Genomic DNA, 56,704 nt, shown 5'->3' with positions numbered 1-56,704 from the left:
TATCCCCTGGCGCCAGAACGAATCGATCACGCCCTGCGAGACCTTCGCGCCCGGCCGGTTATAACCATAGAACGCCACCGCGAGATCCTTGAAGAACTGCGAGCGATCGTCGACGACGCCCTTGCGGATCCCGTCGAACACGTCGATCGGCAGGCCGAGCGGATTGTCCGAGGTCTTCAGCATCAGCGGCGGCACCGCGCCGATCAGCACCGCCTTCGCGACCCGCGCGGTGCCATGACGGCCGATGTAATGCGCAACCTCGCCGCCGCCGGTCGAATGACCGACCAGCGTCGCGTCCTGCAGGTCGAGATGCTCGATCAGCGCGGCCAGATCGTCCGCGTAGGTGTCCATGTCGTTGCCGTCCCACGGCTGCTCCGAGCGGCCGTGGCCGCGCCGGTCGTGCGCGATCACGCGAAAGCCCTTGCTGCCGAGAAACAGCATCTGCGCATCCCACGCATCGGCGGTCAGCGGCCAGCCGTGCGAAAACACCACCGGGCGCCCCTTGCCCCAATCCTTGTAGAAAATCGACGTACCGTCTTTCGTTTTGATCGTGCTCATCTGCTGACTCCTGAAGGATGAAGTCTGCCGTCGCCGGCAGGTGGATGAAGCTGAAGCAGTGTCGAAGCATGCCGCCCGCGCGTGACAGCAATCAGCGCGGCGGCAAACAAATCAGGGAAACGGCCAAAGCCGCGACTAATAACAGGCCGCCGCAATTAACGCAAAAGCGGCGAATACGACCCACATAGCGGACGGCTTAATGCGCAATCAATAAAACAAAAAGAAAAAGAAAATAGCTGAAGCAATTAGCCGGCAGCGAGCATCGTAGAAGTAAAAAAATCGCGTGGCTAGCGTGCCGGCTGAAGAAGTCGGTTCGGATGGATCGATTGTCGGTTGCCGACGGACCACGCGCGCGAGCCGCCGCGACCACGGCGCGCAACGCATCGCCGCACGGTATTGCTGCAGCGCGGTCGATTGCCGCAGCGCATGCGCCGGTGCGCCAATCCCTTCACGTTATGCACAAACTAAAAGTTGATCGCCATCAAGAACTTGCGAGATCGATATGCAAATCAGCGATTAAACAACGCGGTTCTTTGACGCACGTCGCATTGCAACACGATTTCCTTCGATCCCCTACGCTTGCGCCATCTGCCCCAGGGTAGTGCGCACCGACACCGGTCGACGCGCGGAAGTCCGCTCACCCGGCTATCACGCACAACACGATTATGAGCTCTGCAATATCGGCGTTCGATCTCGCCCGCATTCAATTCGCGTTCACCGTTTCATTTCATATCGTTTTCCCCGCACTCAGTATCGGACTCGCCAGCTTTATCGCGGTGCTCGAATGGCGCTGGCTGAAAACCGGTAAGACCTACTACAAAGATCTTTGCCTGTTCTGGTCGAAAATCTTCGCGGTGGCCTTCGGTATGGGCGTCGTTTCCGGCGTCGTCATGGCTTATCAGTTCGGCACCAACTGGTCGGGCTTTTCCAGTTTCGCGGGGCCGGTCACCGGTCCGCTGCTGATGTACGAAGTGATGACCGCGTTCTTTCTCGAAGCGGGCTTCCTCGGCATCATGCTGTTCGGCTGGCAGCGCGTGAGTCCGCGCGCGCACTTCGGCGCGACGCTGATGGTCGCGATCGGCACGCTGATCTCGACCTTCTGGATTCTCGCGTCCAATAGCTGGATGCAGACGCCGCAAGGCTTCGAAGTCGTCAACGGCCAGGTCGTGCCGCTCGACTGGTTCAAGATCATCTTCAATCCGTCGTTCCCGTACCGTCTCGCGCATATGGCGCTCGCGGCGTTCATCGTCGCCGCTCTGGTGGTCGCGGCGGTCGGCGCATGGCATCTGCTGCGCGGCCGGCGCGATCCGGCGGTCAAGAAAATGTTCTCGATGGCGCTGTGGCTGCTGCTGATCCTCACGCCGATCCAGGCCTTCGTCGGCGATCAGCACGGTCTGAATACGCGCGAATATCAGCCGGCGAAGATCGCCGCGATCGAAGGTCTTTGGGAGACCGAAACAGGCGGCACCGCGCTGAACCTGTTCGGCATCCCCGACATGAAGGCCGAAACCACCCGCTACGCGGTGTCGATTCCGCACCTGGGCAGCCTGATCCTCACCCACAGCTGGGACGGCGAAATCCGCGGCCTGAAGGAATTCCCGCCGCAAGACCGGCCGAATTCGACCGTGGTGTTCTGGAGCTTTCGCATCATGGCGGGCCTGGGCGTGCTGATGATCGCGATGTCGATCGCCGCATGGGTGCTGCGCCGCCGCGGCCGTCTGTTCGAGTCGAAGTGGTTCCAGCGCCTGTGTCTGGCGATGGGTCCGAGCGGCTTCATCACGCTGCTGGCCGGCTGGGTCACCACCGAAGCGGGCCGTCAGCCGTGGGTCGTGTACGGCGTGATGCGCACGTCGCAGGCGGTGTCGCCGCTGACCGCGCAGCAGGTCGGGCTGTCGCTGATGACCTTCGTGGTCGTCTACTTCCTCGTGTTCGGCACCGGCATCTACTACATGCTGAAACTGATGCGCAAAGGCCCCGCGCTGCCCGGCCAGACCCCGCACGACGCGCCGCACCCGAGCCCCGCGCAGACCGCGCGCCGCCCGCTGTCCGCCGCCGATCAGATGATCGACGCCGCCTAACCGCCACGAGAGAAATACTATGGACGTCACCGTCGTTTGGGCCGCGATCATCGCGCTGGGCCTTTTCATGTACGTCGTGCTGGACGGCTTCGACCTCGGCATCGGCATCGTCTTCCCGTTCTTCCCCGACGAGAAGGAACGCGACCTGATGATGAACACGGTCGCGCCGGTCTGGGACGGCAACGAAACCTGGCTGGTGCTCGGCGCCGCCGCGCTGTTCGCGGTGTTTCCGGTCGTCTATGTGACCGTGCTGTCGGCGCTCTATCTGCCGCTCATTTTCATGCTGGTGTGCCTGATTTTTCGCGGCGTGTCGTTCGAGATTCGCGCGAAGGCGCGCCGCACCAAGCACCTGTGGGACCTCGCGTTCATCGGCGGTTCGGCCGGCGCGACGTTCTTCCAGGGGATCGTGCTCGGCGCGTTCCTGCAAGGCATTCCGGTCATCGACGGCGCGTATGCCGGCGACGCGTTCGGCTGGCTCACGCCGTTCAGCCTGCTGACCGGCCTCGGCCTCGTCGCGACCTACGCGCTGCTCGGCTGCTGCTGGCTGGTCGCGAAGACCGAAGGCGATCTGCAGCGGCGCCTGCATCGCGTGGTGTGGCCGCTCACGCTGGTGCTGCTCGCGTTCATCGTGGTGGTCAGTCTGTGGACCCCGATGATGGACGCGGGCATCAAACAACGCTGGTTCCATGACGGGATCTTCTACCGTCTGCTGCCGGTGCCGTTCCTCGTCGCGGTGTGCGCGTTCTTCATGCATCGCGCGGTGCGCGCGCGGCATCACAACACGCCGTTCGTGCTGGCGCTGACTCTCGTGCTGCTCGGCTATCTCGGCCTGCTGGTCAGTTTGTGGCCGTATGCGATTCCGTCGAGCCTGACGCTGTGGGACGCGGCCGCGCCGCGCACCAGCCAGACTTTCACGCTGGTCGGCGCAGCGGTGATTCTGCCGATCATCATCGCGTACACGACGATGGGTTACTGGGTTTTTCGAGGCAAGGTGCGCCATGACGACCAACACCACTACCACTGAAGCGCGCGGCCGCAAGCTGCCGGGCTGGCTCTGGTTCGTCGCGCTGTGGTGCGGCGGCGTGGCCGCCGCGCTGTCGCTCGGTTATGCATTCAAACTTCTGATGTACGCGACGCTATTCGCGGTCAAATAGCGGCACTCCGGCATCCCGGCGCCCGTCGAGCCGGGACCGGCATAAACTGGCAACACGCGCGGCACGGCGCTTCAAAAACCGGCCGCGCGGCTCGTCTACCAAGCAAGCCGGAAGCTATGCGCGGGAGACCTGCATTACCATCACGTAGCGCATCGAACGATGCCGGCAACCCTCAACGGACAGGCTCGACTCGCGGAGACATCATGAAGTTTCTTGTGGCCGACGACCATGAACTGATCCGGCAAGGTGTCAAAGGGATGCTGCGCGGCTTCGATGCCGACGCGCAGTTCGACGAAGCCGACAGCTGGGAAACCCTCGCGACCGCCGCGCGCCCCGACGCGAATCACGATCTCGCGATCGTCGATCTGCATATGCCGGGGATGAGCGGCGCGAGTTCGCTCGAATCGCTGCTGAAGGCGAATCCGGCGCTGCCGGTGGTGGTGCTGTCCGCGGAGGAATCACCCGACGAAATGCGCGCGGTGCTCGCGGCCGGCGCGCTGGGCTTCGTGCCGAAGCGGCAGCCGGCCAGCGTGATGCTGAAGGCGATCGAGCTGGTGCTGTCCGGCGGCGCTTATGTGCCGATGGAAGCGCTCAGTCTGCTGGGCTCGCGCGACGCGCAGGCGAGCGGCAGCGGCGCCGACGCCGCGCTCAGCGCCGGGGTCGGCGCGGACGCCGGCGGAGCCGCCACCGCCACCACCACCGCCCGCGGCGCCGCGCTCACGCAAACCGAACCGCTGACCCTGCTCCCGGCGCTGCAACCGCATCAGCAGCATCTGCTGGAAAACCTGTCGCCGCGCCAGCAGGACATCATGCGGCTCGTGCATCGCGGCTGGACCAACAAGATGATCGCGCGCGATCTCGGCGTCGCCGAGGGCACGGTCAAGGTCCATCTGTCGGTGATTTTCCGGGCGCTCGGCGTACATAACCGCTCGACCGCGATCGCGGTGATCAACGGCTGGCTGGAGGCGGGGAAGACGCTGTAGCGTTCGCTTCGGGTGCGCTCGTCAACGGCTCCGCGCCGCGCCCGCGCTCCGGTTCCGCCTGCTGCCACAGCATCTCCAGCGTGCGCCGCAGGCGCGCCGGCGTGACCGGCTTGTGCAGCACCGGAATGCCCTGCAACGCGAGCGCCGCCAGCTCGGCCGACGCCATATCGCCGGTAATCAGCAGCGTCACCACATTCGCATGCCCCGCGCGCGCGAGCGCGACGCGCATCGCGCCCAGCGCCTGCACGCCGGTGCGGTGGTTGGCGAGCTGGTAATCGCACAGCACCGCGTCGGGCATGAAGCCGTCGCCGAGCGCGGCGAGCGCCTCGGCTTCGTCGCGCGCGCCGCGCACCTCGCAGCCCCAGCGCGCGAGCAGACTCGCGAGCCCTTCGAGAATCGACGGTTCGTCGTCGATGCACAGCACGCGCCGGCCGCGCGCCGCCGGCCCGCTCGCCACCGTATCGTCGAGACTCGCGACGATCCCGCTCGCGTCGCCCGCCTGCACCGGAAAGCGGAACACCGAACCGCGACCCGGCGCCGAACGCAGTTGCAGTTCGCCGCCGAGCAGGCCGACCAGCCGCTTCACGGTCGGTAGCCCGAGCCCGTGCCCCTGACGCGCATCGCGCTGCGGGTTCGCGACCTGATAGAACTCCTCAAAGATCCGCGCGTGCTCCGCCGGCGCGATGCCGACGCCCGAATCGCGCACTTCGATATAGCCGCCGCCGGGCCGCCCCGCGCGCCGCAAGCCGAGCCAGATCGCGCCTTCGTCGGTATAGCGCACCGCGTTCGACAGCAGATTGCTCAGCACCCGTTCGAGCAGCACCGGATCGTCGTAGATAACCAGCGAGGTCGGCGCGATCCGCAGCGCGAGCCCCTTCGCGGCGGCCTGCGGCCGGTACTGGCTGCCGACCCGCTCGAACAGTTCGGCGAGCCGGAAATGCAGCCGGATCACCTGGGTCACGCCGCTTTCGAGCCGCGCGAGGTCGAGCACCTGGTTGAACAGCTGGTTCAGCGCCTCGACGTTGTAGACGATATGACCAGCGGTTTTCGCGTGCTGCGCGGGAGTCGCGGCCGGATCGTTCAGCGACGCCGCGAGCAGCCCGATCGCATGCAGCGGCTGGCGCAGATCGTGGCTGGCGGCCGCGAAAAAGCGCGTCTTCGCAAGACTCGCCTCTTCCGCGACGCGCTTTTGCGCGGCCAGCGATTCCGCCAGGTACTGCTGATCGACGCGCGCCTGCACGACCTGGCGAAACAGCTTGCGGTAGCTCATCGCGTAGACGTTGATCGCGCAGAAGAAAAACGCCAGCACGACTGCAAGAATCGTGCGATCGAACGTATGCGAGCCGAACAGCAATACGATCGACGGCAGCAGCAGAAATGGAATCGAGGTCGAGAAATTCAGCAGGTCGAAGCCGTTCGACATGAACACGCCGGCCGCGAGCGTCACCAGCATCACCGTGTGCAGCACCGGCAGATCGGTTTGCGGACTCTGGAACGCGAACCACACCGCGAAACCCGGTCCGCTATACAGCAGCACGCCCCGCAGCGCGTGCAGATAGATCCAGTCGCGCGGCGACAGCAGTTTCGGATAGCGGCGATTGCACAGCCACAGCGCGAGGCCCGCGCAATTGGCGATCCCGTAAAAAACGAAGCAGGCAATGAAAAGCGGCGGCGCCGGCACGTGCGGCCAGTAGATCGCCACCAGCACCGCGATCGAGAACCAGTGCGAGAAGAACGCGATCGGGTCCTGCGCGTACAGCACTCGCACCAGATCTTCGTCGATAGCACGCTGGATCGGCTCGGCCCGCATCGCGCGGTCTCCTTTTGCGGTGTTCTTTTACTTCGGACCCCCATCCATCAGACGAATAGTTAGTAGTTCGTCAGAAGGTTTACCCGGCAGTTTACCCATCAGCTAACACTTAATCCATATAGGCGAAGGTGTTGCCGCGAACCATACTGGATTCACGTTTTCAGCGCGGCACCACCGGCACATCGCCAGCTTTAAAGGCCCTCTCCAGCGGGGCCGAACCGCGCTCCCAGCCAACCGTGACGGAGGTTTCCATGGGTGCAGTCCCGAGCTACGAGTTCGCCCGCCAACTCGACGACGCGATTCTGCCCGAGCTGTGGCGCAGGCGGACCCGACTGTCGGCGGACGAAATGGTGTCGATGGTCGAACTGGTCAAGCGCGCGCTGCGCACCTATCACCCGCTCGAATTGCAGGCGCTCGGCGAGGATAAGGAGGAACTGGTCGCGCAGTTCATCTACGCGAAGGTGCTGCGGCTCGCGCCCGGCCACACCGAAACCAGCGCGTGCGCGGACAGCGCGCCGTCCAACAGCTATGCGCTGTGCGCGTATTTCCGCCGTTATCTGATCGATTGTCTGCGCAGCGCGTGCCATCAGCGCAACGTGTCGATGGAAAGCGAAGGCGTCGCGCAGGAGATCGATCTGCATGCGCACGCGCTCGAAGACCCGGTCGACAGTGTGCTGCTGCAATACGGACTGAACGAGCAGCGGGTGCGCGACGCGGCGCGCGAGTTTATCGAAGAACTCGATGAACCCGAGCGCATCGTGCTGGCCGGCAGCCTCGGCTGGTGCTCCGAGGGCAAGGGCGGACTGTCGGCGGTCGCGACTCGGCATCGGGTTCCCTCCTATCACTATCGCGCGGTCAAACTCGGCGTCACGATGAAAAAGACGGCCGGCGCGGCGGAATTTTCCACGACCAAAATCGGCCGCTGGCTGACCGACGTGCTCGGCATCGCGATCGAACTCGAGAATCGCGCGGCGATCCTGCTCGCGCTGAACCTGCTCGCGGCGGAGTCGAGTGCCAGCGAGTGCAATGAAGTGGCCGCCTAATAGTTCGGACAACCAGGCGGCCACATAAAAGGCGACGACAGCGGCGCATGACGGGACGGCCGGCTAGCACCGGTAAGGGGACGTCCCGGCCATGCGCCCCGGTACATCGCACGCTACGTCTGCGCGCCCTCCACGGCGCGCTTTTTTTGCGCGCGCGTTCCGCCTACGATAAAAAAGCTGCCGCCACGCGCCGTCTTTGTTCCGAAGCACAGCTTCCGCTCCCCGCATCCGATTCCAGACGAGGTGGTCCTGATGAACCGCTTATCGAGCGCGCCGACGGCGCTGCAATCGCATTACGAGGTGGTAGTGATAGGTTCGGGCTACGGCGGCGCGATTGCCGCGAGCCGGATGGCGCGCGCGGGCCGCAGCGTGTGCGTGCTCGAACGAGGCCGCGAGTTCATCGCCGGCGAGTATCCGCGCACGCCGGTGCACGGCGTCGAAAATATCCAGTACAACACCGCCGCCGCGCAGATCGGCTCGCGGCTCGCGCTGATCGAAGTGCACGTGAACGAGGACGTCAACGCGGTGGTCGGCTGCGGACTGGGCGGCACCTCGCTGATCAATGCGAACGTCGCGCTGCGCGCGGACCCGCGGCTGTGGAACGATCCGCGCTGGCCGGCCGCGCTGCGCGCCGACCAGCGCGGCCGCGACAACGGCTACGCGCTCGCGTGGCAAATGCTGTCGCCGGCGCCGGTGCCCGCCGACTTCCCGCCGCTGCCGAAACTGCAGGCACTCGAAAAATCCGCGCAGGCGCTCGGCATGGCCGACCGTTTCAGCCGCCCGCCGATCACGGTCACGTTCAACACAGGCCCGAATGCGGCCGGCGTCGAACAGCACGCGTGCGTCGGTTGCGGCGATTGCAACTCCGGGTGCAACTACGACGCGAAGAACTCCACCCATATGAACTATCTGCCCGACGCGGTCGCGCACGGCGCGCAGATTTTTACCGGCGCCGCCGTGCATTCCGTGCTGCGCGATCCGGCCACGCAGCAATGGAAGGTCAACTTCCAGCTCGTCAAGCTCGGCCGCGAAAGCTTCGGCGCGCCGGATCTGTTCGTGCTCGCCGATATCGTGATCGTCGCGGCCGGCTCGATCGGCTCGACCGCGTTGCTGCTGCGCTCGCGCGACGCGGGGCTGAACGTGTCCGATATGCTCGGCCAACACTTCACCGGCAACGGCGACGTGCTCGCGTTCGCGTACAACACCCGGGACACGATCAACGGCGTCGGCTGGGGCGAGCACGACGCGGGCGAGATCGAGCCGGTCGGGCCAACCATTACCGGCCTGATCGACAATCGCGCGTCGGCCGCCGATGTTAAGGATGGCTACGTGATCGAGGAAGGCTCGCTGGCCGGGCCGGTCGGCGAAGCGCTGGTCGCGATGCTCGGCGCGGTCGCGCCGCTCGAAGGCATCGATCCGGCCGGGACACCGCCGCTGCACGAGCGGCTCGCGTACGACGCGCGCACGATCGACAGCGTGATCCGTGGCCCGTATCACGGCGCGCTGCATCACACGCAGAGCTACCTGGTGATGGCGCACGACGACGAACGCGGCCGCATCTCGATCGACAAACGCGGCCGCGCGCGCATCGCATGGCCCAACGCCGGCAGTCAGCCGGTGTTCCAGACCATCGAGGACGTGCTGATCAAGGCGACCGTACCGCTTGGCGGCAAATATCTGCGCAACCCGATCTCGAACGAGATTCTCGGCCGCCGCACCGTCACCGTGCATCCGCTCGGCGGCTGCGGGATGGGCGAGGATGCGCAGCATGGGGTGGTCGATCACACCGGCTGCGTGTTCAGCGGCGCGGCCGGCAACGCGGTGCACGACGGCCTGTACGTGATGGATGGCGCGGTGATGCCGATGTCGCTCGGCGTCAATCCGCTGCTGACGATTTCCGCGCTCGCCGAACGCAACTGCGCGCTGCTGGCCGCGAAGCACGGCTGGTCGATCGACTACGCGGCGCAAGGCACCGCCGCCCCGCCGCCCGCGCAAAAGATCGGCCTGCGCTTCACCGAAACGATGGTCGGCACCTACACGCCCGCGGTGGTGGGCGACGCGGCGAGCAGTCCAATCGAATTCACGCTGACGGTCGAATCGGACGACCTCGCCGATATGCTCAGCAATCCGGATCATCTGGCGCGCACCGCCGGCACGCTGACCTGCCCCGCGCTATCCGCGCAACCGCTGACGATCACCGACGGCACCTTCAACCTGTTCGTGGTCGACGCATCGGATGTCGACGAGCGCAACATGACGTATCACATGACGCTGAACGCGAGCGAGGGGAAGACTTACTATCTGACCGGCCAGAAGATCATCACGCGCACGTCGCCGATCAACCTGTGGGAGCAGACCAACACGCTGTATGCGCAAATCCGGGCGTCGTCTGACGAAACGGCACCGGTAGTCGGCACCGCGACGCTGATCATCACGCCGGCAAACTTCCTGAAGCAGCAGCGCACGCTCGAAGTCACGCACGCACCCGATCTGAAGACCCGCCTCGAATGGACGCTGAAATTCGGCAAGTTCTTCGCGGGCGTGCTGTTCAGCGAATACGGCGGGGTCGCCGCGCCGCTGCAGTTCTACGACCCGACTTTTGCGCCGCGTGCAAAGCGCACGCTGCGCGCGCCGCCGCCGCAGATCACGTTCTTCACGACGCCCGACGGCACCACGCTAAAGCTCACGCGCTACCACGACGCGGCCAGCGGCAAGCCCACGAAACCGGTCCTGCTGATTCATGGCTCGGGCGTATCGAGCCGGATCTTTTCGACCGACCTGATCGCGACCAACCTCGTCGAATATCTGTGCGCATCGGACTACGACGTGTGGCTCGTCGATCTGCGCGTCAGCATCGAACTGCCGAGCGTGCTGGTGCCGACCGACGTCGACAAGGTCGCGCGCGAGGATATCCCCGCGGCGGTCGCGAAGATTCGCGACCTGACCGGCGCGCCGCAAATCCAGGTGCTCGGTCATTGCATGGGCGGCCTCGCGCTCAGCATGTCGCTGCTGTATGGGCTCGCCGGCGTGCGCTCGGCGGTGATCTCGCAGGTGGCCGCGCATCCGGTGCCGGGCAAGTTGCAGCGCGTGAAGGCCGGCCTGCATATCCCGGACCTGATGCAGCATCTGCGCGTGCGCGATCTCACTGCTTACACGCAGCACGATTCGTGGCCCGCGAATCTGTTCGACGAAGCGCTGCGGCTCTATCCGCTCGATCACGACGAGGGTTGCGGCAGTCCGATCTGCCATCGCGCGACCTTCCTGTATGGACTGCTTTACGAGCACGAGCAGTTGAACGAAACACTGCATGCGAACCTGCAGGAACTGTTCGGGATTCACGACATGGCGGTGTTCCAGCATCTGGCCGCGATGGTGCGGGCCGGTCACGTGGTCGATGCGCGCGGCGACAATGTTTATCTCGCCGGTGCGAACGGAATGAAGGGACTCGAAGGGATGCGGCTGCCGATCGGCTTTATTCACGGCGAGCGGAACGAAACCTATCTGCCGGAAAGCACCGAACTGACCTTCGACATGCTGCGCAACCGCTTCCCCGAGCAGCCGTACGAACGGCATCTGATTCCGGGCTACGGCCATATCGACTGCATCTTCGGCAAGAACGCGGCGGTCGATGTTTATCCGGTGATCGTCCGCTATCTGGACGAGCACTGACGGCGGCGCCGCGCACGAAACGCAACGCGACGCAACGCAACGCAACGCGGCAGCCGATGCATCGCGGGTCATCTGCATGCCGTCCGCGCGCGGCGGGTTCTCGTCGCGCGTTCATTCCGGTATGGTTCCTGCTGCGCAGCCAAAGCGCGGGCACGCCGCGCTTTCGTTGTGCCTACAACTCTTTCGCACTCCCACCGGATTCCGATGAAAAAAATCCTGCTGTCAATTTTCGCCGCCGCACTGCTCGGCAACAGCGTCGCCGCCACCAGCGTGCAGGCGGCCGAACTTCGCGTGATGACCTCGGGCGGCTTCACCGCCGCGTATAAACAGCTCGGGCCGAAGTTCGCGGCCTCGACCGGCAACACGCTCGACACGATTCTCGGGCCGTCGATGGGTCAGGCACCCGAAGCGATCCCGAACCGGCTCGCGCGCGGCGAACCCGCGGATGTCGTGATCATGGTCGGCTATGCGCTCGACGATCTGATCAAGCAAGGCAAGGTGATTCCGGCCTCGCGCGTCGAACTCGCCGATTCGCCGATCGGCATGGTCGTGCGCGAGGGCGCGCCGAAGCCCGACATCAGCACGGTGGAGGGCTTGAAGGACACACTGTTGCACGCGAAGTCGATTGCGTATTCGGATAGCGCGAGCGGCGTCTACATCCAGCGCGAGATGTTCAAAAAGCTCGGGATAGAAGATCAGGTCGGCCCGAAAGCGAAGATGGTGCCGAAGATTCCGGTCGCGTCGGTCGTCGCGAGCGGCGAATACGACATCGGCTTTCAGCAGGTCAGCGAATTGCTGCCGGTGAAGGGCGTGACCTTCGTCGGCAAGATTCCCGATTCGGTGCAATCGGTCACGCGCTTCGCCGCCGGCATTCCGGTGAATGCGCCGCATCCGCGCGAAGCCAAAGCGTTACTCGACTATCTCGCGTCGCCGGCGGCGCAGGACACGGTGCGCGCGACCGGGCTCGATCCGGTGATTGCGCGTTGATCGCACATTGATCGCGCATTGATTGCACAGGCGGCCGCTCAGGCCGCCTATCAAGAAGCCGCCTAAGCACCACCTGCTGCAACAGCCGCTAGCGCCGCCGTTAAAACAGCTTGCCCGGATTCAGAATGCCGTGCGGATCGAGCGCGCGCTTGATCGCGACCATCGCCGCCAGTTCCGCCGGCGAGCGCGAGATCGGCAGAAACTCGCGCTTCAGCGAACCGATCCCATGCTCGGCCGATACCGACCCGCGCAACGGCCCGAGCATCTCGTAGACGAACGCATAGACCGCATGATGATCGACGCCGGGCACCGAACCGCCGTCCACCGTCAGATGCAGATTCGAGTCGCCGATATGGCCGAAGAAATACGCTTCGTTGCCGGGCCAGCGTTCGTTCAACGCCGCGCGGCAACGCTCGACGAACGCGCCGATCTCGCCGATCGGCAAACTCACGTCGAAGTTGATCGGATCGAGCCGCACCGGAAACTCCGCCGTGCATTCGCGGATCGCCCATAGCGCGCGCGCATCGGCGACCGACTGCGCGATCACCGCGTCGCGCAACGCGCCCGCTTCGAGCGCGTCGGTCAGCGCCTGCGCGAAACGCGAGCCGTCGTCGTCGGCATCGAAGCCCGCGTGTTCGATCAATGCATAGAGCGGATGCGCGACCGCGAACGGCGAGCGCGTGCCGGTCAGCTTCACGCCGAAATCGTAAAAGTCCGGCCACATGATTTCGAATGCGCCGATGTCGTTGCCGAAGCGCGTCGCCAGACGCCGCAGCAGGCTCACCGCCGCGTCGTAATCGCCGAGCGCGACCAGCGCGGTATGACGCGCGGCCCGCCGCGGATGCAGCCGCAACACCGCGCGCGTGATCACGCCGAGCGTGCCTTCCGAGCCGATGAACCAGTGCTTCAGATCATAGCCGGTGTTGTTCTTCACCATCTTGCCGAGCGAGGTGAGCACGTCGCCATTGGCGAGCACCACTTCGAGTCCGAGCACCTGGTCGCGCGCGGTGCCCGACTGGATCACGCGGTTGCCGCCCGCGTTGGTCGCCAGATTGCCGCCGATCTGGCACGAGCCGCGCGCGCCGAGATCGAGCGCGAGTTCGAAGCCCGCCTGCTCCGCCGCTTCCTGCGCGGCCTGCAACGTGGTGCCGGCGCGCACGGTCAGCGTCGCCGACGCGCTGTCGAGTTCTTCGACGCCGCTGATGCGTTCGAGCGACAACGCGATATCGGTCGCGCGCGCGATCGCGCCGCCCGCGAGTCCGGTCATCCCGCCTTGCGGCACCACCGGTTGATGCGCGGCGTGACAGATCGCGAGCGCGCGCGACACTTCTTCAACCGTGCGCGGCAATAGCAACGCCGCCGGCCGGGTCGGTTCGTGCCGGGTCCAATCGGTCAGCGCGCGCTCGCCGATCTGCTCGCCGACACGTACCGCATCGGCGCCGAGCGCGGCGCGCAGTGCGTCGAGCGTCGCGTCGAGGTTCGCCGCGTGCGGCGCGGTTGCATTGGCCGATGCAGGGTCGTGCATCTGCGCGGGCTCATGAGTGATGCGTTGATCTGTCATCCAGTAATCCTGTTGTTGGCCGGCTTACGACGCGGCGGCGAGTTTCTTCCGATAGCCCATCGAGTCGTTGATCCGGCCGAGTATGTAATCGCCGGCGGCCACCGGCTGATATTTGACCTGCGCGTCGCTCGCGCCGAGTTCGCGCGGATCGACCAGCGCGCCGTAGGTCGGATCGTAGAACGTCGCGATCGAATAGCGCTCGCGCCCCGACGCATTGATCACCCGATGCAACGTGGAGCGAAAGCGGTCGTTGGTCCAGCGCGCGAGCAGATCGCCGACGTTGACGACGAAGCTGCCCTCAATAGGCGGCGCCTCGATCCACGTATCGTTGGCGATTTCGCGCACCTGCAACCCGCCGACCTGATCCTGCCACAGCAGCGTGATGCAGCCGTAGTCGGTATGCGGCGCGACGCCGAACTGGTCCTGATCCGCTTGCGGCGGCTGCGGCGGATAGTAGACCATCTGCGTGCGCTGCATCCGCTTCGTGTAGCGCGGCGCGAAAAAATCCGCATCGACGCCGAGACTCAGCGCGACCGCGCGCAACAGATCGGCGCCGCACGCGCCGAGCGCTTCGTAATAGCCGTACAGCGCCGGCTGCAACTCCGGCATGAAATCCGGCCAGTTGTTCGGCCCGCGCAACGCCTGGCCCGCCATTACATCGGGATCGTCCTCCGGCAATTCGAGGCCGATGCTGAAGAACTCCTTGTAATCGGGGCGCTTCGCCTGGTACATCGTCGCGTCGCCGAGCGCGTTGAAACCGCGATGCCGGCGATTGACCGCCGCGCGCCGTTTGGTCTCGACCGGAAACGCGAAGAACGTGCGCGCGGCTTGCTCGGCCGCATCGATCGTCGCTTGCGGCACGCCGTGATTGACGATGTAGAAAAAGCCGATCGTCGTACACGCTTCATGAATTTCCGTCGCGACGCGTTGCAGCGCGTGCGGATCGCGCGCGCGTACGCCGGCCAGATCGATGATCGGAATGCGGGTCACGGGCATTGCACTGCTCCTTCGAAAATCGGATGAATGGAGTCCGGGTACGGCGGTTTCCGCTGATGAAACGCACTGCGAGAGGCAAAACGAAAAGCTCTGGTCGCGCCGCTGCATTGCAGTTGTATATACCGCCAAAAGCAGCGCGGCAAGTTGCATCGCACACCTTGATATCAGGGCTTTTCTCTACTCGCGAGAGCATTTATTTTCCGCTGAAAACGCGGTATATACTGCCTGGCAGGAAGCGCAACGCGCAGTCGCCGTCGCGCATTCCATGCCGACCAGAAACACTGCAGCCATTCGAACCGCTGTTCGTCCCCGGAGAATCCCATGCGTATCCTTGCAGGCTGGAAATGTGGTCTGGTCATGCTGTCGCTGTGCGCGGCCAGCGTCGCCGCGTATGCCGATGATCAGCTCGCCAAAGTAAAAAAAGCCGGTGAACTGGTGGTCGGCACCGAGATGCAGTTCGCGCCGTTCGACTTTCTGCAGAACGGTCAGCAGGCCGGCTTCAACAAGGATCTGTTCGCGGAGATCGGCAAGGAAATCGGCGTGAAGGTGCGCTTCATCGATCTGCCGTGGCCGAGCGTGCTGCCCGGTCTCGAAGCGGGCAAGTTCGACATGGTCGGCGGCCCGCTGACGGTCACGAAGGCACGCATGGACCGCTACACGTACACGCTGCCGGTCGCCGACGCGACCGACGCGCTGCTCAAGCGCGCGAACGATACGTCGCTGAAGCAATCGGCGGATATCGCCGGCAAGACGGTCGGCGCGGGCAAGGGCTCGGCCCAGCTCGACCAGCTGAAGGCCTACACCGCGACGCTGCCCAAGCCGCCCGAAATCCGCGAATACGTGGACAACAACCAGGCGTACGCGGACCTCGCCGCCGGCCGCATCGCCGCGGTCGCGAACTCGATGACCAATATCGCGTATGTCGCGAAGCAGCGCCCCGAAATGTTCGCGGTCGTGCAGCCGCCGTTCGGCGCGAAGGTGTACTTCGCGTACGCGCTGCGCAAGGACGCCGACAGCAAGCCGCTCGCCGACGCGTTCAACGCGGCGCTCGTGAAGATGCACAACGACGGCCGCCTCGCCGCGTTGCAGAAGAAATGGTTCGGCGTCGCGATGGACATGCCGACCACGCTGCCGGCGCCGAATTACTGAGCGCAGCGAGTGCCATGAGCACCATCGGCGCGGCGCCCCGCATCTCGCCGCGCGCCGCCCTTCCCGTCCCACCGGCCGGCACATCATGTTCGATACGACCGTCTTCGTTCAGGGCCTGCCGCTGCTGCTGCAGGCCGCGCTAGCGACCATCGGCATTTCGCTGACCGGCCTCGTGATCGGTTTCTTCGTCGCGATCGCGGTGTGCAGCGCGCGGCTATCGCAGCATCGCGCGGCGCGGCTGGCCGGCGGCGCCTATGTGTTCTTCTTTCGCGGCGTGCCGATGCTGGTGCAGCTGCTGCTGGTCTACTACCTGCTGCCGTTCGCCGGCATCAACGTATCGCCGCTCGTCGCCGCGATCAGCACGGTGTCGCTGTGCTCCGCGTCGTATATCGCCGAAATTCTGCGCGGTGGCTTTCTGAGCATTCCGCCCGGCCATCTGGAAGCGGCGCGAATGCTCGGCCTCACGCCGCTCGATACGCTGCGGCGCATTCTGGTGCCGCAGGCGTTTCGTCTGACGCTGCCGTCGCTGGTCAATGAAATGGTGCTGCTGATCAAAGCGTCGTCGCTGATTTCGGTGGTCGGTGTCGCCGAAATTACCCGCACCGCGCAGAACATCGCCGCGAGCACTTACCGGCCGCTCGAAGCGTATGTCGCCGCCGGCCTGATCTACTTCGTGATCTGCGGCGCGCTCGCGCTCGTCGCGCACGCGGCCGAACATCGTTTGCGGCACGCCTGACCGCCCCCGCCCACGCGCAGCCCACCATGCAAACGTTCGATTCCACCGTCATCACGCACAACCTGCAGCCGATCGCCGCCGGTCTCGCGACCACGCTCGGCAGCTGGGCCGCCGGCGTCGCGATCGGTCTCGCGATCGGTTTTCTGATCGCGGTACTGCAACTCTTTTGCGGGCGCTGGGTGCGTGCCGCGCTGCGCGTCTATATCGAGCTGTTTCGTGGCACGCCGTTTCTGGTGCAACTGTTTTTGCTGTACTACGGCGGCCCGTCGATCGGCCTGACGCTCGAACCGATGACGGCCGGCATCGTCGGTTTGGGCCTCTACGGCAGCGCGTATTTCGCCGAAGTATTCCGCTCCGGTTTCCAGTCGGTGCCGCTCGGCCATCTGGAAGCGGCATCGTGCCTGGGGCTGACGCGCTGGCAAGCAATCCTGCGTATTCAGGCGCCGCAGATGCTGGTGCTGATCGTGCCCGCGCTGACCAATCTGATCATCGTGCTGAGCAAGGAAACCGCGGTGCTGTCGATCGTCACCGTGCCCGAACTGACCTTCGTGCTGACCGGCATCGGTTCGGCCACCTTCGCTTTCGTCGAAACCCTGCTGGTGCTGTGCGTGTGCTACCTCGCGCTGGTCGAGCTGACCTCGCGCGCGGGGATGTGGGCCGAGTCCCGCCTCGCGCGCTTCATGGCATGATTCAGGAACCCTTATGAACGCCATCGCCGACATGCCTTCTTCCGCGTCCGCCGCGAACGTCGACAACGCCGCGAGCACGGCCGCGCCGCTGATCGAGGTGCGCGATCTGCGCAAACGCTTCGGCGACGTCGAAGTGCTGCGCGGCGTCGATCTGGAGATTGCGCGCTCCGAAGTGGTCTGCATCATCGGGCCGTCGGGCTCCGGCAAGAGCACGCTGCTGCGCTGTCTCGCGGCGCTCGAAACCTACGATCACGGCGACGTGCGGATCGAAGGCGAACTGCTCGGCTACAGCGAGCGCAACGGCAAACGCGTGCGTGCTTCGCACGGCGAAATAAATCGCGTGCGCCGCAACGTCGGCATGGTGTTTCAGCAGTTCAATCTGTGGCCGCATATGAGCGCACTCGACAACGTGATGGAAGCGCTGCTGCGAGTGCGCCGGCTGCCGCGCGACGAAGCGCGCCGCCGCGCCAATGCGATGCTGGAGACGGTCGGCCTCGCGCACAAGGGCGACGCGTATCCGGCCAAGCTGTCGGGCGGTCAGCAGCAGCGCGTGGCGATTGCGCGCGCGCTCGCCATGGAGCCGCACATCATGCTGTTCGACGAGCCGACCTCGGCGCTCGATCCCGAGCTGGTCGGCGAAGTACTGCAGGTGATGAAGCAGCTCGCGCGCGACGGCATGACGATGGCGGTGGTCACGCATGAAATGGGCTTTGCCGCGCAGGTCGCCGACAAGGTCGTGTTCATCGATCAAGGCCGCATCGCCGTGCAGGGCAAACCGCGCGACGTGTTTCACGATGCCGCGCAGCCGCGTTTGCGGCAGTTCCTGCAAAACTATTTCGACCGCAATGCGTTCTGGACGCGCGGCGCCGACGACGCGCAACCGCTATGAGTCCGACCGCTCGCGTCAAGCTCCAGGGCAAGCCCGGCAAAGCCGTTGCCGGCGCGCGCGGCGCGAGCGGCGCCCTGGCCCGTGCCGCTCACGCCGCTCACCCGGGCGAGGCGGCGCCGGCCGCGCGCTACGAGCAGGTCAAGCAGCATATCCGCCAGATCATCGATTCCGGCGAGCGCCGTGCCGGCGACCGGCTGCCCTCCGAACTCGATCTGGTCGCGACGCTCGGCGTATCGCGCATGACCGTGAATCGCGCGCTGCGCGAACTCGCGGACGCGGGGCTCGTCACGCGGGTGTCGGGAGTCGGCACCTTCGTCGCGCCGAACAAGCCGCAATCCACGCTGCTGATGATCGCCCATATCGGCGACGAGATCCGCTCGCGCGGTCATTCGTATCGGTGCGATATGGTGCTGTTGCAACGCGAGAGCGCGTCGGTGACGGTGTCGAATGCGCTCGGTTTGCCGCCGGGCGCATCGGTGTTTCATGTGACTTGCGTGCACCGCGAGAACGGCTTGCCGGTGCAGTTGGAGGATCGCTATGTGAATCCGGCGATCGCGCCGGATTTTCTGCAGCACGACTTCTCGGCGCTGAAGCCGTCCGAATATCTGCAGACGGTCGTGCCGATGCACGATCTCGAACACGTGGTCGACGCCGCGCGACCGACCGGCGCCGAAGCCGAACTACTCGAAATCGATCCGCAGGAGCCGTGTCTGACGCTCACGCGCCGCACGTGGACGAATGGCGTCGCGGTCACGTTCGCGCGCTTCGTGCATCCCGGTTCGCGTTACCGGCTCGGTTGCCGCTTTTCGCCGAATACGTCGCAGCGCCAAGGTTGAAGCGGTGGAATCGAAAAGCCGCCCCCGCTACACCGTCCCCGCCAGATGAAACCGCGACGCCGGATGCCATAACCGCACCGACGTCGCGACATGCTCGCCGACCCACGTGCGCCGCCACAGCAACAGACAGGGTTCGCCGATCTCCATCAGCAGATGCCGGCGCACCTGCGCGCCGGGCTTTTGCGCGTAGATGCGAAACTCCGCGCGCTGGATCGGCGCGAGCCGCACCATGTAGTGATTCGGCGTTTCGATCGAGAAGTCCTGTTGCAGGTACTCGGGAAACACCTGGGGATTCACGTAGCGATCCTCATACTGGATCGGCTCGCCTTCCTCGCTGTGCACGATGCAGGAGTGAAACGCGGGTCCGCTCGCGAGACCGAGCGCCGCGAGCGCGTCGGGGTCGTCGCTCGGTTCGAGCGTCAGCACGCGGGCCGCATGACGATGACCGCGCGCGGCGATTTCATCGGCGATATTGCGGATTTCCAACACCGTCGATTCATAGCGTTGCGGCGCGACGAAAGTGCCGGAGCCCTGCACGCGGGTCAGCACGCGCTCGCTGGTCAGCTCGCGCAGCGCGCGCGACACGGTCATCCGCGCGACGCCGAATTCCTTGACCAGTTCCGTTTCGGACGGGATCAGGCCGCCCGGCTTCCACACGCCCTCGCCGATCCGTTCGAGCACGTAGCGTTTGATCTGTTCGTAGGCGGGCATCGCCTTGGCCGGCGTCTCGCGTGCGCGTTCGGCGGGGTTGGGTTGCTGCTCGGGCGTTGCGGGGGATGCGGCGGGCACGTGCTGCGCGTGTGTGGTTGTTTTCACTCCAAACCTCATGCATGGTTCGCCGGTGTTCAGCTGCCACACCGTGGCCGGTTCTCCGGCGGCCGGGCCCAATCTTACCCGCTTCGGCGCGCGCCGACGACCGCTGAACGCGCGCGGCGCTACCAGAGATACGGCACGAAACGGTAACGCACGCGCGCCATGTAGTCGGTATAGCCGTCGAGTTGCGCGGCCAGCACGCGTTCCTCGCGCACCGCGCGCCAACCGAACGCGTAAGCCATCAGCGGCAGCGCCGCGAGACCCCACCATGAACCGAGCAGCAGCGGCGTGCCGATGAAGAACAGCAGCGCGTCCGCGTACATCGGATGACGCACATACGCATAGGGACCGCTGTCGGCGACCTTGTGCCCGCGGCTCGCCTGAATTTTCACGACCGGCGCCGCGTAACTGTTCGCACGAAACACCGAACGGCACAGCACGATGCACAGCATCACGCAGAACGCGCCGAAGATCGCAAGCCACAACGGCAGCGGCGCGGACCAGCGAAACCGCATCGCGTCGAAGCCCATCAGGATCATCCAGCCGACCCAGAGGCTTCCGATCGCGGCCATGAACAGTTTGTCCCAGCGGCTCTGCTGCGCCTGCACGAACGGCGCGAGGCGCTCGGCCAGCAACGCGGGATCGTGCCGCGCGAGCCATAAACCTAGCCACAGACTCAGCAGCGCGAGTTCGAGCAGATACCACCACGCGGCGGGCCACGCGAGCGTGCCGGCCGCGCCGAACAGCAGCACGCCCATGAACACGAGCCAGGCGAGCGATTGCAGGATCAGACGCGCGACCATCGTGGTGCTCCGTAGTGGTCCCCGTTGTGGTCCCCGTTGTGGTCCGCGCAGTGCTCCCGGTAGTGCTCCCGGTAGTGCTCCCGGTTGTGCTCCCGGTTGTGCTCCCGGTTGTGCTCCCAGTATTGCGCCGCGCAGTGCGCCGTCAGGCACTCCGCCCGGCGCGCTCCCGTCAGTTCGCGTCGTCGCGCGTGCGCACGCGCTCGAAGATCGCCGCGATGTCGAAGCCTTGCAGATTCAGACCGAAGCGCTCGCGCAGACAGTCGGCCAGTTCCGCGGCGCTCGCGAGACGCCGTTCGGCGATCACCTTGCCGGCGGCGTCGCGCTCGTTGTACTGATCGTTGAACAGGCCGAGCCGCGCTTCGGGCAGCACGCGCGCCGCCAGCAGGTTGTGCGCGAACAACGATTCGGGCGACGTCGACGTGTACCAGTTCGAGGTTTCGTAATCGACCCATTCGACCGCGCGCAGATCGACGTGATACACCGGCGTCCAGCTGCCGTCGGCGGCGAGCACCTGCAGATGCGCGCTATCGCGCCCGGCGTCGATCAGACGGAAGGTGCCGAGCGGAATCGGCTGCGCGAGGTCCATTGCGACACGCAGCGGCGCGGTCAGCGTCACACCGCCGAAGCCGACGTCGGCGAGCCACGTTTCATTGTCGAGTTCGATGCGCAACACCATATGCGTGCGCGGCAGCTTCGCATCGGGCGAGGCGCCCCACAGCACCCGCGCGAGCAGCGGCGTGACCTTGAAGCCGAGTTGCATCAGCACGTTCGCGAACAGCGTGTTCTGCTCGAAGCAGTAGCCGCCGCGCTGCTCGTCGACCAGCTTGCGCTCGATCGACGCGAGGTCGAGCTTGACCGCCAGACCGGTCAGCGGATTCAGATCTTCGAATGGGATCGCGGCCGGATGCAGCCGATGCAGCGCCTGCAGCACGTCCAGCGTGGCCGTGCGCGGGCCTTGATAGCCGATGCGGGTGAAGTAGTTTTCCAGATTCAGAAGGTCGGACATCGGCGTGGTTTCGATAGGGTTGCGGGAGCGGCGCTGGGCGGCCGCCGGCGCTGGCGCGCGCCGAGAGACCGGCAGGCAGGGCCTTGTGCGAAAGGATCATAGCCGATCCGATTCGCGGCCTGCGCGGCGTCCGCTTACATCGCGCGCGCCGCGCCGGCCTGCTGCTCCTACCTCGCCACCGCTCCCGCCGGCGCCTACATGCCGCCCTTCAACGCCGAGGTCGCGATCGACGGCACGCTGATGCCGTTGCTCGACGCGAACTGCACGGCCGAACTCAGCGTCGACATCAGCGACTGCAATTGCCCCGGCGCCGACTGCGCGATATACGACGCGCTTTGCGCGGTCTGCGGATTGAGACCCGATTGCAGCAGCGAAGCCGGGCTCATCTGGCCGATGCTGCCGAGTCCGGATTGCAGGCTCGAATACTGACTGACGCCCTTGCCGAGCGACGTCAGCCCTTCGGTGAACGCCTGCTTGTTGACCGGCGTCGCCGACGCGCTGCCGCTCGCGTGACTCGCGAACGCATCGGTCAGCTTCTGCGACAGCGACTGCTGCGTGCTGCCCATCTGGGTCAGCTGACTGACCGACGGCGTGCCGCCGCTCAGCAGCCCCGCGGCCTGTTGCGCCTGGCCGGCCGCGCTGCTCATGCCCATCGCCGATGCGAGGCTCGACTGGCCGCTCAGCACCTGCTGATTCGCGCCGACATAGCTTTGCAGCAGTTGCGACACGCCGCCCGCCGACGCGCTGTTCGAACCGCCGCCGCCGAGCGCATTGCCGACCGCCCCGCCGATACCGCCCTGCGCGGAACTATCGCCGCCGCCGATGCCGAACTGCTTCAGATTCATCTGGGCCTGCGCCGCGCCGCCCAGCATCAAACCGCCGCTCGTCAGCAACGAAATCAAAAGAATGCGCTTGTTCATCGATATCTCCTTACTTACTTTGGCTTACGGGTAATTCGTGCGCTTCGACACCGGAGCGCGGCGTGGGTTCGTTATGAACAGACTAATCGGTTGCGATCGGACATTCATTAACCATTCACTACACGACGCCGCACGGCACGCCGCGTCACGCAATGCGCGAATTGCCCGGATTCAGGGGTTCCTGAATTGATGAGAATCATTCTCAACAAAATTGACGCCCCTGAGCCACGTGCGTACGATCACGCCAATCCCCCGCGGCAGCGTCGATGCAATCGTTCGATCACGCGCCGCGCCGTCGCGCTCCGCTCGTCCGTTCGCGACACGACACAAACAAGGCTCTCGATGAAGCTCGCCCCGCCCCCCGAACTTCGCCGGCTCGTTCTATACGCGGCCTTCGCATGGGCTTCGCTGGATAGCGGCAGCGCGCTCGCACAAGCCGCCGCCGATGCCGATACCGATGCCGAAGCGGCGCACGAAGATCAGAAAGCCGCGGCGGCGCCGGCGCACGACGAAGCGACCGGTCTGTGGCAGCGTCAGCAATTGCTCGGCGATATCGGCGGCCTGCGTCCGTGGCTCGGCCAGTACGGGGTAACCTTCTCGCTGACCGAAACCAGCGAAGTGCTCGCCAATCTGCGCGGCGGGCTCGCGCGCGGCGCGGACTACGACGGCCTCACCACCGCGACCCTGCAACTCGATACCGCGAAGGCGTTCGGTCTGCCCGGCGGCCTGTTCAACGTCAGCGCGCTGCAGATTCACGGCACCAACTTCAGCGAAAACAAACTCGGCACGCTCAATACCGCGAGCGGCATCGCCGCGGACCGCGCGACACGGCTATGGGAGTTGTGGTACCAGCAGTCGTTTCTCGACAAACGCGTGGACGTGAAGATCGGCCAGCAAAGTCTCGATCAGGAGTTCATCGGCAGTGCGAACTCGGCGCTGTTCCTGAACACGATGTTCGGCTGGCCCGCGCTGCCGTCGTACGACCTGCCGTCGGGCGGCCCCGCTTATCCGCTCTCCGGGCTCGGCGTGCGCGTGCGCGGCCAGATCACGCCGTCGCTGACCGCGCTCGCCGGCGTGTTCGCGGGCGACCCGCTCGGCAACGATCCGAACAACAAGAGCGGCACCAACTTCAATCTCGGCAACGGCGCGCTGTGGATCGGCGAATTGCAGTACGCGATCAATCAGCCGGCCGAGGGCGATGCGCCGGCATCGGCCGGAGCCGGAGCCGGAGCAGGCGGCGGAGCCGAAGCCAACGCCAGCGGCGGGCTGCCGGGCCTCTACAAGATCGGCCTCTGGTATCACAGCGATCGTTTCGCGGATCAGCGCTACGACAGCAACGGGCTATCGCTCGCGAATCCGGCGTCGAACGGCAGCGCCGCGACCCATCGCGGCAATTACAGCTTCTACGCGGTCGCCGATCAGATGGTGTGGCGGCCGGCGGCGGACAGCCCGCGCAGCCTCAACGTATTCGCGCGGGTAATGGGCGCGCCGGGGGACCGCAATCTGGTGAGCGTCGCGGCCAATCTCGGCGTCGTGCTGAAAGCGCCGTTCGAGGGCCGCGACAACGACAGCGCGGGACTCGCGCTGACCTATATCAAGGTCGGTCATCGGGCAAACGGTCTCGATCAGGACTTCCGCGCGTTCAGCGGCGGCCCGTACGGTGTGCGCACCAGCGAAACCGCGCTGGAGGCGACCTATCAGTATCAGATCGCACCGTGGTGGCAATTGCAGGCGGACGCGCAGTACACGTTCAACGCGGGAGCGGGTCAGAATCCGAACGATCCGACGCAGCCGCTGCGCAATACGTTTGTGATCGGTGTGAGGACGCTGATCAATTTCTGACCGCGGCGTTCGTGGCGTTCGTGGCGCTCACAGCGCCCGCGGTAGCGACCGTCACTGCGCGCCGGCTCGCCCCACCGCGCGCAACGACAGATCCTGCACCATCTGCTGCGCCAGATAATCGCAAGTTGGCCGGTCCGACTTCGCGCTGCGCGCGACCACGATTTCGAGCGGCGCAATCGCCGGCAGCCCCTGTGCTTCGCCGAGAATCGCGAGCCGCGGCGGCACGCTGCAACGCGTGAGCGCGATCACCGACAAACCCGCATCGACGGTCGCGACCAGCCCCATCAGGCTCGCGCTGCTGAATGCCGCGCGATAGCGGATGTGCGCGGAATCCAGCGCGGCCAGCGTGTGCTGACGCGCGACGCAACCCGGCTCGTACAGCCCCACCGGCAACGGCGAGGCCGCCAGCACCGGCGTATCGACCGATGCCCCGACCCACACCATCGGCTCCGCGCGCACGAATTCGCCGCGCAGCTTGCGGTCGCGCGTGACGAACGCGAGGTCGATCTTGTTGTCGGCGAGCATCGGCGCGAGCGCGGTGCTCTGCGCGCAGACGATCTCGATCTCGACGTGCGGAAACAGCGTCGAAAAGCGCCGCAACACCGGCGACAGCAGCGACGACACATAGTCGTCCGGCGCGCCGAGCACGACCCGCCCGGTCACCTCGGGCCGCACGATCGCCGACCACGCCTCCTCCTGCAACGCCAGCGCGCGCCGCGCATATTCGAGCAGCGTATGGCCTGGCCGCGTCAGCGCGAGGCTGCGCGTATTGCGCGCGAACAGCGTGGTGCCGAGCATCGCTTCGAGCCGCTTGATCTGCATGCTGACCGCCGCCTGCGAGCGATGCACGCTGGCCGCCGCCTTCGTGAAACTGCCCGCGTCCACGACCGCGACGAAGCTGCGCAATAAATCGACGTCGAATTCGGGGTTCACGATTTATCAATCCGGCTGATGGAATTGCTCAATTTAATTCGTTTGTCGATGGACGGCAAGCGGGCCGATACTCGCGGACATCATCTACTGGAGCTGTAACGCATGTCCCTCACGTCACGACAACAAGGCGCGATCACGCTCGCCAGCGGCGGGCTGCTGATGGGCACGCTCGGCGTGTTCGTCGAGGAAGCGCGGCTCGATGCGCTGACGCTGGTGTTTTTCCGCTGCCTGTTCGGCTTTCTGTCGCTCGCCGCGTACTGCGCATGGAAAGGCTTTTTCACGCGCGCGCAGTTCACCCGTCGCACGCTGATGCTCGCGCTGATCTCAGGTGTACTGATGGTTACGCAGTGGGTCGGCTTCTTCGACGCGATTCATCGCACCAGCATCGCGGTCGCGACCGTGGTGTTTCATGTGCAGCCGTTCTGGGTCGTGCTGATCGGCGCGGCGCTGTTCAACGAGCGGCTGGGCGCGGACCGGCTCGGCTGGATCGCGACCGCGTTCGTCGGGCTGGTGCTCGCGTCCGGCGTGCTCGCGACCGATACGCTGCATGGCCACAGCAGCTATCTGATCGGCCTCGGCGAAGCGCTGCTCGGCTCGCTGCTGTATGCGAGCGTCACGCTGATCGCGAAGAGCCTCGGCGAATTGCGCCCGCATCTGCTGACGCTCACGCAATGCGCGGTCGGCGTCGTGTGTCTGCCGCTGGTCGCGCCGCTGGTGGGCACCCTGACGCTCACCCATATCGCACCGATGCAGTGGTTCTGGCTGATCGGCATGGGCGTGCTGCATACCGGGCTGTCGTATGTGCTGATTTACGGCGCGCTGCCGAAGCTGAGCACGCCGGTGATCGCGGTGCTGCTGTTCGTGTATCCGCTGACCGCGATCGTCGTCGATGCGGTCGTGTACGGGCGTGCGCTGTCGGCGCCGCAACTCGCGGGGATGGGCTTGATCGTCGCCGCGAGTCTCGGTGTCAATCTCGGCTGGCCGCTGCTGTCGCTGCTGGTTCCTCGCGGGCGGGCGCGCAGTCACGCGAAGTAGCGGGACAACGCGCGCCGGCCGCGGTTACCGCCGCTACTGCGGCAATACCTCGCCCTTCGTCTCCGGCGCGAACGGAATCACGAACAGCCCGACCACGAACGCGAGCGCGGTCAACGCGACCGGCACGCCGAGCGTGTTCATGTGCAGCACCGCCGCGCCGAGCAGGAAGTTCACGCCCGCGCCGATAAAGCGCCCGAACGACGTGCAGAACGCAAACGCGGTCGCGCGCACGCGGGTCTCGAACTGCTCCGGCAGCCACAGGCTGAACAACGCGAAATTGCCGCCGAAGAAACCGAGCACGAACAGCCACGCGATAAACGGCGCGAGCCCGTTGGGCAGATAGAACGCCCAGCCGAAGCTCGCGGCGATCGCGACCGCCATGCCGGCGAAATACACCGCGAGCGTCATGCGCCGGCCGATCCGTTCGGCGAGCGGCGGCAACGCGAGACAGCCGAGGATCGTGCCGATCGACAGCAGCCCGGTAGCCAGCGACGCGGTGCGGATCGAGTCGGCCTTCGACATGCCGGCGCGCGTCGCGAGCTGAATCACCGCGGACGGTTCATACACCGCGCCCGCCCACAGCCCGATGATCGCGATCGTCAGCAGAATCGACGCGACCCACGTGCGGCGCCGATAAGTAGGCCCGAGAATTTCGCGCAGCGGCTTCGCGCGCACGGTACTCGCTTCGGCCTTCTGCCACTTCTCCGGCTCCTTCACGCGCAACAGGATCATGATCGCGATCACGACCGGCACCGCGCCGGTCAGGAACATCGCGCGCCAGCCGAAGTGCACGCCGATCGTGTAGTTCAATGCGGCGGCGAGAAAGAAGCCCGCGTAATAGCCGGTCTGCAGATAACCGGCGCCCATCTTGCGACGATCCTCCGGCCACGCCTCGGCCACATAGGTGCCGGCCAGCGCCCATTCGCCGCCGATCCCGACCCCGGCAATGAAGCGATAGATACCGAGCTGCCACACATTGGTCGCGGTCGCCGCGAGGCCGGTGAAGATCGCGAACGTGAAGATCGTCGCGGCCAGCACCTTGGTGCGGCCGAAGCGGTCGGCGAGCGGCCCCCAGATGAACGACAGCCCCCAACCCACCAGAAACAGCGCGAACAGGATCGAGCCCGCGAGCCCGACATTCGACGGCGTCGCCGCGAAGCCGGAACGCGGCAGCAGCTCGGTCAACGCGGGCGTCAGCACCAGCGCGTAGATGAACGAGTCCATCCCGTCGAGCGTCCAGCCGGCCCACGCGCCCCAGAACCCGGCGATCTGCGAACGGTTGAGCGGCGTGCGCCGCCGTGCGACCGCAGCGCGGTCGGTCATTGTATTCATCGTGCTCCTCCAGACTACTTAGTTGGCGAACCTAACGAAAACGACAGCGCACGCGTGTTGAATGTTCTGCAAGCCCCTCGTACAACTAACGATGGGATAGCGCGAGCGCTTTCAGCGAATACTTTCCTGTAGCTTTCAGTGGCGACTTGCGATGCGACGATTGCGGGTTTGCCCGCGCTTTAATTAGCGTCTTTTTATATATAATATTTGATCTTATGAGCGACGCAACCGAAGGTTTTCCCCTGGAAGCGCCGGCACGCGGCACGCTTCTACCGGCCGCCACACCGCGCGAAAGCACCTCTCACGTGATCGCGGAGGCGCTGCGAGCCGCGATCGTCGACGGCACGCTGGCGCCCGGCGCGCCGTTGCGGCAGGACGCGATCGCGCGGCATTTCTCCGTGAGCGCAATTCCCGTGCGCGAGGCGCTGCGCCAACTCGAAAGCGAGGGCTGGGCACGCGCGGAGGTGCACAAAGGCGCGAGCGTCGCGCCGCTATCGGCCGACGAAGCGCGCGAAATCTACGAGATCCGCTCGGCGCTCGAAAGCCTCGCGCTCGGCCTCGCCATCCCGAATCACACCGCCGCGACGCTGCGCGAAGCCGCGAATCTGTGCCGCGCCGCCGAGCGCGAAGCGGACTCGTCGCTATACGTCGCGCGCAATGCCGCGTTCCATATGAGTCTTTACGCGCCCGCCGGCCGCCCGCAGCTCGAGGACATGATCGGGCTGCTGCACCGGCGCGGCGAACGCTATCTGCGGCTCAAGTTCGGCTTGCCGTCGTACAAGGGCGAGTCCGACAGCGAGCACGCGGCGCTACTCGAAGCCGTGCAACGCCGCGACATCGCGAGCGCGCAATCGCTGGTCGTCGCGCATCTGCTCGGCACCGGCGAGCTGCTGCACCGTTTTCTCACCGAACGCGCGCAGGCCGAAGCCGCGCTCGCGAATCAACCGAAGCCGCGCGGCAGACGCCCGCGCGCCACCACCGGGAGCTGATTGAGCCGATGACTGAGCTGATGACTGAGCCGATGAACCACCCCGCCGAAACGTCCGCCGCCGTCCGTTCATGGACGACCCGACGCGACGAAAAACGCCGCCGCCTTGCCGCGATCGCCCCGTGGCTCGAAGACGGCGTGCTGCCCGCGCATCGGATCATCGATGCACTCGAAACGCTGATCCAGCCGGGCGAGCGCGTCGCGCTCGAAGGCGACAACCAGAAGCAGGCCGACTTCCTGTCGCGCTCGCTCGCGAAAGTCGATCCCGCAAAACTGCACGACGTGCATCTGCTGATTTCGAGCATCAGTCGTCCTGAACATCTGACGCTGTTCGAGCGCGGCATCGCGCACAAGGTCGACTTCTCGTTCGCCGGGCCGCAGAGTCTGCGGGTCGCGCAACTGCTCGAAGACGGGCAGCTCGAAATCGGCGCGATCTATACGTACGTCGAACTGTACGCGCGGATGTTCGTCGATCTGACGCCGCACGTCGCGCTGCTGTGCGCGGAAAAAGCCGACCGCCACGGCAATCTGTACACCGGCCCGAATACCGAGGACACGCCGACGATCGCCGAGGCGGCCGCGTTCCGGCATGGGATCGTGATCGTGCAGGTCAACGAGATCGTCGATGAACTGCCGCGCGTGGATATTCCCGGCTCGTGGGTCGACGTGGTCGTGCAGGCGGACCGGCCATTCGCGGTCGAGCCGCTGTTCACGCGCGATCCACGTCATATCGGCGATTTGCAGGTGCTGACCGCAATGATGGTGATTCGCGGCATTTACGAGCCGTATGGAGTGACCTCGCTCAATCACGGGATCGGCTTCGACACCGCGGCGATCGAACTGCTGCTGCCCACCTACGGCGAATCGCTCGGTCTGAAAGGCAAGATCTGCCGCAACTGGACGCTCAACCCACACCCGACGATGATCCCCGCGATCGAATCGGGCTGGGTCGACAGCATCCATTGCTTCGGCAGCGAAGTCGGCATGGAAGCGTATATCGAGGCGCGCCCCGACGTGTTCTTCACCGGCAACGACGGCAGCCTGCGCTCGAATCGCGTGCTGTGCCAGTTGGCCGGCCAGTACGGCGTCGATCTGTTCATCGGCTCGACATTGCAGATCGACGCGGACGCGAATTCGTCGACGGTCACGCGCGGGCGGCTGGCCGGTTTCGGCGGTGCGCCGAACATGGGCCACGATCCGCGCGGCCGGCGTCATTCGAGCGAAGCGTGGCTGAAGCTGCTGAAAGGCGACGGGCCGGTCGCGCGCGGCCAGAAGCTGGTCGTGCAGCTGGCCGAGACCTACAAGAAAGGCGGCGAGCCGACCTTCGTCGATGAACTCGACGCGGTCGCGGTCGGCGCGAAGAACAACATGCCGGTTGCGCCGGTGATGATCTACGGCGACGACTTGAGCCACGTGGTCACCGAGGAAGGCATCGCGCATCTGCACAAGGCCGAGGGCATCGACGAGCGGCGCGCGGCGCTCGCCGCGGTGGCCGGCGTCACGCCGATCGGTCTGCGCGCGAAGCCGGAGAAGACCGCCGAGTTGCGCCGGCGCGGCATCGTCGCGTATCCGGAAGATCTCGGCATCCGCCGCGGCGAGGCCAAGCGCTCGCTGCTCGCGGCGCGCAGCATCGACGATCTGGTCACTTGGTCCGGCGGTTTGTACGCGCCGCCCGCGCGCTTCCGGAGCTGGTGACGATGGCGCCCGCTGCGGTTCTACTCGAACGTCGTCGGGACTCGGAGGACGCGTGGATCGCCGCGCGGTGGTTCGACGATGCGCGACTCGCGCGCTACGCGGTCACCGCGCTGAGCGACGAAGCGCAACTCACACCGAAGCCCGCGCTAGTGGACCAGCGCGGCAGCGGCGCGCATCGCGACCTCGATCTCGCGCTGATGCTGCGCTCCGCGCACGCGCTCGAACCGACTTTCGCGGCGCTCGCGCGCGCCGCGCGGCGGCGTGGCGAGCCGTCCGCGCTGCTGCGTACCGAACTCGCGCAGATCGGCCGCGCCGGCGAGCAGGACATGATGCGCGCGACCGGCGGCAGCAACGCGCATCGCGGCGCGATCTGGATCGTCGGTTTGCTGGTCGCGGGGGTCGCGCTGGATGTGAAGTCGCAGTTGACGGCGCCCGCGTCGATACCTGGGCATCCCAGGTATCCGGATGCGGCACGCGTCTGCATGCTGGCCGCGCGAATCGCGTGCTTTCCCGACCGCTTCGCCGCGCCGTCCGACAGTCACGGCGAACGCGCGCGGCAACGCTATCAGGTCGGCGGCGCACGGCAGGAAGCGCAGGACGGCTTTCCGCACGCACTGCGCGTCGGCCTGCCAGCGCTGCACGCGGCCCGTGCTAATGGCATCGATGAAAACGCCGCGCGCGTCGATGCGCTGCTCGCGATCATGACCACGCTCGACGACACCTGCCTGCTGCATCGCGCTGGCCTCGCCGGTTTGCAGGCCGGTCAGCGCGGCGCGCAACGCGTGCTCGACGCGGGCGGCAGTTCGACAGTCGCGGGCCGCAGCGCGCTCGCCGCGCTCGAACACGAGTTGCTGTCACTGAACGCGTCGCCCGGCGGCGCCGCCGATCTGCTCGCCGCCACCCTCTTTCTCGACATGCTGGCGCATCGCGACGCCGGCCGGAGCTGAGCCTCATGGAACATCTGACTTTCGACTATCCGGCGCAACGCGCCGTCACGACCCGCGCGCATGTCGGCGTGGTCGGTTCGGGCGATCTGGAAGTGCTGCTGTCGCCGTCCGCTTCGACTGGCGGCGGCGCGCTCGGCGCGCACGTGGTGGTGCGCACCAGCGTCGACGGCTATAGCCATATCTGGAAGAGCGTGCTCGACCGCTTCTTCACGCGCTACGACGGCGCGGCCGAGATCGAGATCAACGACTTCGGCGCGACGCCCGGCGTAGTCGCATTGCGGCTCGCGGAAGCGGTCGAAGCGGCGGAAGAAGGAGGCACGGTATGAGCACGGCGGTCAATCAACACGATTCGCTGCAAGCCGCGACGTCGGCGGCGCCGCTGCTGCGCGACAGCTTTATCGAAATGCCCGCGCGCGAACGGGCCCGCGCGCTGCTCGACGCGGGCAGCTTCCGCGAATTGCTGGGGCCGTTCGACCGGCTCGAATCGCCGTGGCTGCCGATGCAAGGGATTGTCTGCCAGGCCGACGACGGCTGCGTGATCGCGCGCGGCACGATCGACGGAGAACCGGCGGTGGTGGCCGCGCTCGAATCGGCGTTCCAGGGCGGCAGCATCGGCGAAGTGTCGGGCAGCAAGATCGCCGCCGCGCTCGAACTGGCGCTGCGCGATTGCGAGCGCGGCAAGCTCGTGCGTCCGGTCGTGCTGTTCGAGACCGGCGGCGTGCGCCTGCAGGAAGCGAACCTCGGGCTCGCGGTGATCGCCGAGATTCAGGCGGCGATCGTCGCGCTGCGCCGGCATGTGCCGGTGGTCGGTGTGATTGCGGGGATGGTCGGCTGCTTCGGCGGGATGTCGCTGGCGGCCGCGCTGTGTTCGTATCTGGTCGTGACGCGGCAGGGGCGGCTTGGGATGAACGGACCCGAAGTGATCGAGCAGGAAGCCGGTATCGACGAACTCGACGCGAGCGATCGCCGTCGCGTGTGGCAGTTGATCGGCGGCGAACAACGGGTCGCGAGCGCGCTCGCGGACACGCTCGTCGACGACGCGACCGACGCGGTGCGCGACGCCGTGCAGGCCGCGTTCGCGCAAGGGCTGCCGGCCGCGCATCGCAGCGAGCAGGTCGACACGTTCCTGCAACGGCTCGCGCAGATCGATCCCGCCAGCGTCACGCCCACGACGCTGCGCGACGTGTACAACCCGCATGGCCGGCACGCATCGAACGGGGAACAGGCATGAACGACACGACACTCACGCGCGGCGCGCGCTGGTTCAACGCACTCGCCGGCGCGGCTTCGAGCGCGGCGCCGGTGTGGAGCGGCGACGCGCCGCTCGGCGGCGAAACCGCCCGCTTCATCACGGTCGTGCCCGACCCGGCCAACCGCTTTCCGCGCGCGACCAGCAACGTGGTCGGGCTCGAACAGGGCTGGCTGCTCGCGCGCGCGGTGCGCGACGCGATTGAGACAGATGCGAATGCCGGTGCTTCGGGCACGCGCCGTCCGATCGTCGCGATCGTCGACGTGAAAAGCCAGGCGTACGGCTATCGCGAGGAAATGCTCGGCATCCACCTCGCGTGCGCGGCCGCCGTCGATGCGTATGCGAGCGCGCGCGACGCCGGTCATCCGGTGATCGCGCTGATCGTCGGCCCGGCGATGTCGGGCGCGTTCCTCGCGCACGGCTACCAGGCCAACCGGATCGTCGCGCTCGACGCGCCCGGCACGATGGTTCACGCGATGGGCAAGGAAGCGGCCGCGCGCGTCACGCGCCGCACGGTCGAAGCGCTCGATGAACTCGGCGAGAAGATCGTGCCGATGTCGTATTCGATGGCGTCGTTCGCGAAGCTGGGTCTGCTCGATCAGTTGATCGAAGGCGTCGATGCGGATGCGCCGGATGCCGCGCAGATCGAGCGGGTGCGAGCGGTGCTGGCCGGGCAGATTCGCGATGCGCGCGCGGGTGACCGGAGCCTTGCGCGGCGGCTCGATTCCGATGCGGCGCGGCAGACGCGTGCGGCGTCGAGCGAGGTGCGGCGGCGGCTCGCCGAACAATGGGATGCGGTGTGATGCGAGTGTGTGCGGCGCCGCCGTTTGCGACCGTGTGCGGTGATTTGCGGGCCGGTGCTGCGCAGGTCGCTGCGGACACCGGCCGGTGGCGCCCGCATGACCTGCTGCGCCTGCACTCGCTGCGTTCGTTCGACGGCGAACCGGCATGGGTGCGCGACGCGTTCGCGCGTGCGCCGTATGCGGTGGTCCGGCGCGCGCTCGCTGCCGATGGTTTTATTCCGGTCGGCATGCGCGGAAGCGGACGCGCGGAGCGTTACGGCACATGGGCGCATGCCGACGATATCGTCGATGCGGTGTCGCCGGAAGCGTTGGCGCAGTTGCAGCCGTCCGCCGAACGCATCGCGCTGCCCTGCTTTGCCGCGTTGGCTTCGTTACAGCAAGACGCGCGTGGTCCGCTAGCCGGATTCGTATGGGGTCCTACCGGTAGCGCCGGCTTCGAACTCGCGACGCGCACCCCGACCGTCACCGAAGGCAGCGATCTCGATCTGTTGATCCGCACGCGGCAGCCGCTTACGTTCGAGCTTGCGCGCGAGTTGCTCGAACAATTGCACACGGTCGCGACACGTATCGGCATGCGCATCGATGCGCAACTCGAAACTCCGTCAGGTGGCGTCGCGCTGGTCGAATGGGCGGCGGGCAAAGCACGGGTGCTCGCCCGCGCTGCGAGCGGCCCGAGCCTGCTCGCCGATCCGTGGGCCGCGGCGCAAACGCACGGCGGTACTGCCTGATGCTCGCCCTGCTGTTTCCCGGCCAGGGCGCACAAAGCGACGGCTTTCTGCATCGTCTGCCACAGCATCGCGCGGTCAGCGACACGCTGGCGGAAGCATCCGACACGCTCGGCATCGACGTGCTGACGCTCGACTCATCAAACGCGTTGGACTCGACCGTCGCCGTGCAGCTAGCGCTGACGATCGCGGGCGTTGCACTCGCCCGCGCGCTCGCCGACGAAGGCTTGAGCGCGGAGATCAGCGCGGGTCTGTCGGTCGGCGCGTACCCCGCGGCCGTCAGTTGCGGCGCGCTTTCGTTTGGCGATGCATTGAAGATGGTCCGGCGACGCGCGGAATTGATGGAAAGCGCGTATCCGTCGGGCTATGGTCTCGCGGCGATTTCCGGTCTCACCGAACATCAGGTCGACACGCTCGCCACGCGGCACGCCGAAGCGACGCAGCAACGCGTCTATATCGGCAACGTCAACGCGCCGCGCCAGATCGTGATGGCCGGCGCGAACGACGCACTCGATGCGTTTATCGAGCGCGCGTTGGCGGCCGGCGCGCGCAAGGCGACACGTCTCGCGGTCAGCGTGCCTTCGCACTGCGAACTACTCGCGCAAGCGAGCGATGACCTGCTCGCGTTCTCGCGCGAGCTGCCTTTCCAGCGGCCGCACAGCGGCTACATCGGCAATCGCGGCGGCCGTCCGCTCTATACGGCCGATGCGATCCGCGACGACCTCGCGACCAACATGCGCTACACCGTGCGCTGGTTCGATGCGCTGACCGCGATGCAGGAGATGGGCGCGAGCGTGCTGCTCGAAGCCCCGCCGGGACAGGTGCTGACCGATATCGCGCGAGAGAACTTTCCGGACACCGCCGCGCTCGCGGCGAATGCGTTTGCGCCCGAGCAGTTCGACCGCCTCCTGGCGACCGTGCGTCGAAGGCTGGAGCGCGACTAAGCCGGTCAGCGGCCCGCCCGCAAGCCGCCGAACATCCCCCTGCCACGACGCGCGAGCCGCCGGCCTACAAGCCAGGATAAACGGAACGCCTACTTACTTTCTCACGGCGGTCCCGCTGAACGAACAGGTTGCGTGCGGCTGGCAGCGCACCGGGTGAAAAGCGAGGGTCGTGGAGCACGCACCTGTTCGTGCATCGCTCGATCACCCGTCAACCCGTGACGGCCGATCGCATCGACAGCGTGGTGTGGAATACGACCACCAGCAGCGACGTGTGGAACGGCATGCGCCATTGATTGAAACAAGGACACGAGCGTGACGCCGAACGTGTCGGCCCGCACCGGAATGTCCGCGGTCGGGATGGGCTTCAGCACCAATGGCAGCGTGAATGGCGGAACGTTGCAGAATCCGGTCGCGCCGAACAACGCGTCATTTACGCTTTCCGTGAAGCGGGTCGCGCAATAACGGCGCAGCGTGCAAGCGTGGTGAAGCGCATCCGCCACCCGCGCCGGGTGGTGGATGCTATAGGACCATAGGCTCATTTCCAGCCGGTGCGCTTGTGCCATCATGGAAATGCGAGCCTCCTTTGCGGGAAGCCGCAACCGGCCTGCCCGGTGGCCGGAACCCGTCGCCACGCGCGACAGTCAATGACGAGCGCGGCGCTCGGCGCGACATCATGCGATTTGTTCATACGTTGCTGGTCGTGGCAGCTTGCTGTCTCGGCGCATTCGGCGGGCAGACCCGCTGCTGCGCCGCTCAGGCCGCGACCGCGTCCACGCCGGCGGCTGCAGCGCCGGCCGTGTCGCCCAGCGCGCCGCCGGCTCCCTCTTCCTCGACGTCAGCCGCCGCTTCAGCCGCCGCCCCCGCCGCGCCGCGCCGGCTCGATCTTGCGATCCAGCAGCGCTTCGGCGACTTCGATGCGATGCTCGACCGGCGCGTGATCCGCGTGCTGGTGCCCTATAGCAGGACGCTTTATTTCAACGAACTCGGTCACGAACGCGGCTTGACCGCGGGGCTGATGCGCGACTTCGAGCGCTATCTGAACAAGGTCTATCAGCCCGTGCTCGGCAAACGTCCGCTCACGCTGATCATCATTCCGACCACGCGCGACCAGTTGCTGACCGCGCTGGTCGCCGGCAAGGGCGATATCGCGGCCGGCAATCTGACCGCCACGGACGCGCGCCTGAAGCAGGTCGATTTCGTCGCGCCGCGCGACCGCACGCCGGTCCGCGAACTGGTCGTCACCGGGCCGAAGTCTCCCGCGCTCGCCACGCTCGACGATCTGAGCGGCAAGACCGTGCACGTGCGCGCGAGCAGCAGCTATTTCGACAGTCTGAATGCGCTGAACGCGCGCTTCAGGAAAGAAGGCAAAGCGCCGGTCAAACTGGTGTTGCTGCCCGATGCGCTCGAAGACGAGGACGCGATGGAAATGCTCAATGTCGGGCTGATCCAGATCCTCGTGGTCGACGACTGGAAGGCGAAGTTCTGGGATCAGGTCCTGCCCAACATCGTCGTGCACGAGAACATCGCAGTGCGCGAAGGCGGCTATATCGGCTGGGCGATCCGCAAGCAGAGTCCGAAGCTGCAGCAGGCAATCAACGATTTCTACCGCGACTACGTGAAGAAGCAAAGCGTCGCGGAAGTGCGCTTGCGCCAGGAGTTGCAGCGGGTCAAACAGATTTCCAACAATGCGGAGTCGGCGGAACTGAAGCGTTTCAGCGATACGGTCGCACTGTTCGAGAAGTACGGCTCGCAGTATCACTTCGATCCGCTGATGCTGGCCGCGCAGGGCTATCAGGAATCGCAGCTGAACCAGAACGCGCGCAGCCACGTCGGCGCGATTGGCATCATGCAACTGATGCCCGCGACCGGCAAGGAGCTCGCGGTCGGCGATATCAAGGTGACCGAAGCGAATATTCACGCGGGCGCGAAATATCTCGACAAGCTGATGGCCCGCTACTTCCCGGACGCGAAGTTCTCCGACACCGACCGCGCGCTGTTCGCATTCGCGAGCTATAACGCGGGACCTTCCAACATTGCGAAGATGCGCAAGGAAGCGGCCGCGCGCGGACTGTCCGCCGACAAATGGTTCAACAACGTCGAGATCGTGGTCGGCGAGAAGATCGGTATCGAAACGACCACTTACGTGCGCAACATCTACAAGTACTACGCCGCGTATCGACTCGTTCAGGATGCCCAGGCAGCGCGGCAGCGCGCGCTGGGGCAAGTGCGCAAGTCACAGTGAAACAATGGAGGTCCCGTGGCCACCGCCCCTTCTCTCCAGCAGCAGGTGCCCGAAAAGCGCCAGCCGGTCCTCAATACCGTCGACCGCGTGACCGAACTGTGTTTCGGCCTGTTCATGGCGTTGACGTTCGTCGGCGCGGTCAAGGCGGTCGGCGCGGGCGACGACGCCGGCCGCAAGCTGTTTTTCACCGCGCTCGGCTGCAACCTCGCGTGGGGCCTCGCGGATGCGGTGATGTTCATCGTGCGCAATCTGGCCGATCGCGGCCAGCGGCTGACGCTCGCGGCGACCGTGAAGCGCGACGCGAATCGCGCGGCCGCCGTGCAGACTTTGCGCGACGCGTTGCCGGCGTCGCTGGAACCGCTCGTCGACGATGCGGAGCTCGAACTGATTCGCGCGCGTCTCGCCGCCAGAACCTCGCTGCCACCCCGCGCTCATTTCATCCGCGAGGACTTCGTCGGCGCGCTCGGGGTGTTCCTGCTGGTCGTCATCGCGACGTTTCCGGTCGCGCTGCCGTTTCTGCTGATCGACGATCGCACGGCGGCGCTCGTGATCTCACGCGTGCTGACCCTGCTGATGCTGTTCACCGCGGGCTTCGCGCTGGGCCGCTACACCGGCGGCGGCGCACTGAAGACCGGCTTCGCGATGACGCTGCTCGGCATCGTGCTGACGGTCGCGATCATTCTGCTGGGCGGGTGACGTTCCGCATGCACCGTTGGGCGCGATTGCTCGCAGTCCGAACCAGAGTCATTCACTCTTGCCGGCCGCACACGCGAGCATCGCGTCGCCGATCTGCCGATTGCCGCGCGCCACCAGTACCTCGCCGGGACCGCGGATATCGCGCGCGTCCTTATGCTGGCCGAGCTTGCGCTTGCCGACCAGCCGCGTGATCTCGACTTCGAGGCCGACGATCGCGGCGAGCAGTTCGTCCAGATAGTCCGCCGGCGCGTCGCCCATCTTCCACGGCTGCGCCTCCTGCGCTTCGTGGGTACGGGTCAGCCGCGCGACCACGCCGCGCACGAATTTGCTGTCGTCGCGAATCCGGATCCGCCCATGCGCATGCACGACCGCGTAGTTCCACGTCGGCACCTGCTTGTGGTGTTCGTGCTTGCTCGGATACCAGCTCGGCGAAATATACGCATCGCCGGCATTGAAAATCACCAGCACCTCGTCGTTGTCGGCGACGTCCTGCCAGAGCGGATTGGCGCGCGCGACGTGAGCCTGCAGCGTGCCGAACTCGCCTTCGGCGCGTAACAACTCGAACGGCACGTGATTCGCATCGAGGCCGCTGCGACCGTGCGTGACCAGCGTGCCGAACGCGCGCTGCTCGATCAGCGCGTGCAGCGCGTCGATGTCGGACTCCTTGAACTGTTCGGGCAGGTACATCGTGCGTGATCTCTCGTGAGGGTTTCGGGTCGGCCGCGCAGCGCGCGCGATAGCAGCCAGTGTGCCGGAATCTGGTTTAATCTGAAGATCCAGTTTTTACTGAATCGATAGAACCAGAATCATGGCCAGAACCGCCCGCAGCACCGACCTCCCGTGGCTCGCCCCGTTGGACCGCGAGGCTGGCAACCTCACCCGCCAGCTCGTGATGGCGCTGCGCGAAGCGGTCCGCAACGGGCTCGTGCAGCCCGGCGATCCATTGCCGTCCACCCGCTCGCTGGCCGCTTCGTTGCGGATCGGACGCGGCACCGCGCTCGATGCGTACGAGCAGCTACTGGCCGAAGGCGTGCTCGAATCCAGAGGACGCGCGGGCACGAGTGTCGCGCAGGCGCTGGCCCGGCCGGCGCAGACCAAACGCCCCGCGCTCAAAACTTCCGCTAAAAGCGCGGCCACGCTGCCCGAACGCGCCAGCGCGTTCGCGCGAATCGCACGCGAGTTCCGGCCGCTCGCGCCGGTGCCGTTCGCGATCTCGGTGCCCGGCGGCACGACCGCGCCGGGCGAAATCTGGCGGCGGCTCGGCAACCGTACCCGCGTGCGCGGTCCGGGCGCGCCGGCCGGCTACGGCGATCCGCTCGGCGCGTTGCCGCTGCGCGAGGCGATCGCCGACTACGTGCGCAAATCCCGCTCGGTGCGCTGCGAGCCCGGCCAGGTCATCGTCACGAGCGGCACGCAACAGGGGCTGTACCTCGCGTGCCAGGTGCTGCTGGACGCGGGCGCTCAGGCGTGGGTCGAGAACCCCGCGTATCGCGGCATCACCGCGATTCTGGAGAGCAGCGGATACGGTCAGGCGATGGTGCGTGTGCCGGTCGATGAACAGGGACTCGATGTCGCCGCCGGGATTCGCCTCGCGCCGCATGCGCGTGCGGTGTTCGTCACGCCGTCGCATCAGTACCCTCTCGGTATGCCGCTCAGCATGTCGCGACGCAATGCGTTGCTCGCGTGGGCGCGCGCGAACGACAGCTGGATCGTCGAGGACGACTACGACAGCGAGCTGCGCTACGAGGGCTATCCGTTTCCGTCGCTACAAGGACAGGATCCCGAACGGGTCGTCTATCTCGGCACCTTCAGCAAGGTGCTGTTTCCTTCGCTGCGGCTCGGCTATGTGATCGCGCCCGCGGCCCTCGTCGATGCGTTCTGCGGCGCGCGCATCCTGCTGGACCGGCATCCGCCGAACGGCGACCAGCACACGCTCGCGGCCTTCATCGCCGACGGCTATCTGGAGCGCCACATTCGCAAGGTGCGCAACGTGTATGGGGAGCAGCGACAACTTCTGATCCGCACGCTCGAACGCTTGCTGCCGCGCGAACTCGCGTGGGTCGATCCCGGCGATCAGGGGATGCATCTGGTGTTGTGGCTGGCCGAGCCGCTCGACGACCGGACGGTGGTCGAACTGGCATCACAGGCCGGCGTGGCGGTGCGCGCGGTCTCGCCGATGTACGCGCCGGGTACCGCGCGCGCCGGGCTCGTGCTCGGTTTCGGCGGGTTTAGTGCGGCGGAGATGACCGCGGCGGCGGAGCGCCTCGCGGCAGCGATTCAGCAGGCCGCGCGGACGGTCGGCGCGGGCCATCAGGAGACGACGGGTCGCAAGCAGAGCACCCGTAAAACCGGGGCGAACGCGCGGCGGCTTCGCAAGAACAGCGACCGTTGAGCAGGAGCGGCGCGCCCGTTCGCGCCAGCGCCGCTCATGCATGCGTAGCGCCCTTACCCCGGCGCCCTGCCCAACACCTGGGTATCCGAAGCAGATGCCGAACTCTCCGGTTGCGGATGCGCGCGCCCCGAGCTCGCGACCGCGCCGGTCCCGCCCGGCCGCCCGACCGACTTCGCATGCCGCTCGATCAGCCGTTGCAGCAGACAGAACGCGCACAGCAGCGCGCCGATCACGATCCGTGTCCACCACGAACTGAGCGTGCCGTCGAACGTGATCAGCGTCTGGATCGTGCCGAGAATGCCGACGCCGAACAACGAACCGATCACATAGCCGACCCCGCCCGTCAGCAGCGTGCCGCCGATCACCGTCGCGGCGATCGCATCGAGCTCCATCCCCTGTCCTTGCAGCCCATAACCGGACAGCACGTAGAACGTGAACACCGCGCCGCCGAGCGCCGAGCAGAAGCCGCTCAGCGCATACACGCCGATCCGCGTATGGGCCACCGGCAGCCCCATCAGCAGCGCCGAGCGCGGATTGCCGCCGACCGCATAGACGTTGCGGCCGAAGCGCGTGAAATGCGCGATATAGATCGCGGCCGCGAGCGCCGCGAGCGCGATCAGCACGTTCGCCGACACCGAGCCGATGCCGATGTTCAGACGGAACGCCGAGATCCTCTGGAAGGTCGGATCGGTGATCGTGATCGACTGCGTGGTGATCAGAAAACACAGCCCGCGCGCGAAGAACATCCCGGCCAGCGTGACGATGAACGCCTGCAGTTTGAAGAAATGAATCAGCGCGCCCTGCACCGCGCCGAACACGGTGCCCATCAGCAGCACGATCGGAATGATGAGCCACACCGACAGATGCATGTGCTCGGACAGCACCGCTTCGACGATCGTCGTCAGCGCGACCACCGAACCGACCGACAGATCGATGCCGCCCGACACGATTACGAACGTCATGCCGATCGCGACGATCAGCAGGAACGCGTTGTCGACCAGCAGATCGAGCAGCACCTGCCACGAGAAGAAGCCGGTGTACATCACCGAGCCGAAACCGAACAGCGCGCAGAACAGCAGGATCGTCACCGCGATCGGCAGCGTGCGCGGATCGACCACGCGCGCGAGTGCTTCGAGAATGCGCGTCATCGTGCCACCCCGCGATGTTTGACGAGCGATGCGCCGAACGACACCGCGAGCGCGCGGGCCGCCGGCGACTGGATCACGCTGACCGCCAGCACGACGGCCGCCTTCACGACCAGCGTCGCTTCCGGCGGCACGCCGATCGAATAGGTCGTGTACGTGAGCGTCTGGATGATCAGCGCGCCGAGCACGGTGCCGGCGAAACTGAAGCGGCCGCCGAGCAGCGACGTGCCGCCGAGCGTCACCGCGAGAATCGCGTCGAGTTCGAGCAGCAGGCCCGCGTTGTTGCCGTCCGCGCTGCGCACGTTCGAGCTGATCAGAATACCGGCCAGCGCCGCGGTCAGACCCGAGAACGCGTACACCGCGAACACGATCGCCTTCGAGCGCAGACCGACGAGGCGCGTCGCGACCGGATTCACGCCGATCGCGCGAATGAACAGCCCGAGCGCGGTGCCCTCGACCAGCGCCGCGGTCGCCAGCACCGCGATCGTCGCGATCCACACCGAGCACGGCACGCCGAGCCAGTAGCCGCCGCCGACGAACAGATACGCGGGCGCGCCGATCGGAATGATCTGGCCGGCGGTCAGCAGTTGCGCGATACCGCGCCCGGCGACCATCAGGATCAGCGTCGCAATGATCGGCTGCATGCCGACGAACGACACCAGCAAGCCGTTCCACATCCCGCTCAGCAGCCCGACGATCAACGCGGCGATCAACGCCTGCGCGACCAGCGCGCCGCTCGGCACAGGCTGCGTCGCGAGGATCGTCGCAGCGGCGGCGCCGGCGATCGCGACTACCGCGCCGACCGAAATATCGATGCCGCGCGTGGCGATCACCAGCGTCATGCCGATCGCGACCAGCACCAGCGGCGCCGCGCGATTCAGGATGTCGATCGGCGCGCCGAACAGATGGCCGTCGAGCATCCGCAGCGACAGGAAATGCGGATTGACCAGCAGATTGAGCCCGCACAACAGCACGAGCGTGATGCATGGCCACAGCAGCGGACGGTCGGCGCCGTCGCGCGCGACCCAGTTCGATAGCTTCATTCGCCGCTCCCTGCGATCAGTCGGTAGATGTTGTCCTCGTTCGATGCGGTGCCGGCGACCTCGGCGATCTTGCGGCGATCGCGCAGCACCGCGACCCGATGGCTGACGCGCAGCACCTCGCTGATCTCCGATGAGATGAACAGGATCGACAGACCGTTCGCGCACAGCGCGAGCAGCCGGTCCATGATGTCGAACTTCGCGGCGACGTCGATGCCGCGAGTCGGTTCGTCGAGAATCAGCAGCTTCGGATCGGTCGCGAGCCAGCGCGCGAGCAGCGCCTTCTGCTGGTTGCCGCCGGACAGCAGCGCGATCGGCTGCTCGGCGTCCGACGCCTTGATGCCGAGCCGCTCGATCCACGTATCGGCCAGTTCGCGCGCGCGTTGGCGGCTGATCTTGCGCCACCAGCCGCGGCGCGCCTGCAACGCGAGCATGATGTTTTCGCGGATCGACAGTTCGGCGACGATGCCCTCCTTCTTGCGGTCTTCCGCGCAATAGCCGATGCCGTGGCGCACCGCATCGTGCGGCGAGCGCAGTTTCACCGGCTTGCCGTTCACGAGGATCGTGCCGCTGTCCGCGCGGTCCGCGCCGAACAGCAGGCGCGCGGTTTCGGTGCGGCCGGAGCCGAGCAGACCGGCGAGGCCGAGAATCTGGCCCGGCTGCACGTCGAGATCGATCGGCTGCAAGGTGCCGCGCCGGCCCACGCCGCGCAGTTCGATGAACGGTTGGCGGTTCGCTGCGCTTGCTGCTTCGGTTGCTTCCGTTGCGTGCGTTGCATTCGCTGCGTTCTCCGGCAGTTCGTCCCGCAGAACGTCGGCGGCCTGCTCTTCGTGCGCCGCTTCGCGCAGACGCGCGCTCATGCGCTCGTGGCCGACCATCTTCGCGACCAGCAGATCGGCCGGCAGATCGCGCGCAAGGTATTCGCCCTCGCGCTCGCCGTTGCGCATCACCGTGATGCGGTCGGAGATCGCGTAGGTCTGTTCGAGAAAGTGCGTGACGAACAGGATCGCGATGCCCGATTGCTTAAGATGCCGAAGGATCTTGAACAGCTGCGCGACCTCGCTGTCGTCGAGACTCGAGGTCGGCTCGTCGAGAATCAGCACGCGCGCGTCGACCGACAGCGCCCGCGCGATCGCGACCATCTGCTGGACCGCGATCGGATACGCGTCGAGCGAGCGGGTCACGTCGAGCGATACGTCCAGACGCGCGAGCGCTTCCTGCGCGCGACGCTTGATGTCGGCCCAGTCGATCGCGCCGAAGCGGCGCGGCTGCCGGCCCGCGAAGATGTTTTCCGCGACCGACAGATTCGTGCACAGATTCACTTCCTGATACAGCGTGCGCACGCCGGCCGCTTCGGCCTCCTGCGGCGACGCGAACGCGACCTCCTGGCCGCCGAGCCGGATCGTGCCGCCATCGGGCGCGAATACGCCGGTCAGTACGTTGATAAGGGTCGATTTGCCGGCGCCGTTCTGGCCCATCAAGGTGTGGACTTCGCCGGGATAGAGCCGGAAGTCGACGCGTTGCAGCGCCTTGACGCCCGGGAAGGTCTTGCTGACGCCGGCCATCTCGAGGATCGGCGCGCGCGTGCCGGCGCCATCGTGGGCGGCCGGAGTACCCGGCGAGCCGCTCTCAGGCTGGCCGGGCTGATTCGGTTCGGAAGCGGAATGGGTCATGGACCTCGCTCGATCTTCTATGCGTGGTTTGGCGGCGGTGCCAACGGCAGGCCCGTGAAAAGAGACCGCCCGCTGCCGAAGCAGCCCGGGCGGTCAGGCACCACTGGAGAAACCTTATGATCTGGTCGTGCTGCACGCCGGTTGCACGTTCTCGGTTGCGCATCTCGGTGCACATCGGTTGCGCGCCCCTCGTAACGGCGCGCGGCGCCGGGACCGCACGCGCCGCGTGGGTCCCGGCTTGCCTCGATAGCGTCAGTACTTACGCGTCGGCAGCGTCTGCGCGGCCACGCTCATCGGGAACACCGTCTCTTCCGTCAGGATCCGCTTCGGCAGTTGCTTGCCGGCCACCACGTCCTTGACCGCGGACATCAGTTGCGGTCCGAGCAGCGGGCTGCATTCGACGTCGACGTTCATCTTGCCCGCGGCCATCGCCTGGAAGCCGCCCTTGGTCGCGTCGAACGACACCACGATCACGTCCTTGCCCGGATGCATGCCGGCTTCTTCCATCGCCTGGATCGCGCCGAGCGCCATGTCGTCGTTATGCGCGTAGACCACGTTGATCTTGTTGCCGTAGGTCTTGATGAACGCTTCCATCACCTGCTTGCCGCCGGCGAGCGTGAAGTCGCCGCTTTGCGACGCGATGATCTTGAACTTCGGATCGGTCTTGATCACTTCGATCAGACCGGAGTGGCGGTCGTTGGCCGGCGCCGAACCGACCGTGCCTTGCAGCTCGGCGATATTGACCGGGCCTTTGTCGTTCTTGTAGTGATCTTCGAGCCACTTGCCGCCGCGCCGGCCTTCTTCGAGGAAGTCCGAGCCGATCATCGTCACGTACAGCGACGTGTCTTTCACGTCGATGTTGCGGTCGGTCAGGATCACCGGAATGTTCGCGGCTTTCGCTTCACGCAGCACCGGCTCCCAGCCCGATTCGACCACCGGCGAGAACGCGATCACGTCGACCTTCTGCGCGATATACGAGCGGATCGCCTTGATCTGGTTTTCCTGTTTCTGCTGGGCATCGGAGAATTTGAGCTTGATCTTGGCGTCCGCCGCCGCCGACTTCACCGACTCGGTATTCGCGGTGCGCCACGCGCTTTCCGCGCCGACCTGCGCGAAACCTAGCGTGATCTGCTTGTCCTCGGCGTGCGCGACGGGCGCGCCCAGCGTCAGCATTCCAAGACCCGCGGAAAGTGCAAGCGCGCCCAGAGCGCGGCACGCAGCACGTCGTGTATTCGCCATGACTGTCTCCTTAATCGTTGTTGTGTCGCGACCCCGTCACCTGCCCAGCCCTCGTGGCCCTCATGGTGCGTGGATCGTGATGTAGCGTACTGTGCGACGCGTTAACCGTCCAATCATATGATTCGCGCCGTCGATACCAATTTTGGTATCGCGTGCGGGATTGTCCCTGGTTTATGGTCGAATTGTTTGGATTGCGGCGGGAAATGCAGCGGAGATCGCGGTTGGGAACGCGTTGGGATTTATCCCGGCTGGCGCGGCGTGACCCAGCGGAACGTCAGATTGATGCGCTCGCCGCTCACGCGCGGCTGCTTCGGCACGCGATGACGCCACTGCGCCTGGGTGTCGCCCTTCATCACCAGCAGGCTGCCGCCCTTCAGCGAGAACGACTGCACGACGCCGGTCTTGTTGTGGCGCAGATCGAAGGTACGCGCGACGCCCAGACTCACCGACGCGATCACCGGCTGCCTGCCGAGTTCGGGTTCGCGGTCCGCGTGCCAGCCCATGCTGTCGGCGCCGCTGCGGTAGCGATTCAGCAGCACGCTGTTAAAACGCGCGCCGCTGGTCGCTTCGGCGGCGGCTTTGAGTTCGGCGACGGCGGGCGTCCACGGCTGCGGGACGTTGCGAATGCCCGAGTAGATATAGACCGCGTCGGGCTCGCCTTGCCACGCGGTCAGACGCGGCAACGCGACCCGGCCGGCGGGCGTGCCCATCGTGTCCTGACGCCATTGCACCTCGTCGATCAGCCGCGCGAGAATTTCCCCGGCCGTGGCGGGCGCGAGCCAGTCCGGATACCAGTCGACGTCGGGCGCCGGCAGGTCGTTGAATAGATCGGTCATCGGAATGCCTGAATACGAGCTGGCGAGTAAAAACCCTGGCTATTATGGCGGCAACAGCTGGCCCCCCAAAGCGCCGTGCCGCGAAGTCGATCGACCCGTGCTGCCGCGTTTTTCCTGGGTTTCCTTACCATTCTTTCACGGACCACGTTCATGACTCTTTCCGATCAGGCGCTCGCCCAACTCTTTCGCGACGCACGCACCCACAACGGCTGGCAAAACAAACCGGTCGACGACGCGTTGCTGAAGCAGCTCACCGAACTCGTGCTGCTCGGCCCGACCTCGGCCAATTCGAGCCCGGGCCGCTTCGTGTTCGTGAAGACGCCCGAGGGCAAGGAAAAACTGCGCCCGGCGTTATCGGCCGGCAATCTCGAGAAAACGATGGCCGCGCCCGTTACCGTGATCGTCGGAATGGACATGGCGTTTTACGAGCAGTTGCCGAAGCTGTTTCCGCATGCGGACGCGCGCAGCTGGTTCGCCGGCAACGAGCGCGCGATCGCCGATACCGCGTTTCGCAATTCGACGCTGCAAGGCGGTTATCTGATTCTCGCCGCCCGCGCGCTCGGTCTCGACACCGGGCCGATGTCCGGCTTCGACGCGCAGAAGGTCGATGCGGCGTTCTTCGCGGGCACGACCGTGAAGTCGAACTTCCTGATCAACCTGGGTTACGGCGATGCGTCGAAGCTGTTTCCGCGCAGCCCGCGTTTTTCGTTCGACGAGGCGGCGCGGATCGTTTGATGAATGAGTTAAGCGCGTGATGCGATGCGCGGTACGGAGCGCGAGGTGCGGGTTGCATGCCGCGCGCTTCTTGTTATCCGCTTCGCGTCAAGTAAGGTCAGGTCAGGTCAGCACTGCGATATAAAACACCACCGTGCCGATCAACGCGCCGATAAAGCAGAAGCCCTCTTCGGCGTCGTCCCCATTCGAGCGCAGCCATGCGCCGACCGCCCCGAATAGTCCGGCTATGCCGAGTGCCACGCAAACCATCACCACGTCGAACAGCGCGCTTTTGCCGAGTTCGGAAAATTCGATATTGCGCACGCCGACATACAGCGCAATCGCCATCAGCGAAATGCCGACGAGCGGCAGCATCACATGACTGCCCTCATACCCGACGTGATGCGCATGATGAACGTGAGGCGCGTCGTGCGCATGGCGCCAGTGGCGATCCGATTTGAGCAGCTTCATGTGTGCCTCCCGTCGCCCTGCCTCTGTGCCGGCGATAGAACCAGTCGCAATGGAACCGCGCGGCCCCCACCGCGATGCGTCCCGCCGTGGCCTCGCATAACTGCCGCGCTGGCCGCGAAATCTGCTGGTTCGTTCAAGCATAGTCCACCGCCCAACACAATTCAAAGCCCATTTAATTAGCTTGCATAGGCATTGAAATACGTGCCGCGCGGTGCTGCCGGATTACCGGCAAGCAGTTGTTACGCCCCCGAGGTGTAGTCGCGCTAGCGGACGGCTTGTTGCGCACATCGGGGTACGCGTTGGCCTTTTCAAAAATGCTCGCGTTGCAGTGCGGGGGCGCGAATTTTGCGTCGCCAGCAAGGGCCTGAACATGCCGGTAGAATGACTCGCCGCATGCATCGGGCTGCTTTTCCGGGCTGCCTTTCGTTATGCCGCCCATGTGTCGGGCCGCATTGATCAGCGCAATACGCGCCTCGTGCAGCGGCCGCTCACCGAACGCGGCGCCGTCGTCGGCTCCGGCCTTCGGTCCCTTCCCGTCCCGATCCTCTCTATGCGCCGTTCATCGTTTCTTACCCGCATCATTCTGATTGGCATCGTGCTGCATATCTATGTCGGCTTGCGCCTGCTGCCCGACATGCCGATCGGCGCGACTGCCCGCTCACTGTGTGTGCTGTGGCTGGTGCTGTCGATCTTCGTGATTCCGCTCGGCATGATGGCGCGCAGCATCAAGCGCCAGCCGCTCGGCGACCGGGTCGCGTGGATCGGCTTGCTGGCGATGGGCTTTTTTTCGTCGCTGCTGGTGCTGACGTTCGCGCGCGATATCGTGCTCGCGTCGCTGCTGACGATCGATGCGATCTGGCCGAACACGCTCGCGATCGCGCATTGGCGCACCGGTTCGGCGGCGGCGGTGCCGCTCGCCGCGTTGCTGTCGACGCTGATCGGCCTCGTCAATGCGCGGCGTCGCGCGCGCGTCGTCACGATCGACGTGCCGATCGACGATCTGCCCGCCGCGCTCGACGGATTCACGATCGTGCAGATCAGCGATATTCACGTCGGCCCGACGATCAAGAGCCGCTATGTCGATGCGATCGTCGACGCGGTCAATCGCCTGCAGCCGGATCTGATCGCGGTGACCGGCGATGTGGTCGACGGCAGCGTCGCGAAACTGAGCCGGCATACGCAGCCGTTATCGCGTCTTAGCGCACGGCACGGCGCGTTTCTGGTGACCGGCAATCACGAGTACTACTCGGGCGCGAACTCGTGGATCGCCGAATTCCGCCGGCTCGGTCTGCAGGTGCTGCTGAACCAGCACGTAGTCGTCGATCACGACGGAGCCCGCGCGGTGATCGCCGGCGTCACCGACTACTCCGCCGGCCACCACGACCCCGCGCATCGCAGCGACCCGGTCGCGGCACTCGCGGGCGCGCCCGGCGACGTGCTGATCAAGGTACTGCTCGCGCACCAGCCGCGCTCGGCCGAAGCGGCCGCGGCAGCCGGCTTTACGTTGCAGTTGTCCGGGCATACGCACGGCGGCCAGTTCTTCCCGTGGAATTTCTTCGTGCGGCTGCAGCAGCCGTTCACCGCGGGTCTCGCGCGCCTGAACGGACTGTGGGTCTATACGAGCCGCGGGACCGGTTATTGGGGACCGCCGAAGCGGCTGGGCGCACCGTCGGAAATCACGCGCGTGCGGCTGGTGCCAGGGCTGGTGCCAGGGCTGGTGCAAAGCGAGCCCGAATGAAATATTCGGAGTCCGTTTTAATCTCGAGTGTCGATCGCGCGAGCCGGCATGGCGGCACGGCTTGACGAACCTTTACACAGCCGCCTAAAATTCGCGCACTTCTTTTAACCGGAATCACGATCTTGGACAGTAGCAGTTGTAGCCGCCGAGTATCGATTTGCCCGCTCGCCTGAGCGGCAGGTTTCCGCGTCAGTCCATTCGTTCTGTCGCCGTCCTGCCCTCGGGCTCGATGGCGCACGTCGCTCTCGTCTCCTTTACGTTTTTCATTCACGTGTCGTACTGCCAGTGAAGCAGCGCGTGGCGCACCGCCATGCCGATGCCGCACGCGTCGAACCCGCCGCCTGATGCGCCGCCGGGTTCGCGTGCGCGCGCCGCATCGCGCGTGAGCGCGCACGTTCGTCCGTTCGGTCAACGAAAGATCGTAGACGACCCGACGCTGTCATGCGAATGACTCACACTGCAGCGGCACGCGCGCCAACCTTTCTGAACGATGACACTCGAATTCTTCCTGCGGCTTCTGACCGCTTTCGCCTGTGGCGTGGCCATTGGCCTCGAACGGCAGATGCGCCAGCGCAATGCCGGCTTGCGCACGATCACGCTCGTCGCGAGCGGCTCATGCCTGTTCGTCACGCTCGGCGTGCTGACCGGCAACGGCGTGTCCGGCGTGACCCAGATCGCCGCCTATGTGGTGTCCGGCGTCGGCTTTCTCGGCGGCGGCGTGATCATGCGCGACAAGGGCTCGATCCAGGGGATCAACACCGCGGCGACACTCTGGTGCTCGGCGGCGGTCGGCGTATTGAGCGGCGCCGGACATTACGGGCCCGCGCTCGCGGGCACCGTGATCGTGCTGCTGACCAATACCGTGCTGCGCGAAGTGAGCCGGATGATCAATGCGACGCCGGTTTCAAACGCCGACCTGGTGCGCGAATACGTACTGACGATCGTATGCCGCGAAGCCGACGAGATTCACATCCGCACCGCGATCTCGAACTCGATGTATTCGGCGCCGCTGTCGTTTCAAAGCCTGACGAGCGAGGACGTCGACAACGACTCCAGTCGAATTCGCGTCGCCGCGACGCTGAAGCTGCATCCGAAGTATCAATCGAAGCTCGAGCAGATGGCGAGCCGCCTGAGCATGGAGAAAAGCGTATCGAGCGTCAGTTGGAGCGCGCGCGAAGCCGAGCCTACGCCCGAGTGAAGCCGCGAGTGTCACGCCACTTTATTCGCGGCACATCGTCTACACTTAGCTGGCAGCAGATTTAGACAATGTTAATTCCGTGTCCTCAACATGGACTGTCCCATAACCTTCGACTAAGCTCTATCACCGTGATTTTTTCACATACAACTACGGAGTCTCGAATATGGAACACGGCATCATTGCATGGCTTATCATCGGCGCAATCGCGGGCTGGCTCGCCGGTGTGCTGGTCAGAGGCGGCGGCTTCGGCCTGATTGTCGACATCATCGTCGGGATTGTCGGCGCGTTCATCGGCGGCTGGCTCGCCGGCGTGCTGCATATTTCGCTCGGCAGCGGCTGGTTCGGCTCGATCATTACCGCATTGATCGGCGCGGTGATTCTGCTGTTTATTATCCGGCTCGTGCGACGAGGTTCTTAAGCACAGCTTTCAATCATTCAATAAATGAAGAAGCGCCAGCCGGCTCGTGCCGCTGGCGCTTCTTTCTTTTTACAGACCGCTTTTCTTTCCGTTCGATTACAGATCAGGCCGGCAGCATCGAACCCGTCTCGCGCAGGCGCTGGTGCCATGCGAATGCCTGGTCGAGACGATGCGGCGTCTGCCCGCCCCACTGCAATGCGTCACGATAGTAGTCGCGCAGTTGATCGCGATACAGCGGATGCACGCAACGCTCGATAATCAGCTGAGCGCGTTCGCGCGGCGCGAGTCCGCGCAGATCGGCAAGACCCTGCTCGGTCACCACCACATCGACATCGTGTTCGTTGTGATCGCAATGCGGGACCATCGGCACGATGCTCGAAATGCGGCCGTCTTTCGCGATCGACTTGGTCGCGAAGATCGCGCACGACGCGTTGCGCGCAAAATCTCCCGAGCCGCCGATGCCGTTCATCATGTGCGTGCCGCCCACGTGCGTCGAATTCACGTTGCCGTAGATGTCGAATTCGAGCGCGGTATTCAGCGCGATCAGACCGAGCCGGCGGATCACTTCCGGGTGATTGCTGACTTCCTGCGGACGCAGCACCAGCCGGTCGCGATAGCGTTCGAGTTCGCCGAATACCTGGGCCTGACGCGTCGCCGACAGCGTGATCGATGCACCGGATGCGAAGCTGACCTTGCCGGCATCCATCAGATCGAAGGTCGAATCCTGTAGGACTTCCGAATAGATTTCGAACACGTCGAACGGCGAATCGACGAAGCCGGCCAGCACCGCGTTGGCGATCGTGCCGATCCCCGCCTGCAACGGCGGCAACTGCTTCGGCATACGGCCGTGCGTGACTTCGTGCTGGAAGAATTCGATCAGATGGCCGGCGATCGCAGCGGTTTCCTCGTCTGCCGGCAACACCGTGGACGAACTGTCGGGCATGTCGGTGATGACGATCGCCGCGATTTTTTCAGGCGGGATCTCGATGGCCGGCGTGCCGACGCGGTCCTGCGGGCGCACGATCGACAGCGGCTCGCGATGCGGCCGGCGGCCCGGAATCCAGATGTCGTGCAAGCCCTCGAGCGCGAGCGGCTGCGCGAGATTGATTTCGACGATGACCTTCTCGGCGAGAATCGCGAAGCTCGCCGAATTGCCGACCGAGGTGGTCGGCACGATGCCGCCGCTTTCGGTGATCGCCGCCGCTTCGATGATCGCGACGTCGAGCTTGCCGAGCTGGTTGGCGCGCAGCATTTCGACGGTCTCGGACAGATGCTGATCGACGAACATCACTTCGCCGCGATTGATCGCGTCGCGCAGCGTCTTGTCCACCTGAAACGGCAGACGGCGCGCGAGCACGTGTGCTTCGGTCAGCATGCGGTCGACGTCGTGGCCCAGCGAGGCGCCGGTCATCAACGTGATGCGCAGCGGCTCGCTCTGCTGGCGTGCGCGCTCGGCCAGCGCGACCGGCACGGCCTTCGCGTCGCCCGCGCGCGTAAAGCCGCTTGCGCCAACGCGCATGCCGTCCTGAATCAGAAGCGCCGCGTCGGCGGCCGTGGTGATTTTTTCGCGCAGCGCGGCGCAACGAATGCGGTCTTCGTACATGAAACGGGTCTCTCCATAGTCACCAGCTCCGTCTCTGGCGCGCACGTCTGCGGTGTGCTTGGTTCACCAGGCGGGTGCCGCACCCGCCGCGGCGTCTCGATCGGACGGCGTCGCAGGCAGGTGTTGGGTCGCGAGACAGGGTTCGCGACAGAGGTTACGCGTCAGCCAGGCATCATCAGGCACCAGCCGGCATGTCGCGCGATGCAGCGGGCACTGCCTTAGCTACCGAAGTAGATATTGCAGAAGCTCACCGGGCCAACGCACTCGTCGGCTTTTGCTTTCGACGCCAGTACGCGGCTCGGGGTCACCGCGTTGTTTGCGCGCGGCGTCGCGGCCTGCGCAACCTGTTGCGGCGCTTCTGCCGGCGCGGTTTGCGCATAGGCAGCGGCGGTAGCGGACAAGGAACAGGCAATCACAACCATCTTCAACACTTTCATCACTTTCTCCAGGACTTACGACTACTGCTGTGAAGCAGTGACGAAACTATATGACCGCCACCTACCTGGATAAACGGGGTCGCCCGGAAGGGATTCTTCCATCTGGCGGAAAGATCGCCGTCCCGCTCAGCGCCGGTTAAACGGCGCGTCACGGTCGAGCAACGCGGTCCGGATGAAGTGCAGACAGCTGAGGATGCGCTGCAGGTCGTGACGCCTGTCGCGGTCCGCATGCACCGTTTGCAGGGCGTCCTGGGCAAGCCACGACGCCGTGCGCACGGAGATCAGTGCGCGTTCGAGCGCGCGTGGCTCAGGGTGCGCGAACAGGTGCGCGAGATCGTCGCAGGTATCGGCTAGCACGCGACGCCAGCGCGGCTCGAGCGTGTCCACGTACTGTGCGCGCGCCGCTTCGTTGCGCAGGTCGATGACCGCGTGGCCGACTTCGATCGTCGCCAGCATCCAGCGCAATGCCTCTCGCCGGCGCCGCGAGCGGTGCGTCAACAGCATCCGCAGCTGCGAAGTCAGATCGTGCGTGCTCGACTGGAAACGCTGATTGAGGCCCGGCAAGTCGTCCTTGCACGCGCGAACCGCCTGAGCACGCAGATCGCCCATGATCTGCCCGGTCAGCCAGCGCATGTCGGCGGGAAACACCACCGCGAAGGCAAGCGCCGCGAGCAGCATCGCCGCGGTCAGCGCGATACCGTTGTTGAGCAGCAGATCAGGGGTGTAGCTGACGACGTTGTCGGGGCCGGCCAGCAGACAGAAGAACACCGAGAAACCGATCCCATAGCCGGCCGCGCCGCGGCGCGTCGCGATGAACGCACCGCACGCGAGCACCGGTGCGAGTACCGCGCAAAGCAGTGGGAAGCCGTCGATATTCGGATACACGTAGCACATGAACAGATAGCCGGTCAGGGTCGCGGCCACCGCGCCGATTGCCATCTGTACGGCCATTTTCGTCGAGTTGGGCGCGGTCGACGTCAACGCGCAAACCAGCGTCGCGCCGATTACCGCGAGTCCGCCGCTCGGCCAGTTGGTTGCGATCCAGAACGATCCGGCAATCCCGATCACGACCGCCGAACGCACGAACGCGAACAGTACGACGAAGTTATTGGTGCGGCTTATATGGTGACTTTTGTGCGGGTGACGCGGTTCGGCATGCTGCCAGCGTTCCGATTTTCGCCATGACAACGACGCATAGGTATCCGAATAATTGATCCATTCGCTCACGAAGCGATACAACAACTCCGCTGCGGTATCGAAGTCCGCGCGCGATTCGGCTGACGCGGTTTCGAGTGGCCGCCTGGTTTCGCGCATACGGCGCGGCAGATTCGCCTGGAACAGACGCAGATCGGCGGCTACGCGCGAAGCGTCGACGGCCTCCGGTGACCTGGTTGCCAACAACGCGGCCAGTTCGTCGAAGTACGGCGCGACCGCCTCGAGTATCGACGCGTGATGGTTCGCGCGCAGCCGCTTGAGCAGCTGATGCAGTGCATGCAAGCGCGCGCAGGCATCCATGAACTCGCTGTTCAGTCGCGCCAGATGTTGACCGCGCGAGCGCAACGCCGGATCCTCGAAAGCGACGAACGTGCGCGTCGCCTCGACGCCCGCGATTTCATCGACGAAATCCGCGAAACGCCGCTCGAACTGATGACGCTCGAGCCCGCGTGCGAGCACCTCGGCGGCGAACGCAGTAAAATTCGCGTACCGGATCTGCAGGGTACGCCTTAGCACGAGACTCGTGCGCTGCGGCAGAATCAACGCGCTGACCGCGCTCGAACACACGATTCCGACCGCCACCTCCGCCGCGCGCGTGAGCGCCGCGAGGAATAGTCCCTGCGGCGCCATTACGTTCGGAATGCCGATCAATGCGGCGGTATAACCCGCGAGCACGAAGCCATACCATCTGAAATGCCGATACCGGACCGCCGCCGCAATACAGGCGCTCACCCACACGATCATGCCGAGCATGTACAGTTCGGGCTGCTGGACGAAGAGTCCGCCGAGCAGCAGCGCGGCGACCGTGCCGACCGCCGTGCCGAGAATCCGGTAGAAGCTCTTCGCAAGGACCATCCCGCTGAACGGCTGCATCAGCACGAACACGGTGGTCATTGCAATGCGCGGCTGCGGCAGATTGAGCAGCATCGCGACGCCCAGCGTGAGCAGACCCGCGGTCACCGTTTTCAGCAGATGCAGCCAGGTCAGACCGTCGGTATTCGCCCAGTCGCGCATGGCCTGTTCGAGCATAGGCCGGCTGAAGCGTTGCTGCGTGAGGCCATGCGGCCGGAAAAATCCGGCTGCCCGCTTGATCGCATGATCGTGTTTCATCTGAAAACAGTGCGCCCCGTTTGGTCGCTGAAAGAGCCACCGGCGGGAACTGCTTACGCCAGTAGACGAGGCGCCGATTGTAGGATTCCGCGATACGCGCATTAAGCCAATACGCGCAGAACATATGTTCCAGAAAGGACAACAATAGCTTTCTGCGACAGGCGGACAATATGGCCTTGGTCAGGAAATAGAGGTTTGATGGACACGCTACAAAACATGCGCGTATTCGTACGCGTAGTCGAAGCCGGCAGCTTTACCGCTGCCGCGCAGTCACTCAATTCGACGACCGGTGCGATGTCGCGCGCGGTTTCTGAACTCGAAGCGCATCTGCGCACCCGCCTGCTGAATCGCTCGACGCGCAGACTGGCCCTCACAACCGCCGGCGAGCGCTATCTGAAACGGTCGCAACAAATCCTCGCAGACGTCGATATCGCCGAAGAAGAAGCCAGTTGTGCGCACGAACGCCCGATCGGCGCGTTGCGCATGCATAGCTTTGCGAGCATCGGGCAGCACTACATCCTGCCCGCCATTTCGCGGTATCGCACGCTCTATCCCGAGGTGACGGTCGAACTGACGCTGTCGCAACGCATGCCCGACCTGTTCGAAGGCAGCGCCGATGTCGCCGTGATCGGCGCGTCGACATTGCCGAACTCGGAGCTCGTGTCGTTTCATCTGGGCACGACGTTCAGCATCCTGTGCGCATCGCCGGCGTATATCCGAACGCACGGCGCGCCGCAAAAACCGGCCGATCTCGCACGCCATGAATGTCTGATCCTGCACACGCCGGCATTTCCGCCGCACGAATGGACGCTCGAGGGTCCAAATGGCAGCGAACTGATGGAAGTGGATGGGCCGGTGCACGTCAACATCGCCGAGTCGCTGGTGATGGCAATTCGCGAAGGAATGGGAATCGGGATGGTGCCGCTGTACGCGGCCATTTCCGGATTACGCGATGGCACGCTGGTGCGTGTGCTACCGGAATATACGCTGCAGAAGATGAATATTTACGCGCTCTATCCGTCGCGCAAGTTCATCGACGCAAAGACGCGGACGTGGGTGGAATTTCTGCGCACGCACCTGCCGAAAGTCATCGCTCGCGATGAGGCATTGCTTGCAGAAGTTGGCCAAATCGATTCGGTGGATAGCCACTTACCCGTCGACGCTGGCGGCAGTGCGGGTCCTGCTGCCTAAGCGGGCGTTCTTGATCGGCGTGATTTGTTTGTGTGCACGTAGCGTGCGCACAAACAATATTGGTAAAAGCGATTTTTTAGTGATCGCCTTTTTCCGCGCGTAAACGCCAGAACCCCGGTTCTCTTTCGGAGACACCGGGGTTCTGGACATACAGCATAAGAAGCCTGACGATT

51 protein-coding genes (1 of these 51 cut by a window edge) are annotated in these 56,704 nt (G+C 65.4%); 30 read left to right on the top strand and 21 right to left on the bottom strand.

Annotated elements, in window-relative coordinates:
- Positions 1 to 558, bottom strand: the 5' portion of a protein-coding gene (locus BTH42_RS25365; RefSeq protein ID WP_075303922.1) for an alpha/beta fold hydrolase. The gene continues 264 nt to the left of window position 1, outside the view; 558 of the gene's 822 nt are visible here — the first part of the coding sequence; the start codon lies at positions 556 to 558; its stop codon lies off the left edge, out of view.
- A 665-nt stretch (positions 559 to 1,223) separates the two neighbouring features.
- Here BTH42_RS25365 and BTH42_RS25360 point away from each other — a divergent pair.
- From BTH42_RS25360 to BTH42_RS25350, 4 genes are all read left to right on the top strand, one after another.
- Positions 1,224 to 2,636: a cytochrome ubiquinol oxidase subunit I gene (locus BTH42_RS25360; protein ID WP_075303921.1), complete on the top strand. Its 1,413-nt coding sequence runs from the start codon at positions 1,224 to 1,226 to the stop codon at positions 2,634 to 2,636.
- Between the two features lie 19 nt (positions 2,637 to 2,655).
- A complete protein-coding gene (gene cydB, locus BTH42_RS25355; RefSeq protein WP_075303920.1) occupies positions 2,656 to 3,660 on the top strand; it encodes a cytochrome d ubiquinol oxidase subunit II in 1,005 nt (334 codons plus the stop codon).
- Positions 3,635 to 3,790 carry a hypothetical protein gene (locus BTH42_RS34995; protein ID WP_143752204.1) on the top strand — a complete coding sequence of 52 codons (156 nt, stop codon included), beginning with the start codon at positions 3,635 to 3,637 and terminating at the stop codon, positions 3,788 to 3,790. The genes cydB and BTH42_RS34995 overlap by 26 nt, the downstream gene beginning before the upstream one ends.
- A 203-nt stretch (positions 3,791 to 3,993) precedes the next feature.
- Positions 3,994 to 4,773 (top strand): response regulator transcription factor, encoded by a 780-nt coding sequence (locus tag BTH42_RS25350; protein WP_075303919.1) that lies wholly within the window; start codon positions 3,994 to 3,996, stop codon positions 4,771 to 4,773.
- Here the strand turns inward: BTH42_RS25350 and BTH42_RS25345 are convergent.
- Positions 4,739 to 6,583: a hybrid sensor histidine kinase/response regulator gene (locus tag BTH42_RS25345; protein WP_075303918.1), complete on the bottom strand. Its 1,845-nt coding sequence runs from the start codon at positions 6,581 to 6,583 to the stop codon at positions 4,739 to 4,741. The two genes, BTH42_RS25350 and BTH42_RS25345, sit on opposite strands and share 35 nt — an antisense overlap.
- Positions 6,584 to 6,834: 251 nt before the next feature.
- Here BTH42_RS25345 and BTH42_RS25340 point away from each other — a divergent pair, with 251 nt between their 5' ends.
- From BTH42_RS25340 to BTH42_RS25330, 3 genes are all read left to right on the top strand, one after another.
- Complete coding sequence (locus BTH42_RS25340) at positions 6,835 to 7,626, top strand: hypothetical protein (protein ID WP_075303917.1); 792 nt, start codon at positions 6,835 to 6,837, stop codon at positions 7,624 to 7,626.
- Between the two features lie 252 nt (positions 7,627 to 7,878).
- Positions 7,879 to 11,295 carry an alpha/beta fold hydrolase gene (locus BTH42_RS25335; RefSeq protein ID WP_075303916.1) on the top strand — a complete coding sequence of 1,139 codons (3,417 nt, stop codon included), beginning with the start codon at positions 7,879 to 7,881 and terminating at the stop codon, positions 11,293 to 11,295.
- 204 nt (positions 11,296 to 11,499) lie between these two features.
- A complete protein-coding gene (locus tag BTH42_RS25330) occupies positions 11,500 to 12,282 on the top strand; it encodes a substrate-binding domain-containing protein (protein WP_075303915.1) in 783 nt (260 codons plus the stop codon).
- A 100-nt stretch (positions 12,283 to 12,382) separates the two neighbouring features.
- Here the strand turns inward: BTH42_RS25330 and BTH42_RS25325 are convergent, their stop codons facing one another.
- Positions 12,383 to 13,807 (bottom strand): FAD-binding oxidoreductase, encoded by a 1,425-nt coding sequence (locus tag BTH42_RS25325; RefSeq protein ID WP_075303948.1) that lies wholly within the window; start codon positions 13,805 to 13,807, stop codon positions 12,383 to 12,385.
- Between the two features lie 60 nt (positions 13,808 to 13,867).
- The gene (locus tag BTH42_RS25320; RefSeq protein WP_075303914.1) at positions 13,868 to 14,839 is read right to left on the bottom strand and encodes an isopenicillin N synthase family oxygenase; all 972 of its coding nucleotides are present in this window, start codon (positions 14,837 to 14,839) and stop codon (positions 13,868 to 13,870) included.
- A gap of 321 nt (positions 14,840 to 15,160) precedes the next feature.
- On the opposite strand from BTH42_RS25320, the gene BTH42_RS25315 reads away from it, so the two are divergent.
- From BTH42_RS25315 to hutC (BTH42_RS25295), 5 genes are all read left to right on the top strand, one after another.
- The gene (locus BTH42_RS25315) at positions 15,161 to 15,988 is read left to right on the top strand and encodes a transporter substrate-binding domain-containing protein (RefSeq protein ID WP_075303913.1); all 828 of its coding nucleotides are present in this window, start codon (positions 15,161 to 15,163) and stop codon (positions 15,986 to 15,988) included.
- 85 nt (positions 15,989 to 16,073) lie between these two features.
- Positions 16,074 to 16,724, top strand: coding sequence for an amino acid ABC transporter permease (locus tag BTH42_RS25310; protein WP_075303912.1), 651 nt, complete (start codon positions 16,074 to 16,076; stop codon positions 16,722 to 16,724).
- A 26-nt stretch (positions 16,725 to 16,750) separates the two neighbouring features.
- Entirely contained in the window at positions 16,751 to 17,413 is a 663-nt protein-coding gene (locus BTH42_RS25305; RefSeq protein ID WP_075303911.1) for an amino acid ABC transporter permease, read from the top strand.
- A gap of 13 nt (positions 17,414 to 17,426) precedes the next feature.
- The gene (locus BTH42_RS25300; RefSeq protein WP_075303910.1) at positions 17,427 to 18,302 is read left to right on the top strand and encodes an amino acid ABC transporter ATP-binding protein; all 876 of its coding nucleotides are present in this window, start codon (positions 17,427 to 17,429) and stop codon (positions 18,300 to 18,302) included.
- Positions 18,299 to 19,138, top strand: a complete 840-nt coding sequence (gene hutC, locus BTH42_RS25295; RefSeq protein WP_075303909.1) for a histidine utilization repressor — start codon at positions 18,299 to 18,301, stop codon at positions 19,136 to 19,138. The genes BTH42_RS25300 and hutC (BTH42_RS25295) overlap by 4 nt, the downstream gene beginning before the upstream one ends.
- 27 nt (positions 19,139 to 19,165) lie before the next feature.
- Here hutC (BTH42_RS25295) and hutC (BTH42_RS25290) read toward each other — a convergent pair whose 3' ends face one another.
- The 4 genes from hutC (BTH42_RS25290) to BTH42_RS25275 form a co-directional block, all read right to left on the bottom strand.
- The gene (gene hutC, locus BTH42_RS25290; protein WP_083654909.1) at positions 19,166 to 19,954 is read right to left on the bottom strand and encodes a histidine utilization repressor; all 789 of its coding nucleotides are present in this window, start codon (positions 19,952 to 19,954) and stop codon (positions 19,166 to 19,168) included.
- Between the two features lie 119 nt (positions 19,955 to 20,073).
- Positions 20,074 to 20,754 (bottom strand): isoprenylcysteine carboxylmethyltransferase family protein, encoded by a 681-nt coding sequence (locus BTH42_RS25285; protein WP_075303907.1) that lies wholly within the window; start codon positions 20,752 to 20,754, stop codon positions 20,074 to 20,076.
- Between the two features lie 169 nt (positions 20,755 to 20,923).
- Complete coding sequence (locus BTH42_RS25280; protein WP_075303906.1) at positions 20,924 to 21,760, bottom strand: arylamine N-acetyltransferase; 837 nt, start codon at positions 21,758 to 21,760, stop codon at positions 20,924 to 20,926.
- A 194-nt stretch (positions 21,761 to 21,954) separates the two neighbouring features.
- Positions 21,955 to 22,680: a hypothetical protein gene (locus tag BTH42_RS25275; RefSeq protein WP_075303905.1), complete on the bottom strand. Its 726-nt coding sequence runs from the start codon at positions 22,678 to 22,680 to the stop codon at positions 21,955 to 21,957.
- A gap of 342 nt (positions 22,681 to 23,022) precedes the next feature.
- On the opposite strand from BTH42_RS25275, the gene BTH42_RS25270 reads away from it, so the two are divergent.
- The gene (locus BTH42_RS25270; RefSeq protein ID WP_143752203.1) at positions 23,023 to 24,522 is read left to right on the top strand and encodes a carbohydrate porin; all 1,500 of its coding nucleotides are present in this window, start codon (positions 23,023 to 23,025) and stop codon (positions 24,520 to 24,522) included.
- A 51-nt stretch (positions 24,523 to 24,573) separates the two neighbouring features.
- Here the strand turns inward: BTH42_RS25270 and BTH42_RS25265 are convergent, their stop codons facing one another.
- On the bottom strand, positions 24,574 to 25,455 hold the full coding sequence (locus BTH42_RS25265; protein WP_075303904.1) for a LysR family transcriptional regulator: 882 nt from the start codon (positions 25,453 to 25,455) through the stop codon (positions 24,574 to 24,576).
- A gap of 102 nt (positions 25,456 to 25,557) precedes the next feature.
- Between BTH42_RS25265 and BTH42_RS25260 the strand changes: the two genes are divergently transcribed.
- Positions 25,558 to 26,490 carry a DMT family transporter gene (locus BTH42_RS25260; protein ID WP_075303903.1) on the top strand — a complete coding sequence of 311 codons (933 nt, stop codon included), beginning with the start codon at positions 25,558 to 25,560 and terminating at the stop codon, positions 26,488 to 26,490.
- A gap of 33 nt (positions 26,491 to 26,523) precedes the next feature.
- On the opposite strand, the gene BTH42_RS25255 is transcribed toward BTH42_RS25260, so the two are convergent.
- Complete coding sequence (locus BTH42_RS25255; RefSeq protein WP_075303902.1) at positions 26,524 to 27,822, bottom strand: MFS transporter; 1,299 nt, start codon at positions 27,820 to 27,822, stop codon at positions 26,524 to 26,526.
- A 215-nt stretch (positions 27,823 to 28,037) separates the two neighbouring features.
- On the opposite strand from BTH42_RS25255, the gene BTH42_RS25250 reads away from it, so the two are divergent.
- From BTH42_RS25250 to mdcH, 8 genes are read left to right on the top strand one after another with little or no spacing between them, the layout of a single operon-like run.
- On the top strand, positions 28,038 to 28,811 hold the full coding sequence (locus tag BTH42_RS25250; protein ID WP_075303901.1) for a GntR family transcriptional regulator: 774 nt from the start codon (positions 28,038 to 28,040) through the stop codon (positions 28,809 to 28,811).
- 32 nt (positions 28,812 to 28,843) lie between these two features.
- Complete coding sequence (gene mdcA / locus BTH42_RS25245) at positions 28,844 to 30,505, top strand: malonate decarboxylase subunit alpha (RefSeq protein ID WP_075303946.1); 1,662 nt, start codon at positions 28,844 to 28,846, stop codon at positions 30,503 to 30,505.
- A gap of 2 nt (positions 30,506 to 30,507) precedes the next feature.
- Positions 30,508 to 31,452, top strand: a complete 945-nt coding sequence (locus BTH42_RS25240; RefSeq protein ID WP_075303900.1) for a triphosphoribosyl-dephospho-CoA synthase — start codon at positions 30,508 to 30,510, stop codon at positions 31,450 to 31,452.
- Between the two features lie 5 nt (positions 31,453 to 31,457).
- On the top strand, positions 31,458 to 31,778 hold the full coding sequence (locus tag BTH42_RS25235; RefSeq protein ID WP_075303899.1) for a malonate decarboxylase subunit delta: 321 nt from the start codon (positions 31,458 to 31,460) through the stop codon (positions 31,776 to 31,778).
- Positions 31,775 to 32,683, top strand: coding sequence for a biotin-independent malonate decarboxylase subunit beta (locus BTH42_RS25230; protein WP_075303898.1), 909 nt, complete (start codon positions 31,775 to 31,777; stop codon positions 32,681 to 32,683). Before BTH42_RS25235 ends, BTH42_RS25230 begins: the two co-directional genes overlap by 4 nt.
- On the top strand, positions 32,680 to 33,504 hold the full coding sequence (gene mdcE / locus BTH42_RS25225) for a biotin-independent malonate decarboxylase subunit gamma (RefSeq protein ID WP_075303897.1): 825 nt from the start codon (positions 32,680 to 32,682) through the stop codon (positions 33,502 to 33,504). The genes BTH42_RS25230 and mdcE overlap by 4 nt, the downstream gene beginning before the upstream one ends.
- Complete coding sequence (locus BTH42_RS25220; protein WP_075303896.1) at positions 33,504 to 34,232, top strand: malonate decarboxylase holo-ACP synthase; 729 nt, start codon at positions 33,504 to 33,506, stop codon at positions 34,230 to 34,232. The genes mdcE and BTH42_RS25220 overlap by 1 nt, the downstream gene beginning before the upstream one ends.
- Complete coding sequence (gene mdcH, locus BTH42_RS25215; RefSeq protein ID WP_075303895.1) at positions 34,232 to 35,173, top strand: malonate decarboxylase subunit epsilon; 942 nt, start codon at positions 34,232 to 34,234, stop codon at positions 35,171 to 35,173. Before BTH42_RS25220 ends, mdcH begins: the two co-directional genes overlap by 1 nt.
- 101 nt (positions 35,174 to 35,274) lie before the next feature.
- Here mdcH and BTH42_RS34990 read toward each other — a convergent pair whose 3' ends face one another.
- A complete protein-coding gene (locus tag BTH42_RS34990) occupies positions 35,275 to 35,739 on the bottom strand; it encodes a hypothetical protein (protein WP_143752202.1) in 465 nt (154 codons plus the stop codon).
- Positions 35,740 to 35,846: 107 nt separating this feature from the next.
- On the opposite strand from BTH42_RS34990, the gene BTH42_RS25210 reads away from it, so the two are divergent.
- Positions 35,847 to 37,415: a transglycosylase SLT domain-containing protein gene (locus BTH42_RS25210; RefSeq protein ID WP_075303894.1), complete on the top strand. Its 1,569-nt coding sequence runs from the start codon at positions 35,847 to 35,849 to the stop codon at positions 37,413 to 37,415.
- A 15-nt stretch (positions 37,416 to 37,430) separates the two neighbouring features.
- Positions 37,431 to 38,111: a VIT1/CCC1 transporter family protein gene (locus BTH42_RS25205; RefSeq protein ID WP_075303893.1), complete on the top strand. Its 681-nt coding sequence runs from the start codon at positions 37,431 to 37,433 to the stop codon at positions 38,109 to 38,111.
- Positions 38,112 to 38,159: 48 nt separating this feature from the next.
- Here the strand turns inward: BTH42_RS25205 and BTH42_RS25200 are convergent, their stop codons facing one another.
- Complete coding sequence (locus BTH42_RS25200) at positions 38,160 to 38,798, bottom strand: FMN-binding negative transcriptional regulator (RefSeq protein WP_075303892.1); 639 nt, start codon at positions 38,796 to 38,798, stop codon at positions 38,160 to 38,162.
- Positions 38,799 to 38,919: 121 nt separating this feature from the next.
- Here BTH42_RS25200 and BTH42_RS25195 point away from each other — a divergent pair, with 121 nt between their 5' ends.
- Positions 38,920 to 40,503 (top strand): PLP-dependent aminotransferase family protein, encoded by a 1,584-nt coding sequence (locus tag BTH42_RS25195; protein ID WP_075303891.1) that lies wholly within the window; start codon positions 38,920 to 38,922, stop codon positions 40,501 to 40,503.
- A 53-nt stretch (positions 40,504 to 40,556) separates the two neighbouring features.
- On the opposite strand, the gene yjfF is transcribed toward BTH42_RS25195, so the two are convergent.
- The 5 genes from yjfF to BTH42_RS25170 form a co-directional block, all read right to left on the bottom strand.
- Complete coding sequence (yjfF, locus tag BTH42_RS25190) at positions 40,557 to 41,651, bottom strand: galactofuranose ABC transporter, permease protein YjfF (RefSeq protein WP_075303890.1); 1,095 nt, start codon at positions 41,649 to 41,651, stop codon at positions 40,557 to 40,559.
- The gene (locus BTH42_RS25185) at positions 41,648 to 42,691 is read right to left on the bottom strand and encodes an ABC transporter permease (protein ID WP_075303889.1); all 1,044 of its coding nucleotides are present in this window, start codon (positions 42,689 to 42,691) and stop codon (positions 41,648 to 41,650) included. Before BTH42_RS25185 ends, yjfF begins: the two co-directional genes overlap by 4 nt.
- On the bottom strand, positions 42,688 to 44,361 hold the full coding sequence (locus BTH42_RS25180; RefSeq protein WP_075303888.1) for a sugar ABC transporter ATP-binding protein: 1,674 nt from the start codon (positions 44,359 to 44,361) through the stop codon (positions 42,688 to 42,690). The genes BTH42_RS25185 and BTH42_RS25180 overlap by 4 nt, the downstream gene beginning before the upstream one ends.
- A 252-nt stretch (positions 44,362 to 44,613) precedes the next feature.
- On the bottom strand, positions 44,614 to 45,600 hold the full coding sequence (locus BTH42_RS25175; protein ID WP_075303887.1) for an ABC transporter substrate-binding protein: 987 nt from the start codon (positions 45,598 to 45,600) through the stop codon (positions 44,614 to 44,616).
- Positions 45,601 to 45,839: 239 nt separating this feature from the next.
- Positions 45,840 to 46,436: an alpha-ketoglutarate-dependent dioxygenase AlkB gene (locus tag BTH42_RS25170; RefSeq protein WP_075303886.1), complete on the bottom strand. Its 597-nt coding sequence runs from the start codon at positions 46,434 to 46,436 to the stop codon at positions 45,840 to 45,842.
- A 150-nt stretch (positions 46,437 to 46,586) separates the two neighbouring features.
- On the opposite strand from BTH42_RS25170, the gene BTH42_RS25165 reads away from it, so the two are divergent.
- Entirely contained in the window at positions 46,587 to 47,171 is a 585-nt protein-coding gene (locus BTH42_RS25165) for a malonic semialdehyde reductase (RefSeq protein ID WP_075303885.1), read from the top strand.
- A gap of 102 nt (positions 47,172 to 47,273) precedes the next feature.
- Here BTH42_RS25165 and BTH42_RS25160 read toward each other — a convergent pair whose 3' ends face one another.
- Positions 47,274 to 47,621, bottom strand: coding sequence for a hypothetical protein (locus tag BTH42_RS25160; protein WP_075303884.1), 348 nt, complete (start codon positions 47,619 to 47,621; stop codon positions 47,274 to 47,276).
- A 550-nt stretch (positions 47,622 to 48,171) separates the two neighbouring features.
- Between BTH42_RS25160 and BTH42_RS25155 the strand changes: the two genes are divergently transcribed.
- From BTH42_RS25155 to BTH42_RS25145, 3 genes are all read left to right on the top strand, one after another.
- Entirely contained in the window at positions 48,172 to 49,359 is a 1,188-nt protein-coding gene (locus BTH42_RS25155) for a metallophosphoesterase (protein WP_075303883.1), read from the top strand.
- Positions 49,360 to 49,849: 490 nt separating this feature from the next.
- On the top strand, positions 49,850 to 50,557 hold the full coding sequence (locus tag BTH42_RS25150; protein WP_075303882.1) for an MgtC/SapB family protein: 708 nt from the start codon (positions 49,850 to 49,852) through the stop codon (positions 50,555 to 50,557).
- 163 nt (positions 50,558 to 50,720) lie between these two features.
- Positions 50,721 to 50,975 (top strand): GlsB/YeaQ/YmgE family stress response membrane protein, encoded by a 255-nt coding sequence (locus tag BTH42_RS25145; RefSeq protein ID WP_075303881.1) that lies wholly within the window; start codon positions 50,721 to 50,723, stop codon positions 50,973 to 50,975.
- Positions 50,976 to 51,078: 103 nt separating this feature from the next.
- On the opposite strand, the gene BTH42_RS25140 is transcribed toward BTH42_RS25145, so the two are convergent.
- The 3 genes from BTH42_RS25140 to BTH42_RS25130 form a co-directional block, all read right to left on the bottom strand.
- Positions 51,079 to 52,578, bottom strand: a complete 1,500-nt coding sequence (locus BTH42_RS25140) for an acetyl-CoA hydrolase/transferase family protein (protein ID WP_075303880.1) — start codon at positions 52,576 to 52,578, stop codon at positions 51,079 to 51,081.
- Between the two features lie 218 nt (positions 52,579 to 52,796).
- Positions 52,797 to 53,015, bottom strand: coding sequence for a hypothetical protein (locus tag BTH42_RS25135; RefSeq protein ID WP_075303879.1), 219 nt, complete (start codon positions 53,013 to 53,015; stop codon positions 52,797 to 52,799).
- A gap of 126 nt (positions 53,016 to 53,141) precedes the next feature.
- Positions 53,142 to 55,340: an FUSC family protein gene (locus tag BTH42_RS25130; protein ID WP_075303878.1), complete on the bottom strand. Its 2,199-nt coding sequence runs from the start codon at positions 55,338 to 55,340 to the stop codon at positions 53,142 to 53,144.
- A gap of 198 nt (positions 55,341 to 55,538) precedes the next feature.
- Between BTH42_RS25130 and BTH42_RS25125 the strand changes: the two genes are divergently transcribed.
- Positions 55,539 to 56,531, top strand: a complete 993-nt coding sequence (locus tag BTH42_RS25125; RefSeq protein ID WP_075303877.1) for a LysR family transcriptional regulator — start codon at positions 55,539 to 55,541, stop codon at positions 56,529 to 56,531.
- Positions 56,532 to 56,704: the final 173 nt, after the last annotated feature.

This window comes from Burkholderia sp. SRS-W-2-2016, from assembly GCF_001931485.1.
Classification (GTDB): Bacteria; Pseudomonadota; Gammaproteobacteria; order Burkholderiales; family Burkholderiaceae; genus Paraburkholderia.
Note: the sequence above shows the minus strand (reverse complement) of the source record. Positions and strands in the feature narration are given on the sequence as shown.

Coding starts and splice junctions, on each gene's coding strand:
- BTH42_RS25325 (WP_075303948.1), bottom strand. CDS start 13,807: ATGCACGACCCTGCATCGGCCAATGCAACCGCGCCGCACGCGGCGAAC.
- BTH42_RS25235 (WP_075303899.1), top strand. CDS start 31,458: ATGGAACATCTGACTTTCGACTATCCGGCGCAACGCGCCGTCACGACC.
- BTH42_RS25210 (WP_075303894.1), top strand. CDS start 35,847: ATGCGATTTGTTCATACGTTGCTGGTCGTGGCAGCTTGCTGTCTCGGC.
- BTH42_RS25250 (WP_075303901.1), top strand. CDS start 28,038: ATGAGCGACGCAACCGAAGGTTTTCCCCTGGAAGCGCCGGCACGCGGC.
- BTH42_RS25175 (WP_075303887.1), bottom strand. CDS start 45,600: ATGGCGAATACACGACGTGCTGCGTGCCGCGCTCTGGGCGCGCTTGCA.
- BTH42_RS25285 (WP_075303907.1), bottom strand. CDS start 20,754: ATGGTCGCGCGTCTGATCCTGCAATCGCTCGCCTGGCTCGTGTTCATG.
- yjfF (WP_075303890.1), bottom strand. CDS start 41,651: ATGACGCGCATTCTCGAAGCACTCGCGCGCGTGGTCGATCCGCGCACG.
- BTH42_RS25200 (WP_075303892.1), bottom strand. CDS start 38,798: ATGTACCTGCCCGAACAGTTCAAGGAGTCCGACATCGACGCGCTGCAC.
- BTH42_RS25340 (WP_075303917.1), top strand. CDS start 6,835: ATGGGTGCAGTCCCGAGCTACGAGTTCGCCCGCCAACTCGACGACGCG.
- BTH42_RS25240 (WP_075303900.1), top strand. CDS start 30,508: ATGGCGCCCGCTGCGGTTCTACTCGAACGTCGTCGGGACTCGGAGGAC.
- BTH42_RS25150 (WP_075303882.1), top strand. CDS start 49,850: ATGACACTCGAATTCTTCCTGCGGCTTCTGACCGCTTTCGCCTGTGGC.
- BTH42_RS25180 (WP_075303888.1), bottom strand. CDS start 44,361: ATGACCCATTCCGCTTCCGAACCGAATCAGCCCGGCCAGCCTGAGAGC.
- BTH42_RS25135 (WP_075303879.1), bottom strand. CDS start 53,015: ATGAAAGTGTTGAAGATGGTTGTGATTGCCTGTTCCTTGTCCGCTACC.
- BTH42_RS25220 (WP_075303896.1), top strand. CDS start 33,504: ATGCGAGTGTGTGCGGCGCCGCCGTTTGCGACCGTGTGCGGTGATTTG.
- BTH42_RS25305 (WP_075303911.1), top strand. CDS start 16,751: ATGCAAACGTTCGATTCCACCGTCATCACGCACAACCTGCAGCCGATC.
- BTH42_RS25300 (WP_075303910.1), top strand. CDS start 17,427: ATGAACGCCATCGCCGACATGCCTTCTTCCGCGTCCGCCGCGAACGTC.
- BTH42_RS25165 (WP_075303885.1), top strand. CDS start 46,587: ATGACTCTTTCCGATCAGGCGCTCGCCCAACTCTTTCGCGACGCACGC.
- BTH42_RS34995 (WP_143752204.1), top strand. CDS start 3,635: ATGACGACCAACACCACTACCACTGAAGCGCGCGGCCGCAAGCTGCCG.
- BTH42_RS25330 (WP_075303915.1), top strand. CDS start 11,500: ATGAAAAAAATCCTGCTGTCAATTTTCGCCGCCGCACTGCTCGGCAAC.
- BTH42_RS25275 (WP_075303905.1), bottom strand. CDS start 22,680: ATGAACAAGCGCATTCTTTTGATTTCGTTGCTGACGAGCGGCGGTTTG.
- BTH42_RS25255 (WP_075303902.1), bottom strand. CDS start 27,822: ATGAATACAATGACCGACCGCGCTGCGGTCGCACGGCGGCGCACGCCG.
- BTH42_RS25280 (WP_075303906.1), bottom strand. CDS start 21,760: ATGTCCGACCTTCTGAATCTGGAAAACTACTTCACCCGCATCGGCTAT.
- BTH42_RS25160 (WP_075303884.1), bottom strand. CDS start 47,621: ATGAAGCTGCTCAAATCGGATCGCCACTGGCGCCATGCGCACGACGCG.
- BTH42_RS25360 (WP_075303921.1), top strand. CDS start 1,224: ATGAGCTCTGCAATATCGGCGTTCGATCTCGCCCGCATTCAATTCGCG.
- BTH42_RS25320 (WP_075303914.1), bottom strand. CDS start 14,839: ATGCCCGTGACCCGCATTCCGATCATCGATCTGGCCGGCGTACGCGCG.
- BTH42_RS25145 (WP_075303881.1), top strand. CDS start 50,721: ATGGAACACGGCATCATTGCATGGCTTATCATCGGCGCAATCGCGGGC.
- BTH42_RS25335 (WP_075303916.1), top strand. CDS start 7,879: ATGAACCGCTTATCGAGCGCGCCGACGGCGCTGCAATCGCATTACGAG.
- BTH42_RS25155 (WP_075303883.1), top strand. CDS start 48,172: ATGCGCCGTTCATCGTTTCTTACCCGCATCATTCTGATTGGCATCGTG.
- cydB (WP_075303920.1), top strand. CDS start 2,656: ATGGACGTCACCGTCGTTTGGGCCGCGATCATCGCGCTGGGCCTTTTC.
- hutC (WP_075303909.1), top strand. CDS start 18,299: ATGAGTCCGACCGCTCGCGTCAAGCTCCAGGGCAAGCCCGGCAAAGCC.
- mdcH (WP_075303895.1), top strand. CDS start 34,232: ATGCTCGCCCTGCTGTTTCCCGGCCAGGGCGCACAAAGCGACGGCTTT.
- BTH42_RS34990 (WP_143752202.1), bottom strand. CDS start 35,739: ATGATGGCACAAGCGCACCGGCTGGAAATGAGCCTATGGTCCTATAGC.
- BTH42_RS25270 (WP_143752203.1), top strand. CDS start 23,023: ATGAAGCTCGCCCCGCCCCCCGAACTTCGCCGGCTCGTTCTATACGCG.
- BTH42_RS25170 (WP_075303886.1), bottom strand. CDS start 46,436: ATGACCGATCTATTCAACGACCTGCCGGCGCCCGACGTCGACTGGTAT.
- BTH42_RS25350 (WP_075303919.1), top strand. CDS start 3,994: ATGAAGTTTCTTGTGGCCGACGACCATGAACTGATCCGGCAAGGTGTC.
- BTH42_RS25195 (WP_075303891.1), top strand. CDS start 38,920: ATGGCCAGAACCGCCCGCAGCACCGACCTCCCGTGGCTCGCCCCGTTG.
- mdcE (WP_075303897.1), top strand. CDS start 32,680: ATGAACGACACGACACTCACGCGCGGCGCGCGCTGGTTCAACGCACTC.
- BTH42_RS25345 (WP_075303918.1), bottom strand. CDS start 6,583: ATGCGGGCCGAGCCGATCCAGCGTGCTATCGACGAAGATCTGGTGCGA.
- BTH42_RS25140 (WP_075303880.1), bottom strand. CDS start 52,578: ATGTACGAAGACCGCATTCGTTGCGCCGCGCTGCGCGAAAAAATCACC.
- BTH42_RS25185 (WP_075303889.1), bottom strand. CDS start 42,691: ATGAAGCTATCGAACTGGGTCGCGCGCGACGGCGCCGACCGTCCGCTG.
- BTH42_RS25315 (WP_075303913.1), top strand. CDS start 15,161: ATGCGTATCCTTGCAGGCTGGAAATGTGGTCTGGTCATGCTGTCGCTG.
- BTH42_RS25125 (WP_075303877.1), top strand. CDS start 55,539: ATGGACACGCTACAAAACATGCGCGTATTCGTACGCGTAGTCGAAGCC.
- mdcA (WP_075303946.1), top strand. CDS start 28,844: ATGAACCACCCCGCCGAAACGTCCGCCGCCGTCCGTTCATGGACGACC.
- BTH42_RS25230 (WP_075303898.1), top strand. CDS start 31,775: ATGAGCACGGCGGTCAATCAACACGATTCGCTGCAAGCCGCGACGTCG.
- BTH42_RS25310 (WP_075303912.1), top strand. CDS start 16,074: ATGTTCGATACGACCGTCTTCGTTCAGGGCCTGCCGCTGCTGCTGCAG.
- BTH42_RS25260 (WP_075303903.1), top strand. CDS start 25,558: ATGTCCCTCACGTCACGACAACAAGGCGCGATCACGCTCGCCAGCGGC.
- BTH42_RS25130 (WP_075303878.1), bottom strand. CDS start 55,340: ATGAAACACGATCATGCGATCAAGCGGGCAGCCGGATTTTTCCGGCCG.